Raw genomic sequence first — 55,428 nt, 5'->3', positions numbered from 1 at the left:
CGAAGGCACAACACAGTATCAGCTACGTAATTTACATCATGCGACCCACAGTCTGGACAGTGGAATTCATCATTCCCATACTCTGTTGACCCTCGAGGTGCATGGAGGGTTTGCTCTTCGATACGTGATTGAATCGCTGTTGGGACACGGGATCGGAAAAACTGAACTCGATGAGAGAGTGCTTGCTCTGGCGCTGACCCATGGATATTGTCCCATTTAACATTCTCATCGTTCGGACGTGTTAGTTGTCTCACTCCACTTTCAGCCGCCTGTAAGAGTGGTTCAGTTGTTGTACTGACAGGATCATCAGGATCTGCATTTTTATATCCTTTTATTGCTCGATCATATGCTGCTGCTGCTCGATCATCATCACCGGCGATTGCTCGAAACGTTCCAATCCATTCATCACATGCAGCCGCAAGGACAGGTGATTCAAGAATGTTATCGCGAAGATCACTCGCAATCAAGATTCCTTGTCCAACGCGATTACGAGCTCGTGGCTTCCCATCACTCAAACGATAGCAGATAGCAGCGAGGAAAAACGACTCAAGTGCGTATCCAGCCCATGGAGCATCGTCAGAGTCAAACAACTCACGCCCACGGTTGCTCAACCCTGATAATCGTCCGTAGCTAGCAAGCGTATATGCATCACCAGCATCACGATATTCATTCTGTGAAAGTGCAATAATCGCGTCATGTCGATGGTTACGATCACCCATACACACTACTCAGGGACCAACAGTCAGGACAGTTTCGACTTCAAGCCTGTCGCGTTCTAAGTTCATAAAGCCCGGCGAAATTCTCTCCTAACGAACTGCTGGGTAAGAATCGTATGGGAGTTCACTCATCGAACAGTTGTCGGTGAAATCCGTGTTGAGCCAAGAGAAGTAGCAGTTCAGGGAAAGAAATGATCAATGATCGCGGCACAGGCGACAGCCGTCGCTGGTGGGTGACGGCTGTCGCCGGGAAGTGAAGATTGATTAGCCGAATGAATCTAGCGTCTCATTCCAGAAGGTTCGAACTTTCTGGATAGCACGCGCCACGCCACCCTTGACTGGGTGGCGTTGGCGAAACCATACGACCAGCATATATCCAATCAATGCACAGAACAGCTCGAATAACACGCCGTTCAGCGATTTCGAGTGAAAGTTCTCGATGTTGAGGTACTGTTTCCACTCTCGGAAGAGGATCTCAATTACTGTCCGTAGTGTGTAGATGTTGATCACGTCGATTGGATCGTACTCTGACGACGCCAGCGTCGTCAGGTACTCAATCTCTTCTCCATCGGGTGTTTCCAGCACAATCCTGCGGAACTCTTCGCCAGTCTCGGCTAACTCAATTCGTTCATCACGAACCCGTCGCGTTGATTCCTCATCTGAGTGAGTCGGCTGAGCGGCGTTGTTCCCTGAGACGGTGACCTCGAACTCTTCGAGTGTCTCAATGAGTTCAAATCGAGCGTCTGAGTGCATCAGTGTGACAAAATCATTGCCACTATGCTTGATCTCACAGAACCGTAGATATCGCGTGTATGCGCGGTCAAAGACCCAGATTACCGAGTCGAGGTCTGCAAAGACCTCGACATCTTCCTTGAGGAGATCGAACTGCGGGCTTTCGTGGGTGTCGCCCTCTGTAACAGTAGCGTCGAGTGGATGTTTATTTTCTCCATCCACACGTGCTGCGCAGTGAAGTTCGAGACCACCATCGTCTGTGTCGATCTTGTAGACCTTGTCGTCGTCTCCAACGAACTCGTCTGAGACGACAACAGAGCGCGTAAGTTCGAGGTTTGTGGCATCAACAGCGACGACATCTCGTGTCATCCACTCCAGTCGTTTTCGTTGAACTCCACGTTGATGATACAACTGTGGTGTGTGCAGTACTTCGAAGAGGAGCTGAACGACCGCGCAGTAGTCGCGGTCGTTCGTGAGTTCTGAAAACCGTGATTTAGGCATGTGTTCGAGTGAGTCGTCGACAATGGTCTTATCCTCAAGTTCAGCGAGTGAGCTGGAGGGGTCAAGACCCTCACGAACAGCCGTTTTGACGTGGTTTGTAAAGTCGTGTTTGTCGGAATGGAGCCCAATCTTGAACTCATCGGCAATCGACTCGCTGTCGACTTCGTCGAGCAGCGAGTACAGTTCGTCAGCGACGAGATCAGTAGAATTGATATTAGAGGCGTCCGTTACGTCTTCTGACGGCCTGTTTGCTGAATCAAATTGCACAGACATTACGGGCCGTCACTAACGGCTCACGCCGTTTTTATATACTCAGAACGCGACAGCTTCAAGCCTCGAAATGATACTATATAAAATACCCCGTGCACTGTGGCGCAGGGAACTTGTGCTGCTTTCCGTTTAGATGTCTGCGAGTATCGTCCTAGAAACAAGAAGCAGCATCAACCACTGGGTAGGCAGGGGTAGTTCACCATGGCAAAATAACTGATAGTCACCTGTTACTGCTCCCACTACTCGCTCACCATTGACATGATTTGTCTGAGTGAATCAGTTTCAGTGTGTGCAGTGTGAGTCTAAAAATTATAGACAAGTTATTATTGTCACCATGTCATCAAATAAAAACACAGAGATGCGCTGGCCGGGATTTGAACCCGGGTTGTGACCATGGCAAGGTCACGTGATACCACTACACTACCAGCGCGCATCTGCGACCAATCCATTCGTCAGAATGAGAGATTCATACATAACGTTTGCGGATTTATGAAAGATGCAAGGGTGAAACGCTATCTTCAGGGTGGGGAGAATATCAAGAATTACCGGACAGAACTGGGTAGTATAAGAGCATACCAACAGCATTTGCAACTACCGAATGAGACAGACTCACACTGCTCGTAAGCTTTCGCTAGCCTTTTACCGAGGGCTCCAATATCAGAAATACAGTCTAGATGTGACGCTGAAGGGACCGGAATGACGCTGTCAGTACTTATTCCGTCTTCTGTCGTTCGTGAGGCTGAGGATAAACGCGAGGCGACTCGCAAGCTCGGATACATCGCCCGTTCGGCAACAGTATTTCGAGTAGACCACCTCATTGTCTTTCCCGACCGGGGAGGCGAGCGACGACTTGGAGGCGAGTTTGTTGAAACGGTGCTTCGATACGCTGCCACGCCACCGCATCTCCGAAAGAAGATATGGGGGCGACGCGACGAACTTGAGTACGTCGGTGTCCTTCCGCCCCTCCGCGTGTCATCTACGACCGGCTCTGAGTCAACTGATTCAGGGTCGTTAACACAGGGAATCGTGACCGAGGTCGGACCTGATGACCGCGTTCGGGTCAATTGTGAATTGCAACACCCGGTCTCTCTCCATGTGCCAGAATCGGTATCTGTACGAGAGGGGACACGCGTTGCTATCAGGATCTCTTCGCGAGAACCGGTCCGGGCACGGATCGTCGATACTCCACTTTCGGGGTTTGATGTCTCCTGCCTGGACCTTGTGGATGCACTTGAGCACGCTGCTGCAGGTATCACCGTTGCGACGTCCAGACACGGTGACACAGTAACCACAGGGCGATTGCCAGAACTTGCCGCACGCGTCAATCGCGCGGGAGCGACAATCGCTTTTGGTGCGCCTGGTCGTGGGCTTCCAGTCATCCTTGGCGATGATAATGCGCCGGATAGCCAAACACAAACGGATGAGAAAACGGTCTCACCCACAAATGTTGATACTACCGGTGACAATACTGCCAGCGAAGTGGTTGAACCCAATATCGATCCAGGGTTTGACCTCTGGCTCAATACGATTCCGCAACAAGGAAGCGAGGTTGTGCGAACTGAGGAAGCGATGTTCGCATCTCTCGCATTATTGACAATTACGGAGTGATTACATGCCACAACCAAGTAGACCACGAAAAGGCTCGATGGGTTTCAGCCCACGCAAGCGTGCGGAGTCAGAAGTCCCGCGTATCCGGTCATGGGCCAGTAATGATGGCGCCCCCGGAGTGCAGGGATTTGCCGGTTATAAAGCCGGGATGACACAGGTGTTGATGGTCAACGACGAAGCCAACTCCCCCCGTGAGGGAATGGAAGAGGCAGTACCGGTGACCGTTGTTGAGACACCGCCGATGCGCGCTGTTGCTCTTCGAGCGTACGAAGATACGCCGTATGGTTCCAAACCCTTGACAGAAGTGTGGGGACGTGAGTTTGACACGTCACTTGAGCGAACACTTGATCTCCCCAATGAAGACACATTTGAGGATGATGCAGCCGCTCTCCGCGACGACGCAGAGACGGGTGACATCGATGATGTTCGTCTCATTACTCACACGCTGCCTGCAGGGATGCGAAATATTCCGAAGAAGACTCCAGATGTCATGGAGACACGCGTTGGTGGCGGCACACTGACTGACCGTGTTGAGTTTGGGCTTAATCTCATCTCAGACGGTGGCGAACATGAAATTTCAGATATTTTCCGTGCTGGAGAATATCTTGATGCTGCTGGTGTCACAAAAGGAAAGGGAACGCAGGGACCGGTCAAACGTTTCGGCGTTCAAAAGCGAAAAGGAAAACATGCACGCCAGGGATACCGTCGACGGATTGGGAATCTTGGTCCATGGAACCCATCTCGTGTTCGATCGACTGTTCCACAACAGGGACAGACAGGATATCATCAGCGTACAGAATTAAACAAACGGCTTATTGAGATTGGGAACGGCAACGAACCGACGGTCGATGGTGGATTCGTTGGATATGGAGAAGTTGATGGTCCATACGCACTTATTAAGGGATCACTACCAGGACCGGACCAGCGGCTTCTACGGTTTCGAACTGCCGTCCGTCCAAGTGACCAACCGCGTCTCGACCCAGAAGTACGCTACGTGTCGACCGCATCAAACCAGGGGTAATAACGAATGGAGACAACAATCCACAATCTGAATGGCGATAAAGCAGACACGCTTGAACTTCCGGCGGTGTTTGAAACACCGTACCGCCCGGATGTGATTGAGCGTGCTGTTGTTGCTGCACAGGCAAATCGAAAACAACCGTATGGTGCTGACCCATATGCAGGGATGCGAACACCAGCCGAGTCTTTCGGCAGTGGACGGGGTATGGCTCACGTCCCGCGTGAGAATGGACAAGCTCGTCGAGTTCCACAAGCAGTCTCTGGACGGAAGGCACATCCACCAAAAGCAGAGAAAGATCAGAGTAAGTCGGTCAATACGAAAGAACGAAAGCTTGCGTTCCAGTCGGCAGTTGCGGCGACGGCTGACCCAAGCCAGGTTGAAGAACGTGGGCATCAATTTGAGAATGATGTCGAACTTCCGCTGGTTGTTTCCGACGAGTTCGAGGAATTAATAAAAACACAGGAAGTTGTTGACGTGCTCGAATCACTCGGTGTTCATGCTGATATCGTTCGCTCAGATGAAAACAAATCAATTCGTGCCGGTCGCGGGAAGACCCGTGGTCGAAAGTATCGACGACCGAAGTCGATCTTATTCATTACAAGCGATGAGCCATCGAAAGCGGCGCGAAACCTTGCTGGTGCTGACGTTGTAACAGCCGCGAATGTAAGTGCTGAGGATCTTGCTCCAGGCACACAACCAGGTCGATTAACAGTGTATACAGAAAGTGCAATCAAAGAGGTAGCAGATCGATGAGTTCACTTATTGAGTATCCACTTGTCACCGAGAAAGCAATGGATGAGATGGATTTCGATAATAAATTACAGTTTATCGTCGATACTGATGCGACGAAAGACGAAATTGAAAATGAAATTGAATCACGATACGAAATCACAATCATTGATACAAAAACACAGATAACACCGCGTGCAAAAAAGAAGGCTACTGTCCGTCTCTCTGATGATGATGATGCACAAGACATCGCATCACGGATTGGGGTGTTCTAATCCATGGGACGTCGAATCCAAGGGCAGCGACGTGGACGTGGAACTTCCACATTCCGAGCACCATCGCATCGATATAAGGCTGAATTATCTCACAAGCAATCCGAATCAGACGATACAATTACAGGAACAATCGTTGACATTGAACACGATCCTGCGCGAAGTGCGCCGGTCGCAGCCGTTGAGTTTGATGATGGCGACCGCCGACTCGTTCTTGCTCCTGAAGGGATTCGTGTCGGTGAAACGATGCAAATTGGTGTAAGTGCTGAGATTAAGCCAGGAAATACACTTCCACTCAGAGAGATTCCAGAAGGAGTCCCCGTTTGTAATGTTGAAAGCCAGGTTGGCGATGGTGGGAAATTCGCTCGAGCATCTGGAACAAGTGCGCAACTGATGACACATGACCGCGATGTAGTTGTCATCGAACTTCCGTCTGGTGAGACAAAGCGACTCAGTCCAGCATGTCAGGCGACGATCGGTGTTGTTGCTGGAGGTGGGCGGACAGAGAAACCGTTCGTAAAAGCTGGAAAGAAGCATCATAAGATGAAAGCTCGAGGAATCAAGTGGCCTCGTGTCCGTGGGGTTGCGATGAACGCTGTTGATCACCCATTCGGTGGTGGTGGTCGACAGCATCCCGGACAACCAAAATCTGTCTCACGAGATGCTCCACCAGGACGGAAAGTGGGCGATATTGCATCGAAGCGAACCGGACGTGGTGGTAATGGGAGCAGTGAGTGATGCGTTTTTGTGATTACAATTATCAGTATAATGATAACTATTCACCATTGAGCATCCATGTTCAATCCAGTATCATTCACACCAAGACAATAGACAGATGTACAGCAGTATAACAAACGACTACAACAATCATATCATAATTACATGAGTTCTGAATACCGTACTGGCCGTGAGGGTGAGTTCACTTATCGCGGTCACACACTTGATGAACTGCAGGCAATGTCACTCGAAGACATCACAGCATTGCTCCCCGCTCGACAGCGGCGAACTATTGAACGCGGTTTGACAACGGAGCAGCAAAAGTTACGCGAGACTGTTCGTGATGCAGACCCCCAGAAGACAGCAAATGATCCGATTCGGACACATCTTCGTGATATGCCAATCCTGCCGTCATTCGTTGAGAAGACAATAGCTGTATATAATGGTCAGTCATTTGAACGGGTTCGAATTGAACCTGAAATGATCGGTCATTATCTTGGCGAATTCCAACTGACACGAACGTCTGTTGAGCATGGACAAGCCGGCATTGGTGCAACACGGTCTTCGAAGTTTGTGCCGCTCAAGTAACGTCAACAAATCATACTACACCACATATGGGTATCAATTACAGTGTCAAGGCCGACCCGGAGACAACCGCCAGAGGAATGCTTCGCGACCGGCCAATCAGTTTGAAGCATAGCAAAGCCATTGCCCGCGAAATAAAGGGAATGACTATCGCAGACGCAGAATCATATCTCGATGATGTGATTGCACAGCGACAGTCAGTTCCATTCCGTCAACATAACTCCGGTGTTGGTCACCGTTCAGACATTGATGGATGGGATGCTGGACGCTATCCAGAGAAGGCATCAAAAGCGTTTCTTGAGTTAATTGAGAATGTCGCTTCAAATGCAAATGAACAGGGATTTGATGGGAATGCAATGGCGATCAGACATGTTGCTGCACACAAAGTAGGCGAGCGACAAGGTCGAAAGCCACGCGCATTTGGTAGTGCTGACCCATGGAATACGACCATTTGCGATGTTGAATTAATTATTGAACAACCTGGAACAGATGGGGTAGATATCTAATGGCAGACGAACATCAATTCATAGAAAATGGGTTGCAACGCTCGCAGATTGATGAGTTCTTTGCAGATGAACTTGGTCGTGCCGGTTATGGTGGTATGGATGTTGCAAAGACTCCGATGGGTACGCAGATTGTCCTCAAGGCAGAAAAACCGGGGATGGTCATCGGAAAGGGTGGAAAAAATATCCGAAAGGTCACTCGCGAGCTTGAAGATCGATTTAATCTCGATGATCCACAGATCGATGTTCAGGAAGTTGATGAGCCCGATCTGAACGCACGGATTGTTGCAGATCGTCTTGCAAACGCGCTTGAGCGCGGATGGTACTTCCGGAAAGCCGGTCATACCACGATTGATCGAATCATTGAATCTGGTGCGCTTGGAGCCGAAATTGTCCTGAGTGGAAAGGTAACTGGTGCGCGATCACGCGTTGAGAAGTTTAACCGTGGATACATCAAGCATAACGGTGAGCCAGCTCAGGAAATTGTCGATGAGGGACAGGGAGTTGCCGTAATGAAACTCGGAACAATCGGCGTGACGGTGAAAATCATCCCACCGGGAGCAGAGCTTCCTGATGACTTCGAGATTCACGATGATGTCGATGTTGAACCCGTTGAGCAGGTTGCAGAAAGTGATGGAGTTGACTCGCTCCTTGCGGAGGATCCCGCAGACATTCCTGATGTTGGTGCTGATGATGACGTGACCGTTCCACAAGAGACTCCTGAAGAAATCATCGATGAGGAGGTTGTTGAAGCTGATCCTGGAGTGTCATCTGAGGATGAGGAGGTTGTCACTGAACCTGTCGACATTGGCGGCGATGATGAGGACGTTGAGGATATTGAAGTTGTCTCAGATGACTCAGGCAACGACACTGAAACGGTTGCAGAAGAAGTCGAAGAACTTGATGCTGAGGTTGAAGCTGAGGCTGAAGACCTCGTTGCAGAAATGGAAGATATCGATGAGGAGGACGTATAGATGGCAATTGTCTACGCTGATGAACTCCGCGACATGACGCCTGCAGAACGACAGGCTGAGCTTGAAACACTCGAAACAGAGTTGCTCAACTCGAAAGCGGAGCAGGCTGCCGGAGGGGCTCCAGAAAATCCGGGACGTGTTGGCGAACTCAAACGGACAATCGCTCGCATCAAAACAATCCAACATGAAGAAGGAGATCATGAAACCGAGCCGGACTCCGAAAGCTAGCGACTCACCGCTATATTAACCCAAATGGCACTGACACCTGAGACACTCACACGACACGAACTTATTGGGCTTTATATAGCCGTTGCTGATGCCGCAAATCCAGATCTCATTGGAATCAGCGGACGTGTGGTTGATGAAACAATGCAGACACTCCACATTGAATCGATATCTACAGTGGCAATGGAATCGCCGTCGCCACCGGCTCATCATTGTGTCAGCACTCAGGAGCCAGTACATATGCATACCCACAGTCAGCCACAGGGGCAGGAGCAATGTGATACACAGATCAAACAGGTGCCGAAACGTGATTCGGTATTCGAATTTTGTCTTGAATCAGCAATCGAGATCGATAGTGTATCTACATTAACACATAGTCACGGGCAGAACCCGACGAGTGATAAAGCTGAATCGGTCTCAGGATCAGCTCAACACTCATCAACGACACACGAATCGAATATGAATATCACAGATGAAGCCGCCGGCGTTGTGAAGACGTCGGGGACCACATCCAACCACCGATTGGATACTACTGGTGAGGCACGACACAATTCAGACTTGCCTGCTTGTCAGTCCAATCGCCCAATATCGGGATCAACAGCACAGAATGCTGAGATGTGCGAGGATGCGGCCTACGTTACGGTGGATGGAACACGATTGCTCTCACGACCCGCGTTACGAACTGAAAAAGCAGGAGACTCATTATGGCGATAGGACTGAATGTAACCGAACCAGAGGTATCCTGTGCTGACACGAACTGTCCGTTCCACGGATCGCTTTCCGTGCGCGGGCAGACACTCGAAGGCACAGTTGCCTCAACAGATATGGACAAGACCGTTATTGTCGAACGTGAATACGATGTTCGCGTTCCCAAGTACGACCGCCTTATGAAGCGGCGTAGTCGCATCCCCGCACACGCACCACCGTGCGTTGACCTTGCGGAGGGCGATACGGTTCGCATCGCAGAGACCCGACCGCTGTCGAAGACGAAATCCCACGTTGTTGTCGAACAGATCGACACTGGAGGTGCTGAGTGATGGAGGCACTGAAAGCCGATGTCACAAAGGGCCTTGAACGTGGGTCCCTTGTCACATGTGCTGATAATACCGGCGCACGTGAACTGAAAGTTATCAGCGTGATGGGTAGCTCAGGAACAAAGAATCGACACCCCAAAGCAGGCATTGGCGATCAAGTCACTGTTTCAGTGACAAAGGGAACGCCCGAAATGCGACGCCAGGTGCTGGAAGCCGTCATCGTTCGGCAGCGAAAATCAATCCGCCGTCCAGATGGAACGCGCGTCAAATTCGAAGATAATGCTGCTGTTATTATCGACGAGATGGAAGAACCGCGTGGGACCGAAATTAAAGGTCCAATTGCGCGTGAAGTAGCTGAGCGCTTTGGGAGTATTGCATCAACAGCAACAATGATTGTGTAAGTATGGATTATGAGTAAACAACCACGCAAACAGCGAACGCGAACGGAAACTGCCCCATTACATGAACGGCAGCGAGCAGTTCGTGCAACGCTTTCTGATGAACTTCGTGAAGAGTATGGACAGCGGAACGTCCGCGTCAATACAGGTGATACTGTTGAAGTGCTTCGAGGTGACGATGCCGGTCATGAAGCTGAAGTCGTTACTGTTGATCTCACTGAGACGGTTATTCATGTTGAAGACGTAACAATTGAGAAGGCTGATGGCGAGGAGGTCCCGCGACCGATCGATTCATCAAATCTTCGTGTAACAGAATTGAATCTTGAAGATAGCAAACGTGAAGCACGTCTTGAAGAAGGAGATGAGCAATGACACAGCATCAAAAACGGCTCTCTGCACCGGATTCATGGCCGATTGAACGGAAGACAGAGACATTCACGGTCAAGGCTGGGGCAGGTCCACATGGTGAATCGGGTGTGCCATTGGTGATTCTTTTACGAGATGTGCTGGGATATGCAGACTCGAAAAAAGAAGCGCGGTATGCATTGAATCAGCGATCTGTCTTGGTCAATGGTGATGTTGTAAGTGATGAACAGCGACCGGTTGGACTGTTTGATATTCTTGCGTTTACTGAACGTGAAGAATATTATCGAGTCTTCCCAGAAGCGGGCGGTCGACTTGCACTCACACCAATTGATATATCGGATGCAAACAGCCGACTCGGAAAGATAATTAATAAACAGCAGGTTAGCGGTGGGGCGATTCAACTCACGCTACACGACGGCGCAAATATCCGTGTCAATGCTGATGAGATTGATACGTACAATCCACGGGATTCGCTTGTCATCGATAATGAGACGAAAGAAATTGTCGCGCACTTCCCATATGAGGAAGGTGCACTCGTGACTGCTGTTAGTGGAAAGCATTCAGGCGAGATTGGCGAGATCGAGACAATCACCGTCACTGCTGGAAGCAGTGAAAATACTGTATCGGTATCGACAGGTGACGGACAATTTGAAACAATTGAGCCGTATGTTGTTGTCATCGATGAGAATTTTACCGATGATGAGGACACTGCTGACCCGGATGTTACCGGTGATGATGTCGACAACAATGCAGATAACGACGCAGACGACGACACTAACACACAGGAGGGTAATGAATGAGCGAAACTGACAGTACTTTCCATGAGATGCGTGAACCACAACTTGAGAAGGTTGTTGTTCATATGGCAGTCGGCGAGGGTGGACGTGAACTCGCCAATGCAGAGGAGATTCTTGAAGAGATTGCTGGTCAGACCGCTGTCCGAACGACCGCAACGCGTGCAGCATCACAGTTTGGCGCACGTGAAGGTGATCCAATCGGTGCGAAGGTCACATTGCGAGGGGCAGACGCCAAATCATTCCTTGAAAAGGCACTGCCGCTTGTCACCATCTCAGAGCGGCAGTTCGATGAAACTGGTAATTTCAGCTTTGGAGTCGAAGAACATACGACATTCCCGTCTCAAGAATATGATCCACAGATCGGTATTTATGGACTCGATGTGACGGTTAATCTCACACGACCCGGATATCGAGTGACAAAACGGGATAAAGCATCACAGCCGATTCCGTCTCGCCATCGACTGACACCTTCAGATGCAGTACAGTTTATCGAATCAGAATTCACTGTAGATATTACACGTGTCAGCGCAGACACGCGCGATGGCGGAGACAACTAATCGTACATGAGCGAATCAGAAACTGAACAGACGGGTGAACACGCAAGCCATCGGACAGGACAGACTCATGAGTGCCGACGATGTGGTCGCAATCAAGGTCTTGTCGGAAAGTATGATATCTATCTGTGTCGACAATGCTTTCGTGAAGTCGCCCGCGACATGGGATTCAAGAAGTATCGATAATTATGACAGGAAATGATCCACTTGCGAACGCACTTTCAGGTGTTGATAATGCAGAGAGTGTTGGACACCTCTCTCATGAGATACAGCCCGCCTCAAATGTGATTGGCTCTGTGCTCGAGGTATTTTATGACCGCGGGTATATCAACGGATTTGAATTCGTTGATGATGGTAAAGCCGGTCGATTTGAGGTTGAATTGAGCGGTGGCATTAATGAGTGCGGTGCAGTAAAGCCCCGATACTCAGCTGGTGCCGATGAGTTCGAACGATGGGAAAAAAGATACCTCCCAGCTCGTGATTATGGCGCACTTATCGTCACTACAAGCCACGGCGTAATGAGCCACTATGAAGCCCGTGAAACGGGTATTGGTGGTCAAGTAATCGCTTACGTATACTGAAATAATGACCCGAACAGCAATTGAAATTCCAGAGAATGTTAGCGCTGAGGTATCAAACCTCGCGTTGACGGTTGAGGGACCAAACGGTAGTGTGACACGAACGCTTTGGTACCCGTCTGTGACAGTCAGTATCGATGCAGATGCGGATGCGGATGCAGATGCAGATGCAGATGCAGTCGTTATCGAAACTGATGAGACAGACGCAAAGACAAGTGCCACTGTTGGCACCTTTGAGAGTCATGTATCGAATATGATCCATGGAGTAACCGACGGTTGGTCATATGAAATGGAAGTCTACTATGCTCACTTCCCGATGCAGGTATCTGTCGAGGGTGATGAGGTGATCATCGAGAATTTCCTTGGTGAAAAAGACTCTCGTCGTACCCCAATCCGTGGTGACACAAATGTACAGATTGATGGCGAGATGGTCACACTGACAGGTCCATCGAAAGAAGATGTCGGACAGACTGCGGCTGACATCGAACAACTCACGCGCGTGACTGATAAAGATACCCGAATTTTCCAAGATGGGGTCTACATCACGCAGAAGCCACAACAAGGAGGTGCCTGAAATGGCTGACGAACACGACGAGGATACAAACGACAAAACAGACGAGACAGAGATTAATTCAGGCTCAGAAGAAGTCGATCATGTGGACGCATCGGAGACAGATGCAGATGCAGATGCAGATGCAGATGCTGATGCAGACACTGACAATGACGCCAATGCAGTCGACTCAGAGCCTGATCAAGGAACCGACACTGACGCTGATACTGATAGCGAATCTGAAGCCACAGATGACGCTGAGTCATTTGAGGATATCAGCGGTGTTAGTAGCGATCGAGCTGAATCACTCCGTGAGGCAGGCTATGACTCATTTGAGGACATCCGTGCAGCGAGCCAATCAGCCTTAGCAGATGTCGATGACATTGGAAACGCGCTTGCAGCTCGAATTAAGGCTGATGTCGGTGAACTCGAAGTCTCAACGGAAACTGATGCAGCTGTCGAAGTTGAGTCTGACGAGGAAGTCGAGGAAACAGACACAGTCGAAACCGAACTTCGTCCACGCGGACATGCGAATAAAACACCTGATCTTGATCCCGAAACGGCTCGTGCACTCGGACAAAAACACCGTGAAGGGAAACCCGCATTCCGCCGACAAGATCATCATATGAAAAAACGAACGCCAGAGTCATGGCGGAAGCCTCGCGGAGCTCTTTCGAAACAACGCCGCGGTATCAAAGGCAAAGGCGATCTTGTTGAAGCAGGGTACCGTTCACCAACAGCAGCCCGTGGTCTTCACCCATCTGGCTTTGAAGAAGTGCGTGTGCACAATGTCGATGATCTTGAGGGTGTCGACGGTGACACGGAGGCTGTTCGTATTGCCTCGAAGGTTGGCGGGCGAAAGCGTGAACGAATTGAAGATGTCGCCGCGGAGCGAGAGATTCGTGTTCTAAATCCAACATATGTTGAGGTTGAGGTTGGAGATGACGCAGATGCAGATACAGTCATAGCTACGGAGGCTACAGACGAATGACAGACCTGAAAGCACAACGTCGAATGGCTGCAGATGTCCTTTCAGTTGGAAAGAGTCGTATCTGGTTTGACCCTGATGAACAGGGTGAAATTGCAGAAGCAATTACCCGTGAGGACATCCGCGAATTAGTTGACCAAGGGATCATCCGCGCAGAGGATGCAAAGAGCAACTCGAAGGGTCGCGCTCGAAGCCGAGCGGAAAAACGGGCATATGGACACCGCAAAGGTCCAGGGTCCCGGAAAGGACGCTCTGGCGGTCGAAAAAACGAAAAAGACGAATGGGTGAGCCGAATTCGAGCACAACGCCGTCGACTTCGTGAACTTCGCGACGACGGTCCACTGACGCCGACACAGTATCGCGAGGTATATAATAAGGCGTCCGGCGGGGAATTCGAAGATGTCGCCCGGCTTGAAGCGTATATTGACAGCAACTATGATGTGGAGATAGTGATTGAATAATGGCAACAGGACCACGATACAAAGTACCGATGCGACGTCGTCGCGAGGTCCGGACTGATTACCACCAGAGGTTGCGCCTGCTAAAATCTGGTAAGCCACGCCTTGTTGCTCGTGTGAGCAACCGGCATGTTAGGGCGCAGCTGATAACACCTGGTCCGGATGGCGATGAAACACACGTAGCCGCTTCCTCAGAGCATCTGAGTGAGTACGGTTGGGAGGCACCAACAGGGAACCTTCCAAGTGCGTATCTCACCGGATACCTTGCAGGAATGCGTGCTATTGAAGCAGATCTCGATGAGGCTGTCCTCGATATTGGATTGAACACAGCAACACCCGGTAACAAGGTGTTTGTTGTCCAGGAAGGAGCAATTGATGCGGGTGTCTCAATCCCACATAATGAGTCAGTGCTTGCAGACTGGTCGCGTAACCGTGGCGAGCATATCGCCGCCTATGCCGAGCAGCGCGATGAGCCGCTGTATAACAGCGACTTTGATGCAACGACACTTCCAGAGCATTTCGATACGGTGCTTGAGACCATACAAGACACAGATATAACTATGAACACCGACGCGGATACAGATAATAATAATTCCCAATCAGTGGGTGATAACGAATGAGCCAGAGTCAACGAAACAGCGACGGCTGGACACCGCGCACACGACTTGGTCGTATGGTACAAGATGGCGATGTAACGTCAATGGAACAAGCGCTTAATTCCGGACTTCCACTCAAGGAACCAGAACTCGTTGATCAGTTACTCCCTGGATTGGACGACGAGGTGCTCGATATTAACATGGTTCAACGGATGACTGATTCTGGTCGACGCGTGAAATTCCGTTGTGTTGTCGCAATCGGAAATCGCAATGGATTCCTTGGTTATGCCGAGGGACGTGATGATCAAGTTGGTTCCGCAATTCAAAAAGCGATTGACGTTGCAAAATTAAATCTTATCTCCGTTGATCGTGGCTCTGGGTCATGGGAAGATTCTGCTGGCGGCGTCAATTCGTTGACCCGAAATGCCGAGGGTAAGGCTGGGTCGGTGACAGTTGAAGTGATGCCCGCCCCGCAAGGACTTGGGTTGGCGGCTGCTGAGACTGTGAGTAATATTCTTGAACTTGCAGGCGTTGAAGATGCGTGGACGCGTTCGAATGGAAACACTCGAACGACAGTTAATCTTGCAAAAGCAACATATAATGCACTTCGAAATGCTTCGCAGTCGCGGACGCCTCGTCGTGCGGCAGCTAAACAACGCGAGCAAGAGGTGTCTGAGTGATGCAAGCGATCATCCAACTGCGTGGTCCTGTCAATATGAGTGGCGCTGTTGAAGATACGCTTGCTATGCTTAATCTTCACCGAGTGAATCATTGCGCGCTCGTTCCTGAAACAGAGACGTATCGCGGCATGATCACAAAGGTGAATGAGTACGTCGCACATGGGGAGCCAAGTGTTGAGGTGCTTTCGACAGTGCTCGAACGACGCGTTGAATCTGAGAATAGTGATGAAACAGTTGATGAAACGTGGCTCGAAGCGCATACCGAGTATGATGACTTCGATGCACTTGCAACTGCACTTATCGAAGAGGAAACGACTCTTCGCGATCAGGGATTATCACCTGTTCTTCGGTTACATCCGCCGCGTGGTGGTCATCGGGGGCAGAAACACCCGACTGCTGAGGGCGGACAGATCGGTGTTCACGACACCGATCAAATTAATGAACTTCTGGAGGCAATGCGATGACATCAAAGAAAAGACGACAGCGTGGGTCACGAACGCATGGTGGTGGAACGCACAAAAATCGCCGCGGTGCTGGTCACCGTGGTGGTCGAGGTCGTGCTGGTCGTGATAAACATGAACAGCATAATTATGAGCCGATTGGGAAACACGGATTCAAACGACCACCAGGTGCTGAGCGGACTGTTGCAGAAATATCCGTTCAGGAACTCGATGAGGGTGCAGCATTGTTCGTTGCAGAGGAGACTGCTGAATTTGATGATGGTGCCTATCATATCGATGCACGAGATATTGCTGATGATGCTGACAGTGCAGATATAACGAAAGTACTTGGTGACGGTCAAGTTCGACAGGAGTTACACGTTATTGCTGATGCATTCTCCGATACCGCACGAACGCTGATTGAGGATGCCGGTGGCAGTGCAACGCTCACTGAACAAGGAAAGTCAATTGCTGTTGATGAAGACGAAGAACCTAACAGTAACGACGAAAATTAACTATAAGAGTAAGCTATGGGATGGAAGGAGGCCGCTGAACCGGTATTGACACGAATGCCCTCTGTTGCGCGTCCAGAGGGGCATGTGCCGTTTCGTCAAAAGTTAGGATGGACGGCTGGCATCCTCGTCATGTACTTTTTCTTGACGAACGTCACAATGTTTGGATTACAGACAGGCGGTGCTGGGGGAGATTTCTATGGGCAATTCCGCAGCATCCTTGCTGGGTCACAAGGGTCGATTCTACAGTTAGGGATTGGACCAATCGTGACAGCAAGTATTGTGCTTCAGTTGCTTGGTGGTGCGAATCTCCTTGGTCTTGACACTGATGACCCACGTGATCAGATTCTCTATCAGGGACTTCAAAAACTACTTGTCGTTGTGATGATCTGCTTGACTGGATTGCCAATGGTATTTGCAGGGAATTTCCTCCCAGCAAGTCAGGCAGTTGCAGACTCACTTGCCGTTGGGGTAGGTGGGGTGAAGACAATCATTTTCGCGCAGATGTTTGTTGGCGGCATTCTCATCTTGTTTATGGATGAAATTGTGAGCAAGTGGGGGGTTGGATCCGGCGTTGGATTGTTCATTATCGCCGGCGTAAGTCAGCAACTTGTTGCTGGATTATTTAGTTGGCAGAGTCTTGGTGGACAAAGTGGCTTTATTCCAACATGGGTTGGTATCGTGACTGGCGCTGTTGATATCGGGTCACCGCTGACACCAGGTGGGCTTTCGGATGTCTTCCTTGGACAAGGTCAGATTTTGGCGCTGATTACGACAGTGTTTATTTTCGGGATTGTTGTCTATGCTGAGAGTGTCCGCGTTGAAATTCCACTTGCGCATGCAAATGTGAAAGGAGCGCGTGGACGATTCCCGGTGAAGCTCATCTATGCAAGTGTCCTACCAATGATTCTTGTACGAGCATTACAGGCGAACATCCAGTTCCTTGGACAAATTCTTAATAACTGGTGGAGCGGGATGCCGCTATGGCTTGGCGAATACACCCAGGGGCAGGTTACCGGTGGATTGTTTTGGTATCTTGCGCCGATTCAGTCTCGACAGGATTGGATGTGGTTCCTTGGGTTTACTTCACAAGAGCCGCTTGCTATCATCGCTCGGGTGTTAATCGATCTTACATTCATGATTGCTGGGGGTGCGGTATTCGCCATTTTCTGGGTCGAAACAACCGGTATGGGTCCAGAAGCAACCGCCCGCCAAATCCAGAATTCAGGAATGCAAATCCCTGGATTCCGACGGAATCCACAGGTGATTGAGAAAGTGATGGAGCGATATATCCCACAAGTGACCGTTATCGGTGGTGGACTTGTTGGATTGCTTGCTGTTCTTGCAAATATGCTCGGAACAATTGGTGGCGTCTCCGGGACGGGACTCTTACTCACAGTCTCGATTACATACAAACTGTATGAGGAAATTGCCGAAGAACAATTAATGGAGATGCACCCGATGATGCGTCAAATGTTCGGCGATTGATGATGTAATCTTACTCATCAGTCTCAAACATCTTCTCGATTCCTCAAATTCTTCCTTTGGGTAAATACGAGAGTCCCTGCTGTAGTAACGCCAACCCACCCCTGAGACTGTGATGACAGAGGAATCGGTAATCCGCTCAGCAATTATTCGGGGTAATAGAGCCTATCTACGACTATGACATAGGGAATTCCACGCATTGACAGTGATATTGGTTTCGAGACAGTCAAACAGAGAATCACCGAGATCATAGACGAGATCGAGCAAGAGACGGACTCTTCGCTGAATGAAGACGAGAAACTCGAAGTGGCGAGTGAGATGATGGGGTCATTTACTATCGACGGACTGGCTGACGGAGCTAACGTTTCACTCGACAGGACACAAAAGAAAATCACTTATTGGCTTGACATTGGGACGGTTGAAGCAGGAACGGCGACTGAACACGGACACATCGCGTATCGTGTCGTCCCTGAATCGACATAGCTCTTTTAGGGTGATTTTGAGTCGACTTCAACGTGGTGAAATTCAAGAATATTATCACTTCTATCGTCAATCAGCACGACGAATCAATTGACTCCGACTTCCACCTCGACATTGAATCCGACTCGGACGCAATAATGGATCTAAGTATTGAGCGACACGGCGACGAACTGATTATTTGCCAGTATTACCTCCAGCAGGGGGATCTGATGCGAGATCCCGAATTTAGGTTTCGAGTTGAATCAAACGGCGAGTGGACGCCGATTGCGTATCGAATTGACGCTCTGAACGCATATGAATACAGCACCGATGGGCTGAAAATAGATGACGTACTGAAGACGTGGGCAGAAAACCTACGGGCACAGGGATTCCTTGACAACTAACTGTCCAAATCGAAAGCGAATAACTCCTTTAGGGTGGTATTGCGTCAGTTCTCGCTGTGAACTATCAATATTCTGAGGGAGATGAATTAGCATATGATTTAGATACTGACCTGCTTGTCTGCGTCATTTGGGAGTTTGACCGCCCAGCTGACGAGGTTTTTGTGAACTTGAACTTAGATGAGGAGCTGACGGTGAACGACCTCTACTACGAATGCTCTCCATCAAATGTAGTCTATGGCGTCGTCTATCTCCAAGGGGTCGACAGCAGTAGCGTAGAGAAATCACGGGATGAACTGGTTGAGATGGACAGAGGGGAACGGTACGATTACCTCTGGCACTCCGAGGCACAGGTGATGAGTCTCCCCGAATCACGACTCCGCTTTCAGGAGTACCCACAGTAGCTGTCGCTGTATTGAGGCTCCCCACTGAGCAACCAGAACCCATTAGCAATAATACATTTAGGGTGGTGTTGCGTTGATTTCAGCATAGGTGTATCAAAAAGGTGAAATATTACGAGATAGAGAAGAGAACTCGGAGGTGGTCGTAATCCAGACTGTATCAAAACGAGCCGACGTGTACGTGATTTGCTCGCTGCGGAGCATCAACTGCCACATCATCTTACAGATGAATTGGTTTCTAAATCGTGGAGCTTTGACGTTTTCCAATAGTTTCTCAAATTCCTCTGGCTCGATAGTATCGAAGTTGGTACGTGGACCTCGTTTATTCTCGGCTATCGTTCGCTCGTTCTGAGCATCCCCACGTACGGTGCTATCGAGAAAATCAGATGGAAAGTAGTTGTCAGCAGGATTATTGTCAACGGTGTTCTCCTCGACCAGTATTCGATACGTTCCTCGGATACCTCTGACTCGGTGTTCGATTTTGCGATTGCTGGAGTCTTCACTCTTCAGCCACCGCACGTAATTCTTCACGTTGTTTTTTCTGGATTCCAAGGATCAACATCATCACGATCGTCGCACCACGACAACCAGTATCTGAAACTGAAACTGTGTGAATCAGACGATATTGATCCTCTCGCTGCTACGACCGAAGACGTCAAAGGGTATATTCAAGTAAATTCACATTTGAGTTCAAAACCTGGTGGATTGTGGACAGAGGATGGCAAACATTGAATTATCGACCCTCCCACTCCGAGAGCGACATAGCGACGAGGACAACCGGGTTGTGAGTCGGCAGGACTGATTGTCAGCACGACCATATTGCACTCCCAGAGACATCTGAATCTTTATACGAAGAGGCGTACGAGCAGTCCGTCGCTCTACCGCACCGTACACAGGGGTAAGACTCCTGTCGTACACCCGTACACCTACCCATACACCTCGGTCAGAATAGTCACTACGCTCACCATCTCAGGGATGTGTACGCTCCAGATTATATGTGGGAATAGTGGATGCCGGCACCCCATTCAGGGGCTGTGGCTGGATTATGAGCGAAAGGTGATATGATTGTATTTGAAGAGTTTAAACGCGTCCACGAGGTCGCCGCCGACGCCTGGGATGGTCCAGACAACATCGTGCGAGGAGTAGTTCGGCACGCCCTTTCGGCTCCGCCGAAGCCGGTCGCCGTCGAGGTCAATCAGACCGTTGTCGATGAGGTGATTCCAGAACCGGACCATGTTCTCACGGTTCTCGTAGATCCAGACGGTGGGACCGGCCTGCTCGCCGTGGCTGAAGAGTCGGAGATCGGGGCGCTGTGGAATGTCGATCCGGGGGTACGTATCGACGCCGGTGACCCGTTCGAGGCTGCCGAAGAGGTGTTTTGAGGCGAGGACGCCCTTCCGGTGCTGGAGAAGTTTGCTTCCGTCACGGAAGGTCGGGGGGCGCGTGTGTTCGTTGAGGACCTACGACGGGAACAGCTGCTCCTCCTCGCTGAAGATGTCCTCGATGATCTGCATGCAATCCTGCGTCGGGGGTCATCGACACCGACGACCGCCGATGTAGGTGTTCTCGCCCCGACTCTGTGACTTGAAGATCCCGCACTCGATGAGTCGCTCGTGCGCCTCGTCGAAGCTTGGTTCCTAATCGTCGCTACACAGCTGACGAAGCGTTGGTTCGTACGTGGTGGCAATAGAGATCGTGCGGCCGTGGACGGTGACCGTCATTCCGTTGAACCACCCAGTGAAGTAATAGAGGATGAGAACCTCGGGACGTTTCAGGCCGTATGTCTTTGCTTTCTCGAAATGTGATCGTTCCGCCATACGGATGTTTCTGCATCGATCTTTTAAATCTACGCAAAAGGTGGACGGCCTTCAGATAGTATGTTGTCCCGTCACCACAACGATTATGAGTGAAGCACCCGTTATCTTATGTGGACAATACAGGTGCTCCGATGCCGGCGACGAAAATCTTCGAGGACGACGACGAATTCCCTGAAGGCGACAGATGGGAAGCGCTCGCCTGGGATGTCCCCGAGAGCGACGAGTTCCCGGAGGAACTGAAATACAGTTTCCAGTATCTCGGCCCGGTCGATGAAGAGATCCTCCGGTACGACAACGCGAACGACGCCCACGGCGTTGGGCGACACCACCGCCATTACCGTGGAGAGGTCGAAGGTATCGAATTCGAGGGCCTTCGGTCCCACCTACAGAAATTCCTCGACGAGGTCGAAACCATCCATGAGCAAGAAATCGCCTGACCACGCCCACGAACCTCCAGAGGACGTTGAGTACCCCTCTACCCTTCGCATCACGTCAAAGCCGTTCGAGGATCAAAAGGAGAGCGCCCTGGACCGTGCAGAGCGCTGGGAGCAGGGTGAAGAGGTGCCGCACGTCGTCAACTTCCAGGACGCCAGCCGTCTCCAGCGCATCCTCACGCCGCGCCGCCTGGAGCTGGTGCGGAGCCTGATGGACGCTCCGGCCGATAGCATCCGCGACCTCGCTGACCGCCTCGACCGTGACATCCGGCAGGTCCACGACGATGTTCAGACTCTGGCCGAGTACCGGATCGTCCACTTCCGTGAAGAGGGCGGCGCGAAGCAGCCCTATGTCCCGTACGACACGGTCAAGATTGAGGTTGAACTGACCAAGTCGCTCGGTGATTCGTCCGAATCCCCGGCATCGGCGTAGCCAGCGTTCTAGAAGGGCATCTTCCCGGCCTCAACCCTCCTCCTACTCACGTCCGGTAAACCGGGTTCCTCGCCACCGTCTTCCTGCTGTTTCCCGTCTCTCGCTACACGTAGTCGCTGAACCAGTCTGGCGCGCCAGTGTACTCGGCCTAACAGCGTCTGTGGCATGGCTTCCCGCGTTGGTTCGGAATCGCCTCGTCGAGATCGACCTGGTCGCCGCAAGGGTCGCACTCTGCGCTGTGCCCGTACATCCGCTGGTCTGCTGAGAGGCGCCCTTTGTCTCGATGTACAGCTCGTGCAGCGCGCGTGGCGTCAGTCGAACGAGAATTTTCTCCCGGTCATCTTCGTTTCGCCGCTCGGGCGTGTACGTTAGCACCCAGTCCTGGCCTTCCTCACCGTCGCCTGCCGGCCCGAGCGAGATCGTCTGCGCCAACTCGTCGGGGACGTAGTGCCACTTGTTGTCCGCGAAGCGCGGGTAGTGTCCTTCCGGCTGCGGGTTCTTGGGACCAACGTCGTCTTCCGTCATGGTCAGATGCGGTCGAAATGGTCGTACCGTTCTTCGGTTGTTTTGATTGTTGCGTGGCGCAGCCGGTTCCGGACATCGTATAGAGTGTAGCCGTCCTCCTCGTGGAGCATCCTGTAAGCGACGCTGTGCCGAAGCGTGTGGGCGTCACGTCCTCAGGGTCGCCTGCCCGCCCTCGATGCTCTGCGGGCGCACGTCGGCCTCCACGGTCAGCGAGCGGATGACACGCCGAACGCTCTCGGTGGTCATCCGGTCGGCCTGCCGCGACGGGGACAGTGCCTCGCTGTCCCGCCAGCGGTTGTTCAGGTACGACCGGAGCCGCGAGACCGTGTCGTAGGTGCTGTCATCGACAGCGAGGTTCACTTCTTCGTAGCTGGTCGAGCGGTCGGTCGGGTAGTCCTTCTGGATGCGGGATCGCCAGGTAGGCCGGGTCGTCGTCAAGGTCTGTCTCTTACCCACAACTCGAGTCAGGATTTTAGCGGAACGGGATCGGGATCGGCGAGCACGACTGAAATCCTCGGTATCTACAGTTTCAGCACCTCTTTGGAACAATTGTAGTGAGCTTGATTACCGGCGTTCTGTCACCCCCACAGCCGATATCACTATTTGAATCGCTTCTCGCCTCGATTTTTTGATTCAAAATACCTCTGAGAGCGTCTGAAACGTCCGGTTACGACTCCACGAACTTATGGGTAAGAGACAGGATTACCAAGATGGTCGCTGGTATGGGGAGGAAGTACTTCAATCAGCACCCCGAATCCATTTTATGAACGGATTGAGTGTACCCAAAGATGAGGTTACCCGAGAGCGTGCACAAGATGCGCTTCGAAGCACAGATGATCACAACGAGACAGAGTTTTTGAACGCTCTGTTGAAACTCATTGAATACGAGCGTGATGAGACGTTCAACAGCTCTGAACTGATTTGAATGGTCACCCCACTGGGGTAGCCGTTTTTCGAATGTCGTCTTAAATGTTCGGCGATTGACCCAAATATCTCCGTCATTTTTGAGCGGTTTGAGAATCTCCGCTCGTTACTCTGTGAGGACAGACGTGGGAACTAGACAGGATACTATATCGGTACACCAATGAGATTAACTGATGCCGACGAATCCTAAAAGGAGTCAAATCAACGTATATCGAGTACCCTGAACTGCCGACAGAAATCGGAATCCATGCAAACAGGAAAAACTAGTACGAGGACTGGCACGATCAAAATAATCAGTAACTAAATAAACGCGAAGATACCCAGATAATATTTGAGACACTACTCATTTCTGGAAGTTCCCTGTCTCTAAATCTTCGAGATCACGTTCATATCGCTGGATTATCTTGTCAACTTCATCCTCCGATACTCCCTCCATGTCGTGGTATTTGTGGGGAATAATATATTGTTTGTATCCCTGCAAAAAAGAGTTTGAATAGAGTCGCTCCTTATCTTGTTTAAGCCTTTTCACCTCCTTGAGCCACCTGAGAGCCTCCTCAAGCCGTTCTTTGTCTGATACCATTATACAATTTTATAGTCGAATGAGACAAAAATAAGCTCCGAATCCCACCCAGTACGCGAGGAGTCAGTATTGGGTTTCGAACAGCACTACCGCGATAATCAAAGTGAGTTACTGAGTGAGAGAGTTGCAACAGACGTTTTTATTCGACCAGTCCAACCCAACAATTGATGTTCTCAGTATGCGGATATCTGTTCACCGACAGAACTCTCCTTTCAGCACTCTCAACGGCAGGCGTGAGTGCGGTCTTCTATGATGGGTTAGTGTACCTCTGGAATGTATACTGAGCCTGTAAGTTGTGAAGGGGAGTCTGAACTGAATACAGTGTAGAGGACTACTCATATTCAGACAGGAATGGTTCAATACAGAGCATGCGCGTGTCATTCTACGTGAAACAGAGCACTAAGTTATTTATCGCCCACTCTCGTCGCCGAGTATATGGAAAAGGTGAGACTCAGAGCGATACTCATACCGCTCGGACTGTTCGTTCTCTCAGCTGGAGCGTACTGGGCAGTCCTAATGGGTGTCGCCCCGCTCGGTCTTTACTCGCCCCTCATCTTCACAGTTATCGCGGGGGTGACTGCTCTCGGTGCTGTGAAGATTGGAGCATGGGCACCAGCCCTCACTGCGGGGATTGGAGCTCTCGGATTTGCTCTTGCTGGCGTAAGTCTGGGTGGAATTCTCAGCTTGGGTGGCTCAGCGGTCTTCATCGGAGCAGTACTCGCAACGATCGGTGTATTGGGCTATACAGTCAGTATGGTCTATCATATTGGGACACGAGTCTACAGCGTTACCCCAGCCTAGTCCACGCCACGGACTCGAATACTACCAACCTCATAAACGCGCATGCTCGTTCTGACGGGTGATTCATTAAGCTGTGTGTGAACTCAACTCCTTGCGAATCGCTCTATGCAATTCTCCCTAGTTCCTCAGTAGCGACCTAACCTCACTAAAATCTGCGTCAGTCAGTACCTGCTCCTTGCCCTCATGGACGCGGTACTTCCCGTTCCCATCTGTGTCGATAGTGCATGTCCTATCGAGAAGAAGAAATACACCACCCTCGAAGTAGTCCCCTCGGAGTGTATCCATATCCATCGGATCTGCAAGCGTCTGGAACTCCTCATCATCAACTTCGGATGTCATATGTATCTCGCTCATCGCTATTGTCAATAATCTCTGTGAGGAGTTGGAGATCTCCGTATTCAGTTTTTTCCATACCTGTCTCAATAAACATACCCAGAGGGCAATATCTGTCCTCACACCGATAGATGCTGGATATACTGACAGTGCTTGTAGAATTTCTGTTCAAGTTCAAGATTGATGAAACAGGGGAATGACAGTACGGACACAGTGGGTCTGAGCTGGTCGTAGTAGTGTCCTCAGTATGTGTGCGTGTCAAGAGGATTTGTTATGTTGCTTGTCGTAATTCAACAGATATATATCGGACGAGCATCCGCCTCAGCAGACTATCGAGGCTTGCGTTCTCACTTTCTGCAATTTAACTTAGTATGTCGGCTGTGTCAGGCTTAATTTGCGTATCTGAATGAGTCATATATAACACAGATCATACATATCCTAAATGTCCTGTCCCATATAGTCAAACTCCGATTGTCGCGTCTCTCGAGCACTTTATTATGGGATATCTGTTCACCGATGGAACCCTCCCATCAGTACTCTCAACGGCAGGTGTTGGTGTAACTCTGAAATCTATATTGAGTCTCCAGAATGTGAGTTTATTTCAATCTTAGATAGGAAAAGCCAAACATGGAACTACTGGGGCGGAGTAGCTCAGCAAATAAATCGAATAGCAAGCGTTCCATAGATCATACAATCTGTGGTCGGAAATAAGTCACAAACAGAGCTATACGACAGAACGACGACGTACACAGGATATTGAAAGCGTATAGTCCCCTGTATCATTTTAGGATGTAACTCTACAATCAACGTATGAACGTTGAAGAAGCAGGTCTCGAGGTTATATCTGCTCTTGAAGATTTAGACAAATCTCCAATTGATGTTACGAAGGTATCAGACGATGACCCGCTGTTGGAGATTTACTATGGGGATAATACTCAAGATGAATATGAGGTTGAATTTGCGAAGATTCGCGTGGAGGAGTACGTACAACCAGGTGAAAAACGGCAATTAAGAAAGCGGGTGAACCCTCATATTTCACTTCTTGGTGTCAAACAGACACAGCCAGGTACCCCGCCATATGAATTTTTAATATCGTTTTAGTTTTTGATCATCACATTATACAATATGCCATTCTCAGAAATTAACGCTTATTTGTAACAGTCAGTACCTGCGGAAGATTGGGTGTAGAGTCGGCAGAGTAACGAACTGACACCTGTGATCAGAGAGGATTGAAACGACGGGTATTCGCTTCTACAGATGAGCAAAAATTAATTTAATAGTTTGAGTATCGTCTCAAGAGATTCATTTATTCACTGTGCCGGAAGCGGACTATGTGTGATTGATACTCTTCACTCAATAATTGTACATGGAAAATGCAGCCGTTTGACATCCTCTCTGCCCTGAAGCGCAGAATTTTATCAAATACCCGAAATATCAATATATTTATTTTTGACCTCTTCTTTCAAATAATGGATATCGTAATATCCCCATGACATCTTATATTTTGATAGTTTATTGAATCAACGTAGCAGGCTATCTGATCGTGAGGAACTATATGCAGAGTGAGTAATGATTAAGATATTATACGATCAGAATTAAATGGAATCCACGCTAATGGCTTCTGATAGTTCAATTGATTTAACACCAGAATTCCTCGCTGAAATGATCAAATCAGTTGGTGTCGGTGTTGGGATTTATACCAAAGATGGTCAATATGTTTATGTAAATGAGTCATATGCCGAATTATTTAATGTTACATCATCAGCGTTAGTTGGAGAGCCGTTATGGGAAATTGTCTCAGAGATTGATGCTGATAAGTTTAAAACGTACTGGATGTCGTTTCAGGATAATGAAACGCGAAAAGCCGAGACGGTACATAGATACAACGGTCAGGAAGTTCCTGTTGCAACAGTCACAACACAGCGCTCAATCAACGGTACAACATATCATTTTGGAACGATTAAAGATATCTCAGAGCGGAAAGCACATGAACGCGAACTCAAGCGTCAAAACGAACGGCTTGAGAGCTTTGCAGGCGTCATCTCACATGACCTACGAAATCCATTGAACGTTGCTCAAGGATATATTGATTTGTTACAGACCGATATCGATCGCGATGAATTACATCTTGTGGATACTGCGCTTGATCGAATGAACGTATTGATCACTGAATTATTAGAACTTGCACAAAGTCGTAATATCGGCGAGATGCGTTCAGTTTCGATCAAAATAGTAGCAAAACAAGCATGGCAAAGTGTAGATACCCAACAGGCGAGTTTGAGTCTCCCTGAGACAAATCCACAGATACTAGCCAATAACTCCCGACTTCAGCAACTCTTTGAGAATCTCTTACGAAACGCAATTGAGCACGGTGGACCGGGGGTCAACGTAGTTATTGAGACCACCTCAGATGGATTCTACATTGCAGATGATGGGTCCGGTATCCCCGAGAGTGAGCATGATCGGATTTTTGAAACGGGGTACACAACTAACGATAGCGGAACTGGATTCGGGTTAAGTATTGTTCAACAGATTACTTCTGGACATGACTGGAGTCTACAGGTCATAAAAAGCTCTGAGGGAGGGGCACGGTTTGAAATCACAGATGTCGAGTTTGCCACATAGTAGTTATCAAAATTGACTGCAATTAATGATCTACTCTTCACAGGATCCAAGTGAACACTTACGCTGAATGACCTTGATATGTGGTCGAGCATTTTCATTGATGGGAAATGTTCCGTCAATATCTGCTGGTGTCTGCCCATGGACAATCCGACCAAATTGGTCACCAATGACTTGATATATTCCTTCAATCGTAGTTGCAACAGAACGTGGAGCTCCTCTATCTTGCAGCAGACGCCGTACTGTTTTTCCGCCAGCGTGGACGCGGTTCGTCTCTGGATTAATTAATACAAACGCAAACAGATGATCGCCAAATTGCGCTTGAAAGAACTCTCGAGTAATCTTTGCCTGCCATGGAACAAGTCGTATTCCATCAGACACGCGGGCAACCTGACGGGCTCCACCCCGAAACAAGCTATTTCGATCATCATATATGAGGAGTAAATCTGACATGATTATTATTTATCAAAGACTGCGTTTAAATTGAAGGGTGTTGTGCGGCAGCGATTCGAATGTATCAGATCGAACCCGATAAGATACCAGTTGGAACGATCATTCAGCACTTCTCCTTTGGAATTTGTGCTCGCGAACGAGTGGGGATTTTCACCGATAATAAAATGTTAAACTATCCAGGAATACCTTCAGGTGGAATTGACAACTCATTGAATACGTGACAGACTTAGATCCGCCTGGTGTTCGACGACGACTGGGTGACAAAGTCAATCAATATAATCGATACTATCTGTCTGCACCATGTTCGGGTTCTTTTCGCTCACATTATGGTGAATTATTCACTCTGGGGATGTGTATTGCACTATTGTTTGTATTCGTCGGGTGGGGTATTGCTGAGTCGCTCATTGCACCACTGTTCACACACACATTACTAGTGACAATTGCTGGTGTGGTAATCAGCGGGATTGCCGGAGTGATACTGACCGGCTATCTTGTATCAATCACACAGTTTGTTGATGCCAGGTAAATTGATAATTCAATGATTTCTGAGGGAGATACTTGCCTCGAAGGAGCCCCTTAGAGACTTCAGACGATAATGACTTATTCCAGTTGAGATAGTGTGGTCCAAATATGAATGCGCGAATCCTCAAAGCGTATATTAATCATTTCATACCACGAGAGGTAATTGGTCCTGTCATAATCGTCTTTTCACTAGAAGGTGTGATTGATGGTATTTTCACTCTGTACGTGCCTGCTGAGTTTGCGACACTTGGCTGGGGTATTATATTCCTTTTTGCTATCGGTATCGTCACCGTTTGGGGAACAACTGATGAACAGGACATCGAAGAGTTACAGGAGCAGATCGAGAAGATTGAGGATACCTGATGTTGATTATGGGATGTGAAGTGCCTCAGGGTCAAGCCCCGAGGCTTCCTGTTTCCACGACGCACTTTGCAGATCTCACAAGGAAATCTACAGGGGGCACAGTCTCCACAAGCGTTGATTCGGCCTCTCCCCGACCGAGCTTGTGGCGACAGCAGACCATCCAACCGTCCGTGTTTTTGCACTTGAAGCTGAATGTAGCAGGTGTCGTCCATCGTAGTACTCATGATCCTGTGATTTATATTTTATAACACTACACGTCAGCTTCATACACGGGTCAAGCCCCGGCATTCGCCTTGGTCAACTTATAAAATTAGCCGTACGCACTCTGATGAATGAAACAAAAGATTTGCTAGTGAATCTCCTCAATGTACTCAACTATCTGTGAATTTATTATCTTTATATTCACTCATCCGGTCTGGAGCACTGACGTTGGGAACAATTCTCGTTGTGCGCTATTTGTCTCTGGAATCGAGGAAGGCCCATCAAGATGACTCTCAACACATGATTCAGCCATCGACGTCTTATTTGCAACCCAAATAAGCGTTGTATCCGGGCGATATTCCTCGTGATACAGTGTTGGGGTTACATTTGTTACCCGCTCAACCGACAGTGTCCGATCAGCAACTGAAAGTCGCTCTGGTGGAATAAAGCCACCAGGCTCATCCCCAGGATGTACCGCCAGTGATGATGGGGCGATCAGCACAAGATGCACACCATTGCCAACTGGCTCATTCCGCACGCCAAGTGCGCAGACTCCACTCGCTTGAGCCCGGTCACTGACTGTCTGAAGCGTCTCATCTGCTGCGTCAATCGCTCGGGTCAATCGGACAATACCGTCTGCGATCGAGACAGACTCATGATGAACTCCGTCAGCATAGACGACAAGCATTGAGTCTGTTCCAGTTGTTGCAGGGCGGCTTTCAACGCTAAATGGAAGCACTTGATTGCTGAATGAGAGCATATCTGCCGTTGAGACTACTTCTGGAATCAACTGCGATGTCGTGATATCATTGGGCTCATCAACCGATGTCTCATCTTCAGAGTTGATATGCACTGAGAGCGGAATTTCGCGGTCCCATGCTGGTCGCACGGTCTGGACAGCAACCGTCGCGAGTGAATTAAACTGGTTCTGATACGTCTTAACAAGCTCTTCAAGTGAAATTGTGTGAGCGGTTTCATCAAGCAATCGCTCAAGCACGTCGCTATAACTTTCATCTGTCAATCGCCGATTGGCGATTCGCCGCCGTGCAGTGGCGTCAACCCATAGCGCGACTGGGTCATCAAGCACATCATCCGGATATGGCGGTGCACCGGCATGCATCATCGTTGCTGTTGCATCATCAATTTTTGACACCGCATGGTCGTGATACTCAGCAATGATTGTTCGTGAAAGTGGATCACCGCTTGTCTCTCGTCCAATTGCCCATATATATAGTCCAACTGCATCAAAAGTAAGTCGATCAGCTCCCTCATGGACAAGATTCCGAAGAACCCATGTCTGTGCCTCTCGCTGTGAAAGAATTGTTTTATTCCTAATTGTTTCGATATATGCTCCATACAACTGTTCAACAGTATAACAGTATTCCTCAATTTGATCGCGTTCGACCCCTGATGGAAGTGGATCGATGCGACTAAAATCAAGCTCATTCCCAATGGCATTTAATTTAGTCGTTGGATGCCAGTGTGTTTCAATATTTACAGACATTGTATTAGTTATAGCGGAACTCAATAGCACCGTGAGTATGTCTCTTGGTATTACACATATTCCCTCATCATATTAACAATGTATCAATATGAGCATTTGGCGACGTCACAAGCCGACTATGCCACATTGTGTACTGTACCGGTCAATCACTGCATTGTGATATTCAGTGTAAGCGAATGCTCAGAGTTATTATAGAATTTCGAGGAGAATACCCGCGTCTTCAGGCCTGTCTCTTACCCACAAGTGTAATACAAGAGTAGACGAACCAAGATTGGTAGATGGGGCGTCGCTCACGGAGTTGGAAGCCAGAACTCGATGAAGATGGGCAGCTGTGTGACATGGATGTTTCAGGATGGATTCAAACGGAGTTTCGATCAGCCGAGTTTGGAGACAAGCGCCTGAGTGACCGACTAGTACAACTTGGGGATGAACTCGGCAGCTCACCTGCCGAGTCCATCCCTGCTGCCTGCGGAGACTGGGCGTCCACAAAAGCTACATACCGATTTTGCGATAATGAGAGTGTGGATCCCAACGAGGTTCTCTCTGCTCACAAGCAGCAACAGCAATCAAGAGTGAGTCGGTCAGACGAACTCCTGATTGTCTCCGATACCACCGAACTCGTGTTTCCGAGACACCCCTCCAAGGAGGGTCTCGGCGATATTGGCAACTCTGAAATGGATCTCGAAGGTATCAAGCTTCACTCCACGATCGGAATCAATCCACGGACCCATCGAATGACTGGGGTCATCGATCAGCAGCCGCTGATCGAGGACCAGCAGGCCGATGAGAAGTACGATGCCAACGGCAAAGCAGAGCCGATTCAACTTGACAGTGAACATGAGAAATGGAGCCGTGGCGACAGGCAAGCCAGAGACTGGCTTGCCGACGATATCCGCCCGCTATTTATCCATGACCGAGGCGCAGATTCATTCGCGTTCTACGAGGGAGTCACCAGAGAGATGGAAAATGCTGGCTTCATCATCCGAGCGAGTCAAAACCGACGGATTTGGACTGATGATGGTGAACCTGGAAAACTCTTTGACTGGAGCAGCGACCTTGCCGAGCAAGGTCGCAAAACAATCGAGATTCAACAGGGAGGTGGGCGCGAAGCGAGAACAGCGGAGTTGTCGATAGCCACTGGAACGTGTGAGTTGCGCGCGCCAAAGAATAATCCTGAACAAGAGGGTTCAATCGAGGTGAATGTCGTGAGAGTTGACGAGGTCGGTGAAAATGACGACCCGATTCAGTGGGTGTTGCTCACCACTGAATCGGTCGAAGAGTTTGAGGAAACGCTGACACTCATCGACTATTACGGTCTCCGCTGGCGAATTGAAGACTGGCATAAAGTGCTCAAGAGTGGCTGTAACATCGAAGAACGGCAACTGCAGACTTGGGAGCGGATGGAAGTGTTGTTGAGCATGTATTCAGTGATCGCGTGGAAAGTTCTGGAGCTACGAGAACTTGCTCGTGATGATAGTTCAGTATCTCCGGCGGTCCTGCTGAGTGAGGCAGAGCGCACAATTCTGGAAACGAAATTTCCAGAATTGAGCGGTCAAGATGGGAAATCATACGCAGTGAGCGTGGCTAAACTCGGCGGTTATCTTGATCGTGGTTCAGATCCGCCACCAGGGTGGAAGACGATGTGGAAAGGACTCCAGAAGCTACGCATGTGGGCTGAAGGATACGAACTCGGTACTGAATGAGCGCGCTTCGCGGCTCATTCAGCAGAACCCGCCGAAATAACGAGTTCAGCTGAGCTTTCCAAGCGGCTTCATGGATACTTCTCTAATCTTGGGCAGATACTGATGGAAATTTGATTGATTTCTTCTTTTCATGCCTGATTTGGTCGAAATTACCCTCTAGTATTGAGTTATGGGTAAGAGACAGGTCTTCAGGCCTGTCTTTTACCCATACGTTCGTGGAGTCGTAACCGGACGTTTCAGACGCTCTCAGAGGTATTTTGAATCAAAAAATCGAGGCGAGAAGCGATTCAAATAGTGATATCGGCTGTGGGGGTGACAGAACGCCGGTAATCAAGCTCACTACAATTGTTCCAAAGAGGTGCTGAAACTGTAGATACCGAGGATTTCAGTCGTGCTCGCCGATCCCGATCCCGTTCCGCTAAAATCCTGACTCGAGTTGTGGGTAAGAGACAGGTCTTCAGGCGCGGGATGAATCCGACAACTCCTCCGCAACCACCGCCGATGGCTGGACGGGATATTCCACCATTCTCAAACACCAAACGTTAATACTGAAGCGAGTATAAATGATTATACAGACGTTCAGAATGTTGGAAGTCCACCGAACCCATCAAGCGAAGATCTGCAACCACGCACAGGTAGCGGACTCGCTTGACCGGCATGGGTGGAGTGCATCGAAACTCTGGAATGTCGCCAACTACCACTCTCGACAACAGTGGGAAGCCACGGGCGAGATACCCGACCACGGCGACCTCAAAACCGAGTTGAAGACTCACAATAACTACAAGGGATTGCACAGTCAATCCAGTCAGCGCGTTCTGGAGGAACTCGCTGAAGCCTTCAACTCGTGGTACGGCAAGAGGAAGTCTGACAGTCGAGCGAATCCGCCCGGCTACCGCAAAAAAAACTACTACGACCAACAGGGTCGCCGCGTCCACGAAGAACACCCTCGTTCAACAGTAACGTGGAAGCAGAACGGCATCAAACACGACACCAAGAACAACCGCGTTCGACTCTCAAAAGGCGCGAATCACAAACAACACCCGAAAGCGTGGGAATACATCCTTATTGAGTACGAAACCGCACCCGGTGTCACCGTCGAGAACCTCCAACAGGTTCGAACAGTCTACGATAGGGCGAAACAGCGGTGGGAACTTCACCTCGTCTGCAAGCACGAAATCGAGACACCCACCGCGCCCGGCACCGAGACTGCTGGTATCGACCTCGGTATCTGTAACTTCGCCGCTATCTCGTACAGCACCGAGGAAGCCGACCTCTACCCCGGCAACCGCCTGAAACAGGACGGCTACTACTTCCCGAAAGAAATCGCCAAGTGTGATGACTCTGGTGGTGACAGGGCTACTCGACTCCATGCGAAGTGGTCGGAGCGCCGAACCCACTTTTTCCACTCTTTGGCGACACACATCGTTCAGCGATGCATCGAAAACGGTGTTGGGCGCATCAACATCGGAAAACTCGCTGGTGTCCGCGAAGACGACAACGGTAACGGTGAGTCGAAGAACTGGGGGAAGCACGGTAATCTTGACTTGCACGGGTGGGCCTTCGACAGGTTCTCGAACATCCTCGAATACAAAGCGAAGGGTGAGGGAATCGAAGTCGGAGAAGTGTCAGAGCGCGACACAAGCAAGACGTGTTGTGTCTGTGGGAGAGAAGACGAGAGTCAGCGTGTTGAGCGTGGCTTGTACGTGTGTGAAGAACACGGCGACGGCGACGGCGACGGGGATGCGTTCAACGCTGATGTGAATGGGGCGGAGAATATCCGTCTCGACATTAATCAAAGTAACTCTGAGTCTGCACCCGATTTGGGTGGGGATAGGAGTACCGGCTGGTTGGCACAGCCCGGAGTCTACCTTTATGACCTTTCCCGAGGATTCCAACCTCGGGCAGAGGTGGGAGACTGCAAACCCTAATATCCCAACCCAAGCGGTGTGGTGCCGTGGGATTCCTCCGCGTTCACGCGGAGGAGGATGTCAATTTGATCGAGATGTCTCAGCCACGCCTTTGTGCGCGTGCCACAGAAAAATAGAGACATAAAGTCAACGATTGTGTGAGGATTCACATATGAATCATCTCATATGCAGTGCGCAATCCTAAATCAGAACTTGAGAGTGATGAATATAATATTCTCGCAGTACGCAGTAACTAGATCTTCCCCTCAAAGTATGATAGTGGCACTTCTTCAGACAGTTGTGCTTCACCACTTGAAACTTCCATAATCCGATATGGAACAACTGGTTCAAGATCTTCATTAAGATCGACTGAACCGGAAGCACCTTCATAATTCACGTCTCCACTACTGAGCGCCTCTTTCCCAGCATCAAATTCTGCAACCGATACTGTCGTATCACCATCATTAGGTCGTGACACACTTCGGACATTCTCAGCGATTGCTGTTCCACTTGCCTCACCAGCTTTCTCCATGGCAAGACCCATGAGATACGCGCCATCATATGCGTGTGGAGCGAATTGTGTAATCTGATCGGTTCCGCCCATGTTCTCTTGGAATGTTTCGCTGTTTGCTGTTTGTGGGGAGGTAATATACATGCCCTCGACAATATCCGAAAGGTCAGAGAGCATTTGTGGTGACCAAATTGCCTCTGCACCAACCCATTGTCCGCCGTATCCACCTTGATTCCACTGTCTGAGGATTGTTCGACCGTTTCCGGGATACATTACCGCACCAACAGCGTCTGGATCGTCATCAAACACAGCATCAAGTGTTGAGGTATAGTCATTTGTCGCCTTTGTATATGCGACCATATTCAATGTTTCACCACTGAATGCTTCACTTGCTGCTTCAGCAAGTCCTTGTCCATATGGATTATCAACATACAGGAAAGAAGCCGTATCCGCACCAACAATTTGATTCAACACTCGTGCAACAACAAGGGCTTGTTGAACATCATTCGGTGCTGTTCGCCCATAGTATTTAGCGCCGTTATCCTCATTAACACCTGCTGTTGCGAGTGCAGGTGAGGTATTTCCATTTGAAATCTCCATGACTCGGTTATCACGAGCAATCGGTGCGAGGGTCGTTCCAATTCCACTCGAATATGGACCAACGAGTCCGGCGATACCTTCCTGATTGATCATTGTCCGGAACTTCTGTGCAGATCGCGATGGACTCCCCTCAGTATCGTTATTGACTGCCGTAATTTCACGACCACCGAGGAGGCCTCCACTGTTGTTAATCTCCTCAATAGCGAGGTTAAATGCCTGCTGGTGACCACCGCCATATGCACTATTCGTTCCAGTGACTGGGAATATTGAGCCAAGAGCGATTGGCTCACCATCTTCAGCTTCATCCATTGATTCTTCGGTGGCTGTCGACTCGCCATCGCTGGCTTCGGTCTCTGGTTCCTCTGTCGACCCACCACCTGACTGGCGTGAACATCCAGCAAGAGAGACAACACCGGCAGTTCCGGCCGCACCAAGTCCTTTGAGAATATCACGTCGACTACGTTCAGACATTACGTATCGATTGTTGCTATCAAACATATAAATAACTACTGACGAGTATGTTCAAACAATATTCATCTATCGGACATATATTGATTTCAGATGCTGAGGTATTAACGAGTATACAGTTTGTGGCATCGAAATGATTTTACCCTTTACACTGACAATCTGCGACATGGCACCAGAGACGGGATTGTTGAATGCAGTTGTGACAGGTGTCGTGACGGGCAGTATCGTTGCGCTCGGTGCGACGGGATTAGCTCTTGTGTACGACATTGCTGAGGTGCCGAACTTTGCACATGGTGACCTTCTGACGCTTGGTGCGTATGCCGCACTACTGGTGAACAAACCAGATACTGTCCCGGTTTTTGAGTTACTTGCTCCAAGTGCTCAGCAAGTTAGTCTTCCAGGATTAGGTGTTTTGTTTGTTCTATCAGCCATCGGTGTCTTAGGAACAGTCTATCACCTTGGGGGACGAGATGCGCTTTATGGGCAATGGTGGGGAATTGATGTCCCAGGACGTCTGGGGCTTACTGTACATATTGTCGTCGCTGGCGCTATTGGTGCATTAGTCGTCCTTGGAACTCCATCCTTCGGTGCTGCACTACTGTTTTCAGTTGTATTATTGGGCGCAACTGTCCCATTATTAGAGTCAGTTATCTTCAGAAAGTTTCGTGAAAAAAACATCGAACTTGCATTGATGCTTGTTGTTTCACTTGCTGTTGCTTTCATTGTCCGATTTGGCATTCAAACCATCTTCGGTGGGTCAATACGATTTTACTCAGTCGAGACATCTATTCCATTTCTTGGTGGGGCGCTTGATGTGACCCTTGCCAAATTTTTTGACTTTTTCATTGCTTCCGATGGGCTATTTATTAGTCTTCAAGAGACGCGTGGTGGTGCATCAAAACAGCTTCTTGTCGCAAGTTATGGATGGATTGAATTCGCGGTTATTCTGCTGGCTATCATTGCTGTGACATATGTTGCTCTTGATCGACGGAGCCCAGCAGCTATTATTGGTCCTCGACTCACAGCTGCTCTTGGCTCAATTGTTATACTGGCTATCGGAGCAACCGTATTCTGGGGGGGCGCAAATGGAACAGTCCCGGACACTACGCTCGTAGCGACACGGATCCGAACCTCCCCCCTTCGAATCGGAATAATTGTCCTTGCGATTGTAATGATGGGTGCATTGCATTATGTGCTTCAGGCAACAACCCTTGGAAAGACAATGCGAGCAACGAGTGATAATAGAGAGTTGGCGTTAGTTCGAGGGATCAATACTCGGCGAGTGATGATGTCCGTCTGGATTATCGCTGGGCTTTTTGCTGCCGTTGGCGGGATTATGCTTGGATTCCTCTTTAGCTCAATTACAATCAATCTTGGATTTAATCTCTTACTTCCAATGTTCGCAGGCGTGATTCTTGGTGGAATTTCTGTGTATGGTGCCATTCTTGGAAGTTATGTTGTTGGACTTGCGATGGAAATTGGAATCTTCGCAATCCCAGGGCTGAGCGCGACATACCGCATCCCGGTTGCGTTCGTTGTCCTTCTTGCTGTCCTACTATTGAAGCCTGAGGGCATCATAGGGGGGAGATAAATATGGCTGTTGCAGATGTTGTCGTTTCGTTTATGCTTCTTGTCTCAATTTATGGTATTCTCGCCCTCGGATTAAATGTTAAATATGGTCATACAGGACTTCTTGATTTCGGTCATGTTGGATTCTATCTTATCGGCGCATACACTGCGGCATTGTTTGTACTTGGACCTGATGATCCAACAGATTTCACGGTCTATTTGATCGGACTCGGTGATATTCCAATTCTTGGTAGCTGGGTAACAGCTATTCTTGCAGGAACCATTCTTGCGGGTATTGTCGGTGGATTAGTCACGCTTCCGACAATTCGATTACGTGAGGATTATCTTGCAATCACAGTGCTCGGTATCTCCGTTATCTTCCAGCGTGTGATTCAATCAGAAACATGGCTTGCAAATGGACCCGATGCCCTCCGTGGATATAGCCCGCCGCTTCAGGGACCGTTCCCAGTTACCGGTGAGACGATTATCGGTGCAGTGCTGCTCGGATTGATTGTGTTTGTGGCTTGGGGGCTGACGACAGGCGTTCTTGGCATGGTTTCCCAGGCTCCATCAGCGACAGCAACAGCAGCGTCACCATCATCAATACAACGTGGACGTGATGACTCAACGCCCCCTCGTGATCGAGTATATACCCTTGCGACATTCGGGTTCACACATGTCGATGCAATCGCCAAACAGGTGTCACGAACTGCTGCAGTCGCCGGAGGACTCGCAGGTATTCTTGCCGCTGCTGCAGTGTTCATAATAGGTATTACGCTCACAGTTGGTGTGATTGTCTCAGTATACACCTGGATTGTCGCTGCAATCGCTCTCCGTGAGCACTATGCGGATCTCTCCTGGAGTGCGATTACAACAGGCATTGGTCTTGGAACAGGGCTCTTAGTTGCACTAATCCCACTCCCAGTTTTGGAGGCAGTCGGAATTAAAATTATCATCACTATCAGCGCACTTGCTACTCTTGTTGGCGTGTATTATTATATCACAACCCAGATTGATGCATTATCAAACAATCGACTTGCTATTGTCGGGGTTGGGTCGATATGGTTTATATCGCTATGGTATTTTGTGTTGCCAATACTTGGTCCGCTTGGTAGTGGCGATATCGCTGGGGTTGCGCAGACGCTGTTTCAGAATATTGTCTGGCTGCTTCGATTTGGGGGCGATGTTGGTATTGGGTATGCTATTGCTGGCATCGGTGAGTTAACTGTCAAAGTTGATTATCCTCGGTTCCAGTTAGCCGGGTTTGTATTATTCTTTGTTGGACTATACGCGATTGTTGAACGAACCGTTGAATCGCCGTTTGGTCGAGTGCTTCGAGCAATACGGAATGATGAAACAGTTGTTGAATCACTTGGAAAAAACCCGTTCACATATAAACTTCAGAGTATGGTTATAGGGTCTGCGCTCGGTGGATTTGCCGGTGCTTTGTGGGCAATGTATGCACAGGGGCTGACATTTACGACATTCGCACCTCGCGTGACATTTATTACTCTACTCATCATGTTCGTTGGCGGTGCAGGGAATAATAAAGGAATGATCATTGGCGCTGCTCTTTTCTGGGCGTTCCAACAGGCAACAACACAACTTGCAGCCTTTTTCCCACCGGCAATTCGCGTTAATATTCAGGCGTTCCGACTTGTTGTTGTTGGCATTTTGTTTCTCATCGTGTTGTACTATCTTCCTGAGGGACTTTTAGGGAGCCGAACAAGCGCTGCTACAACAACGACAACCGATGGAGATTCATCAGGTCCTCAACGAGCACAACGCACTGAAATGAACTCATCAGGCGAGCATAGTGACAGCACAACAAATACCAGTGTAGATAACGAGCGAATTCCTGATATGGGGACACAAAGAGAACTGGAAGGTGAAGAATGAGCACAGATCATACTGAATTATCGATGAATATGTCTGATGATGAATCACCACCGTCTGATACGAACCCGCTGTTGACAGTCCGAAACTTGCGAAAAACGTTTGGCGGTATTGTGGCTGTCGATGGTGCCTCATTTGATATCAACTCAGAATCAATAACAGGGCTTATTGGACCGAATGGTGCCGGAAAGACGACGACATTTAATCTTATTAGTGGGTTCTATATCCCAGACGGTGGAACAGTTCACTATCGCGGAACTGATCTTCAAACGCTTATGACACCAACGCAGACAGAATCACAAATCTGGAGTGCTGCTAGTGCATTCACAACAGGCGTTATTGGAGGAGCAATTGGGCTTGGCACACTCAATCTCGGAGCACTTCCAGCAATCGGGATGACTGCTGGCGCAGCAGCTCTTGGTGCAGGTGGGTATCTCACTCAAGAACGATTCAAACAACGTGGGTCAGAAACTGCAAATAGTCGTCCATATATGCTCGCACGATCTGGACTTGTTCGCACCTTTCAATTAACCCGAGAACTCGGTGAAATGACCGCTCTTGAAAATTTGATGCTTGCTCCACAGGATCAGGCTGGCGAACGTGTATTGAATACATGGCTTCGACAATCAACTGTTGCGGCTGAGGAAGATACTGTCCGAAATCGTGCGATTGAGATGCTTGAACTCCTTGAAATTGATCATCTTCAGAATGAACCCGCAGGGAATCTTTCTGGGGGACAGCGAAAACTGCTTGAACTTGGACGCGTCCTGATGCTTGACCCAGAGCTTATTCTTCTTGATGAGCCGGTCGCAGGCGTCAATCCGGCACTCACTCAAAAGCTGATGAATCGCGTAAAGGCGCTTCGCGATGATGGATACACATTTTGTATCGTTGAGCATGATATGGATGTTATCATGGAACTCTCGGATCGTATTATCGTGATGAATGAAGGGAAACGACTTGTCGAGGGGTCGCCTGAGGAGATTCGTTCAGATCAAGCAGTTATTGATGCATATCTGGGGGCTGAGTAAGATGCCGCTCCTTGAGGCACGTAATATCGTTTCTGGATACGGAGATGCCGAGATACTTCATGGGGTTGATCTCGATGTGAAGCGTGATGAAATTGTCACAATCATCGGTCCGAATGGAGCGGGGAAATCAACAATGATGAAAGCAACATATGGCTTAATTGATTGTTGGGAAGGAACTGTGAGATTCAATGGGAATGATATTACATCGTTACGCCCTAATCAAGTGACTCAACAGGGATTATGTTATGTTCCACAAAAAGAGAATGTATTTCCAACCCTTAGCGTTCGCGAAAACCTCGAAATGGGGGCCTATATCGATGGAACACCAACTCAATCTGATCTTCAAAGCGTTTGGGATCGATTTCCAATACTCTCTGAACGTCGGAATCAGCGGGCTGGCTCAATGTCCGGTGGGCAACAACAGATGCTTGCTCTCTCCTCAGCACTGATGATAGACCCTGACTTGTTACTTGTTGATGAACCCTCCGCAGGCCTTGCTCCGGATCTTGTTGATAATATGTTTGATCGACTTGTTGAGATTCGTGATGAAACAAATACCGCGATTTTAATGGTTGAGCAAAATGCTCGTCAGGCACTCAGCGTGTCTGACCGCGGATATGTTCTTGATATGGGAGAAAACGAGTTTGAGGGTGACGGGACGGAGTTACTCGAAAGTGATGAAGTAGCAGCATTGTACCTTGGCGAGTGAAGAGATAATTGAGTGATTTTCAGTCTCTCAATACTTAATCCGAGTCAACTGAGACTCCACCTGCTGTATTGATATCATCAATCTCTATAAATTCATATCCACACCCATCACACGCCCACTTAATTTTCGTCCCCAAATGGACTTCCATTGATGCTGTTTTCCAAAAATGCATTCCTCCACAGTCTGGACATTCATATTCGCGTTCAAGACTCATACAACAAGCTGTGCGCGACGGATTATTGAACATACTGGTTTGATACCCTGTTGACATCCGCCCCAGCCCCTTGACGAGGATCCCGAGTTTGGGTTATCTGTCTACAGGGAAAGAGGGAGAGTGCCCCAGGGCTTTGATATTGATGCTGATCTGATGCGACCCTGAAACGATTCACGAGTATTCTGTGTTCTTCAGACGTATATTCGAGCAATGTGGCGAGCCGGTCGGACTCCCATCTGTGAAGTTTCTTGTTCCCACATTTATTCCAATTTCGTGAGTCGCTGCTCTCGTCCCGATAAATCTCGCTTAACTCACCGTCACCGATGGCAATACGACCAACCTCGTAGTCGATGCGCCGCTCTACGACATGTTTGACAAGACCTGCAGGAGCAAGAAATAGTCATGACCACGCGAACCAGCTGTATCAAGAGATTAAATCTCCCCGGGCGATTCAAAATGATAGTCTCACACTTGATCTCGATTGTCAGACACACACAACTGGTCGTCACATCGTGCTAGATCTGTTTGCATAACTCCCGGTCCTTCTGGCGTGTCTGGCGATACTCACTCGGCAGGTGGTCGAATCGGGACCGATCTGTGCGTGCTCGCCCTATTGCTGCAACTCCGCCAGCAGGTCGGTAACCCTTTCACTTGGAATAATTTGCCCTTCGCTTGATAACTGAGGAACCGTGCGGCGCTAGTTGTTTGTGTGTCCCGTCGCCGCTGTCAAAGACAATCGCCACGACCTGTTTTTTACACTGAGATCGACCACCAATATACGGTCTATAACTGTCTCAGATTTTCCCCCGGTCATAAAAGCGGGCACGTCGAGCGTGTATACATGCTCAGGCATGTGGAGTACCGGCGTTTTCATATTACTAGTTTCGGGTAGCTAATAAAATCGAGAATGTGGTTGGGAACCGGGATTTCTGTTTCGTCCAACCGTAATAACTCTCTGGTGGGAGCGAGTCCGGGGTGTTCAATACAAAGCGAGGCTTCCATCTTTGATATATCGCTCGTGGATGTGAGAGTCGCCTTGTCCGATACGGCAGTGTGCAGTTGGGTTCGGACTTCTTGACAACCTCTGTGTCAGTCTCACAGTGATTAGTGCAAGTATTTACTGCCGTGATTATTCGTGTCAGTGATAGGAGCTGCTGAACCCGCGTCACTCGACACCGCCGGTGAAACTATTCGAAGTAATCACCATCAGAGAACTGTCCACGTGTGTCGTCGTAGTCGCCGGATTGCTTGACGATGTGCTTCAACACTCGCCACTCGATTATACGCCGACTCCTCATCGCACAGTCGTTTCGGAGCTGCTGCCAGCCAACGCGTCGACTCTCGCGCCCGGCAATGGTTTCGATCACAGACTGAAACGTGGTATTTGTTCGGACACATGCGTAGGACTGCCCTCTGTGATTGCTGATGGCGTCGAGATGAGTATCACTCTAGTATTCGTTCAGGGAGTTGGTGGGTATGTTTCTGAGCGAAGGTGGGCAGCCAATTAAATGGGTTGGAGGACTTGTTGGGGATGTAGAACCACTCGGTCAGACTCATCAGTCATCATCATCAATTCTGAATATCGTTGAGATTCGGTACCCAAATGTATAGTCCTCGACAACTTCGGTCTGGAGATGATCATTGGCGTCGATTCCATGGCTAGAAAGAACGCCCAGTGCCTCTGACAGAGACAACTGGAGATTACTCACGTCTGTAGATGGTTGGAAGTCGATTTCCCGTGCTTCTTCATTATGTACGTTCCACCCGACAGCATCCAGCAACTCGTCATCAACGGCGTCCCTCGGTTGATGGAAGGAATAGTCGGTGGAGAACCGGAAGCAGTACATCTCAACATCCTCATACAGTCCGTGGAGATGGAGGTCGACAGCATCAGGAGCGGACTTCGTGAGACGGTGGACGGCAATGGTCTTAGCATCGTACAGTGCCTTCTTCTGAGTGGATTTCACTTTTGCTTCAGCCCCTTCACCAATTTTGTATGCCCGGTCTGCCTCCTCATTAAGACGCTTGGCGTGGCGATTGATGGCGTGGACAGCGGCGAGAATATTCCCGTCAATCGGAAGTGGGTCAACCTCGTCGAAGTCAACTTGCGGGTGTTTTGATGGTATCTTGTATCTCCCATTCGGCGGACTGACATCTCGTTTCTCCGGACATTCGTCGATGCTGTCCAGCAGTTCAACCGTTTTGACAGAACCGAGAGTGTGGCGGGTGCGGGCGTTATGATAATTAGAGACACTCTCCGCCGTCGCAACGTCGAACTCAAGATCTGGTCGGTCAAATGGTGCTGGTGGTGAGTTAATTTCGAAGTCGTGTTCTTCGTAGATTGTGACAGTTGGAGAGTCGGACGGCACGGGGGAGCTGTACCTGTCAGAGTCGTACTCGCCGGATGAAGTGTTTTTGAACCGGCTCAGCCACACCTCGATAATCCGCTCACATCTCCAGTCCTCGGCGTTGTCTTCCTCCCAGTGTTTATGAAGACCAAGACGATACCACTCACTCTCTGGGAGGTGGAATCTCGCGTAGATGGTTTCTCCAGCGTCAGCGATATCAACCATATCAACTATTGCGTCAAAGCACGCGCACGGCACGGTCACCGTTTCCGGTCCTCTGCGCTCTTTGACTGGCTTGATAGGGACAGTAATCTCGCCGTCTTCAAGATACACCCGGACTGGTTTCTTCTCACCCGCCGAAAGGATGTGCCCGACTCTGTCAGGGTGCATCTGCTCAATGGTATCCGTTTCGTCACCGTCTTGTTCTATCCCAGTCATATTCTAGTTAGCCAGTTAGTCAGGTTTGTTCATGCGGCTGATTTCGACCGTGAGGTCACGCCAGCCTTTGAGAACGGAGATATGTGCTGTCTTTCCGGTGGTCTCTCTTGGTTATCTCTTAGTATTAAATGTGGACTCTGATGCATTCAACATATGCACATGATATAAATCTCATCGTCCGGGTAAATGGGTGAAATGCACTCGAATCCTACCGACCATACAAGATTGTTTCACAATCACACACCCCTCGCCGATCCGCGTCAATGGACGACATAATATAACAATTATTATACTTCACTGAGACCGCCGGGAAGTTTACGTTCGTTGGCATCTAGCTACTGGTGTGGACGCAGATCGCCTCGTTGTCGGAATCGCAGCTGTCTTTGCAGGTATTACGACCCTATTAACCATCCTTTCATTCGTTTATCAAATATTCTTACTTATTGTTGCTGTTCCCTTTGCAGCAGCAACATACCTCCTGTGGTATCATGCGAGCGGACGCATCGAGAAAACACTCCGCGCAGGTGCAACCCAGCAGCGAAGGAGTCGTCGCGGCGTCGATCAGTCTGGAAATGCCACCCGTGGACCAGGTAGTTTTGAGGGATCTGGACCAGGACGACGTGCAACAAATCACCGACAGACTCGATACACTCGTGGGCGAAGTAATCGAACACCACGACACTCGAATGGATTGAGCACTCAAGAGGCATATCAAACGCTCGGAGTTGACTCAGATGCTGATCAAACAACGATCAAGCGTGCATATCGCGAGCGGGTCAAAAAGACTCATCCTGATACCGAAACGGGTGATGAAGAGAAATTTAAACGCGTCAATCAGGCATATGAACATCTCTCTGAGTGATAGTGATCTCCCAATACTACGCCCAGTTATAGAGTACAAGGAGAATACCCGCGTCTTCAACCCTATCTCTTACCCACAACTCGAGTCAAGACTTTAGCGGAACGGGATCGGGATCGGCGAGCACAACTGAAATCCTCGGTATCTACAGATTTAATACCTCTTTGGAACAATCGTAGTGGAGTTGATTACCGGCGTTCTATAACCCCCACAGCCAATATCACTGTTTGAATCGCCTCTCTCCTCGATTTTCTGCGTTCAAAATACCTCTGACAGCGTCTGAAACGTCCGGTTACGACTCCACGAACTTATGGGTAAGAGACAGGTCTTCAACCGCGGGAGAGTCTCACTTTTTGTAACTCAGGACAACAATCGTGACTCCCGTTCAGCGGTGATTCGCGTGCTTCCCATAGGTTACTCCAATTAACCGGCTCTCATCGTACAGCCAATCTGTCGATGCTGTGTCTGTGTCTGTGGCTATGTTGTATTGTTTTGCCCGCAGGTGAGTTCCCACATTATCAAAGCCGTGTGGGCTTTCACCTTGCATCACTGTCACAGTCACAGTCACGGCACATCTGCATCCACATACTCAATACACCTCGATACCAATATTGTGAGAAGAGAAGCCACACCACGAAAAGGGTTTTAATAAATCATTGCCTACCTATCGATATGAGCGCGGATCGGGCCGCTCTTGAGGCGGCCCTCGATCGCGGCGAGGAGGAGGGAGGAAACGTTGAGTTCAAAGAACGACTCTCTCGTGAGGTACACCTCGCAGATGGACGACTTGAGAGTCTCGCAGCACAGTTGCGCCATCGAATACTCTCAGGCGATGGCACCGCGATGTACGTTATCGGTGTGACCGACGATGGCGGTATTGCCGGCATTTCTGCGGATGCGTTCTCAGAGTCAATGGATGTTCTTTCTGTGCTTGCCGAAGAGGCTGGAGCACATATTGAGGATGTTGAAACCTGGGGAGTTGGTACTGAAACAGAGCGTGGGCGTGTTGGGGTTGCAACTCTCAACGAGGGGTCAATGCTCAATGTCGACGATGATCATATTGTCGTTGGGACAGCCGGTCACGTTGATCATGGAAAGTCGACGCTTGTTGGCTCACTCGTGACTGGGACTGCTGATGATGGGCAGGGGCAGACCCGTGGTTTTCTTGATGTACAACCACATGAGGTTGAGCGCGGTCTCTCAGCTGACCTCTCATATGCTGTGTATGGATTTACTGACACTGACACCGTCCATATGGATAATCCACATCGGAAATCAGACCGAGCCCGGGTTGTCGAAGAGTCAGACCGTCTTGTCTCGTTTGTTGACACAGTAGGACATGAACCGTGGCTTCGAACAACTATCCGTGGACTTGTTGGGCAGCGACTTGATTATGGACTTCTTGTCGTCGCTGCTGATGATGGTCCGACAAAGACCACACGTGAACACCTTGGCATTCTACTTGCAATGGAACTTCCGACGGTTGTTGCAATCACAAAGGTTGATATGGTTGATACCGACCGCGTTGCTGAGGTTGAGCGTGCTGTTGAGCGATTACTCCGCGATGTCGGTCGAACGCCGTTTTTGATCGAGCGACATGGGGTTGCGGCGGCTGTTGATGAACTAAGTGACTCAGTTGTCCCGATCCTCCGAACAAGTGCAGTGACGATGACTGGGCTTGATGAGCTTGACTCAATGTTTGAGTCTCTCCCGAAAACAACCAATCATGATCGAGATGATTTTCGGATGTACATTGACCGTACATACTCCGTGACTGGTGTTGGTGCTGTTGCCTCAGGGACTGTTGGATCTGGTAGTGTTGAGGCTGGTGATGAACTACAAATTGGTCCAATGCCGGATGGCTCATTCCGTGATGTCGAAGTGCGTTCAATTGAAATGCATTATCATCGTGTCGACCGCGCGGAAGCAGGAAGAATCGTTGGCATTGCACTGAAAGGTGTCGATGAGGAAGATATTGAACGCGGGATGGCACTGCTTCCAGCGGAAAATGATCCAACCGCTGTTCGCTCATTTGAGGCTGAAATAATGGTACTCAATCACCCGACACGAATTCGTGATGGCTATGAACCCGTTGTTCATCTTCAAACAGCAAGTGAAGCTGTTATCTTTCATCCAGACGAGGGGCAACTCCTTCCTGGCGATACCGGTACTGCAACTGTCGAATTCAAATTTCGCCAATATCTTGTAGAAGAGGGACAACGCTTTGTATTCCGTGAGGGACAATCAAAGGGTGTTGGAACGGTCACTGATGTTACCACACATATTGACCTCTCAGATTGATATCCTCCCGGCGTTGAAGAGCGATTATTCTCGACCGCAGTTGTGATAGTAGGGTTTGCATTCTACCACTTATTTTCTCGATGAAAATCTATCTGATAAACCACGAAGGATGACCCTGGACTGCGCCAACCAGTCGACACTCACATCCCCGTCCAAGTTGGACGCAAACTGGGAGTTACTTTCTGTGTTGTTGATGTCGAAACGGATGTTCTCCGTCCTATTCATATCAGCGTTGCACATATCGCCGTGTTCCTCACGCACGTACAAACCGCATTGAACAATTCAGACCAAATCATAGATATCGATCTTTATCCCTCCCGAGGGGTTGAAAACGTCGGCTCCACATCTTCTATATATGCTCTCGCTCTCAACGCCAGTCATTGGACTAGCTGTTTTGCTTGTTGGTGTTCAGGTGGTGTATTCAGCACTTGATATGCTTAATATCAGTTACGGGGCTGCAGCTGTCCGCGATGCAGATACATGGATTCGTGATGGACTCAATATTTCAGATCCTGAGCGAATCCTTGCATACCAGCGTTCAACAACAATCCTCTCACGGATTCAATCATGGGTCGGACTTGCTATTCTCTTAGCTATTGTAGTGACCGGGATCTACACTGATTTGACGCGAGCGCTCACACAAACTGGATTGACTCCATCCATACAAGGTGTACTACTCATCGCTGGTGCTGTTGCTGGTTCGCGGTTCCTCAGTGCACCATTTGATCTATACAAGACATTTGTTATTGAGGATCGATTCGGATTCAACAATCAAACGGTTATGCTATGGCTTCGTGACTGGATAATTGGTCTTGTGATTGGACTCATTGCAGCTACGCTGATTGGTGGAACCGTCCTTTGGGTCATCGAAGCCGTCCCATCGTTATGGCCTGTTCTCGGATGGCTCATTGTCATTGGTGTTTCACTCGCGACGATGGTGATATATCCACGGGTAATTGCACCGCTGTTCAACGATTTCGAGCCAATTGAGTCCGGAGCGCTTCGTGATGCGGTTGAAGATGTGTTCAGTCGGGCTGGATTCGATTGTGAGCAAATATATGAAATGGATGCAAGCCGTCGGTCGTCGCACTCAAATGCATATTTCATTGGATTTGGTCGCGCTAAACGAGTTGTTTTGTTTGACACTCTTATCGAGCAAATGAGCACCAATTCAATTCAGGCGGTTCTCGCACACGAGCTTGCACACTGGAAGAAAGCACATATTTGGAAGCAACTTGTTGCGTCCACAATCCAGATGGGAGCAGTTTTTGCCTTCCTATGGTGGATTACCAGCTCTGAGTGGGTGTATACTGCATTTAATCTTCCATCGGTGACATACGCTGCATTAGGCATTGGACTGTTGTATGCTGGACCAGTTCTTGGACTTCTGTCACCCGTGACGAACCGCCTTTCATTATCGCATGAGCGTGAGGCTGATGACTTCGCAGCCGAAACCATGGGCGGACCAGCGGCTATGACACAGGCACTTCAAACACTCGCTGGGGAAAATCTGCAGAATCCGTTCCCACATCCAGCATACGCTGCATTCCATATGACTCACCCGCCGATTCCAACACGTATCCGTCGACTTCGTGAGCAATACGGTGATGACAATATCAATGATGGGCTTCTTGATGGAGACGACTCATCCGCTGAGACTGATGGAGACGCCGATGATGATCCAGCAACGCCAGCAGCTTGATACTGAATTCAGGGTAATCACCATGTCTTTTGATTCATATTGCTTGTTGTGCACGCCATATCAGTCGAAGGATCACTAATTCACCGCTGTCCGGGAGGCAATTTATGAAAATATACACTATGTAATATTTCACCATACTGACGTGCTCAAACAAAGTATAATTAATATTCAAATGACTCAGCTACAAGCTCCTCATTCGTCTCGCCAAGAACGTGGGTTGGACCATCAATCACATCAACAGTCACCTGTGCGGGCGCAAACACACTTTCTGGAACATCATAGAAATCCCAATCTGCCTCAGCAAATATCTCCTCGAATGGTGTTCCATATTTATCACGAGCAGTCGAGGGGAGTTCTTTGAGTACAGGGTCATCCGCCGTGACGGTGAGATGCACAGTGCCCCCGTATGCTAATGCATCATTCGTTCGCCCCATTGCGATACTTTCATTATAGCTAATTGGTGCAATCGGTGCTGACCCAAATGCTGAATGAACGTTTCGAACATCATATCCAAGTTCAAATAATCGGAATAATGCAAGTTCTGCAGCTCGCGCTGCGGCTGTGACGCTTCCAACAACCGATCCAGTGGCATATGTTGGGAGCATAACCCCGCTCAGATTGACATCTGTTTTATTCGCGACATGTTCAATAACAGTCTCAGATGGAAGTGAAATGCTCTCAACGCTAAGCACAGCCAAGTCAAACTCATCAAAATATTCGAGTGCCTGGAATTCATCCTCTTCAGCAACAAGTGCACGGGCTGGTCCTGCCCCAAGTCCCTCGAACGTTGGGTCATCAAACTCAAGCTCCCATCCTGCTTTTTGCGAACACAGTAATGCTACCGCAGGGTGGTCTGTTTGAACTTCGACGTGTGGTGTTTGCACGCCTGCAATCTCATCCATCCGGGTTTGCACAGTTGCTAATCCAGCAGTCTGGATTTCAGCAAGTAATAATCCAGCTTCAACGCCACCCTCTGCATTTACACCAAAATCAAGCACTCTCGCACCCGAATCCAATTCCTGTGGAACGATTCGAAGTTCTTCAGCAAAATCAATCGCCTCATCAACAAGCTCAACCGCCATCCGGTTGATTGAATCCATACTTATTATTGACTGGCGCTCAATAAAGGGGTTCGCTCAGAAATTTAAACATGTTATCGCTTAATTCTCCATGGTTGAATAGATATTTTACTGGATAAGATATCCCACAGGCGAGGGAGAGCGAGTATCTCAATTGATTAGATGTAATCCAAAGCCGGCTGAGATAGTTGGAATACGCTGTTTGAACTCAAATAAAGAATTTTTTATTTGAACCTAGATCTAGGGTTTTTCGAATTGAATGCAGTAGTGTCACTCACTCATCGTTTTTGACTGTTTTTGTCTTCGACCCTTCAGTCGGCGACAGACTGTCACCTCGAGCAGGTCGGCCAAGAGTCTCCTCAACAGCATTGACCTTCTCTTGCGCGGTTGTGTCACGCGCCCGTTTATCATCAATCTTCAAGACGGTGCTCACACGATCTGCATCGACAGCATCATGTGCAGCTTGCGCAGCAGTAAATAACGTTTCTGTGTCATCTGCTTCGATGACTGTCCCCATTGGATTCGTCTCATAACTAACCGGGAACTCATCAAGCGCTTCCACGGCGTCCGCAACATCACTTGCCATACTCTCTTCAATCACTGGTGCAACACTCAATAATGCAATTACACTCATCACTATTTGTCGATCATCCAGTAAAAAAACAATTCGCCCATAGTAATCACCTGACATCGGTAATAAACTACCATTAATATATTACGGGATAAGAAAGGAGGATATAGAACTACGCAGATATAGTTGACATATGAGGTTACATGTTCAATCGAATCTTATTACCGACGGATGGGACCGATGCGATGCAGACTGTCATTGATCATGCGATTGATATTGCGTCTCGACGTGACGCGGTGATACACATTCTATATGTTGTTGATGATCGGGCATTCCTCACACTTCAGGATGGAATGAAAGCCGACGTAATTGCCGAACTTGAAGCTGAAGGCGAAACTGCCCTCGAAGCAACTGCTCGTCTCTTCGATAATTCTGATATCAAAACAACAACAGCACTTCGTAAAGGCGATCCAGCCGATGAGATTATTTCATACGCCACTGAGACAGATGTCGATCTCATCACAATGGGGACACGCCGAGCTGATTATACCGAGAATCTAGTCGGCAGCGTTTCACAGTCAATTGTTGCGCGTGCAGATATCCCCGTCCTAACGACGAATCTTACACGTGATGACGACATCTGAGCGTATCAGCGTCGCACGTGATGCCGCGCGTGCCGGTGCACATGTCGCTGCTGATAGTTTTCGAACAAAACTTGCAATTGAACAAAAAGATGCGAAAACAGATGTTGTGACGCAAGCCGACCGTGATGCTCAAACAGCAGTCATTGAATCGATTCGTGAGACCTTTCCTGAAGACGCTATTGTTGGTGAAGAAGAGGATGCACTGAAAGTCGTCCCTGAAGATGACACGGTATGGGTTATTGACCCAATTGACGGCACAAATAACTATGTTCGTGGCACACGGACTTGGGCAACAGTTGTTGGCGTTGTGCGTGATGGTGTTGTCACTGCTGGAGTCATAACTCTGCCAGCACTCGATGATAATTACTGGACTGATGGCGAGTCAGCATACAGGAACGGCACCCCTGTGTCGGTCTCAGAGACAACAGACCCAGAAGCAGGCGTTGTTACTCCAACAATGTGGTGGGATTTCGATTCACGTAATCAATATGGCAACGCATGTCAGGCTATTGTTGATCGTTTTGGTGATCTTCGCCGAATAGGCTCTGCGCAGGCTGCTCTTGCCAGTGTTGCTGATGGGTCGCTTGATGCCGTTATTACAAATCTTCGGACAAAACCATGGGATACACTTGCGGGTGTGGCAATGGTTCGTGCTGCTGGTGGTACTGTGACGGACCTCCACGGTGACACATTTCGACACGACTCTATTGGGCTTATCGCCTCAAATGGATTGATACACTCGAACGCTCTCTCAGCAGCACAGTCAATCGATCACCCAGACGCGGACCAAAGATGAATTAACCCGATATCACTGGCGTACTGTGCTAGTCGTTCCAGCTATTCATCTGTGACTCAGGATCAATGGTCAATAATTATCAATCAGATTAATTCCTCTTCGCATTGTTGAGCGAGGCTTCAGCCTCTGATTTTCAGTAAATAACTATAATTAACTGAGTCATAGAGTTGTCAGTGTATTCGTTAGAGTGGACCGGAATTCTCAACAGTGATGCCACCGGCAATACGCATATGTCTACTGTCGCTGCTCGTCTTGATACTTCCCCAGAGCGTCTGTGGGTTGGCACTGTATCGACGACAGTCGCTGTGCTTGTTATTGGATCACTTGTCGCACCAGAGACGATTTATGATAGCTTTCTCTGGCATTATTTCTGGGGACCGGTTCAGGCGGATGCAAACTCTGCGGTATGTGCAGTTAGACCTGGCTCAACGGTACAATACCTCACGAGTACAACGGCGTGTGCCAACGCCACTGAACCTGTTGCATATCCTGGCTATACACTCGTTTCTGAAGTTGGATACATGATTACCTTGCTTGTTGCATTAATTGGGGTGGTGTTTCTTCTTCGCCAACTTAAGATTGGATCCGATCGACAACTATTCTATGCACTTACCCCATTCATCTTCTTTGGTGGGGCACTCAGAGTCATTGAAGACGCAAATGACGCTGTCCCGTCTGCTGACGCACTCATCAGTTATCCACTCAATACACTTGTCATCAGCCCAATCATCTACTTCACTGTCTTTGCAGTCACACTTGTTGCTGTTGGATTCACTGTCTGGGCAGAACGCCGTGGTCTCGTTGAACGATATGATCGGCTTTTATTCATCACTGGAACAGGAGTACTCGCGCTTGCTCTTGGCTATCTTATTTCACTTGTAATCAATTCAGCTCCTGGTGTTGAATTTTATCCGCAGGTGCTTCTCACCGTAGTCATTGGGGCAACTGCTGTAACTGGAATCACATGGTGGGTCATCAAAACGTTCATGCCGTCAATTAATCGTGGCACAGAGTTCGTTGGACTCGTTATTCTTTGGGGACATGCTGTCGATGGGGTCGCAAATGTGATTGGGCTTGATTGGATGCGCGCAATTGGTGCTGGACCAAATCTCGTGCCGAAACATCCTGTCAATCAGTTTGTTGTTGACGTTACTGGATCGGTGCTTCCGACATCAGTTCTGGCTATTACCGGTGATACATGGCCGTTTCTCCTGATAAAACTCCTTGCAGCAACATTTGTCATCTGGGTATTCGAACCAGAAATATTTGAGGAGAGTCCTCGCTACACAATGTTACTTCTCATTGCGGTTTTGGCAGTTGGATTGGGACCAGGCACGCGTGACATGCTTCGAGCGACATTCGGGGTCTGACATATTTTTGATCTATACTTATGTGGTATAGGAATAGATCTCATAACCCTATGATTGTGATTGTAATTGTAATATAAAAAAAACTGAGACGTTCAGTTGTTACGGGAATGGGTGGAACGGTCGATCAAGTTTGGCGTCAAATCCAAACTCGCGCGGGACACGTTTTGCTCGCTCACCGAAGAAACTGTGTTGTTGGAATAGCGGTTGTGCGCCCGGAATAAGGACTCTCACAGCTTCAAACCCAAGCGTTGATACATCGGGTGTTGTTATGCGCGTCGCATACACATCAAGATCAGCTTCAGTTACATGCTTGATAAGTGAATCAAGCGCATCCGCCCCAGTTGGGATAGGTGACGGTGCGATATCCTTGGCTGCAACCGTAGTTTCAGTCATAATAAATTTCTGTACGCGACCTGGGAACGTTGCATACTCGTCAATCGCCCCATCAGTATCCGTCACACCATCCTTCCCCATTGCTCGCAACTCCATCCAGTTTTGCAATGCCTCTGCAAGCGAACCCTGTGCGGTTGCAACCGGGTCAAGACCTGCATCTGATCCGATAGCGAACTGTGGCCACTCACCATCATCACGGTACACCGCAGTTGCAATCACAGGAACATCGATATCTTGTGTAAGTAAAAATGTCTGTACAGTAAGTCCAACTCCGCGAGCACGCTGACAGAGCGTCCGGTAGCTCTCATCATCGACTGTCAACTTCACCGGCTCAAAGGTTGAATACCAAGCAAGCATTGCTGCGTCGCGCTCAATCACTTCAGAGATTCCAGCGCACAAAGCCTCAATGCCTCCGTTCCCAAGCCCAAGCCCCGTTGTAATTGCTGGGCGATATCGTTCCTGTGGTGGCGGATGATAGACGAACGTCGCCGGAAGTGCAACGTGTTCATCAGTTGCGAGGTTAATTCCGGGGACCCACGGTATTGGATTGCTTGGGTCGTATGTCGGCGTCCTCTCCGGTTGTACAAATCGGCGGGGAGAGACTGCTGCACTCTGTGTGTCTTCAGATGCTTTGATAAACTTCTCAGTTCGATACACTCCCGCACAGTATCGCTCAAGTGCCTCTCCAAGTGCCTTCATATATGCAATATTCCAATCAGCGTCAACACCAGCCGCAAACTCTACAGCACGAGTATCACTAAATGACTCCGTTGATGCTATTTGTGCAATGTAATATGGGGCAGGAAATGACTCACGCTCACCGACTTGTGTGATAATTCCCAATCGATCATCAACAGCTCGTTCAGCATGAGAGAGAGATGTATCAAGATTCACATCGCGCGCTGTTTGCTCAGGGGTGAACCGCTCACTCATATCGCCATCGTGACCGTACATGTCCGGAGTTCCTATGAGATCCCGCTCAGGTCCGATTTTTGTCCCCGAAATTTCAAGCACAGTTCCGGAGATATCAACAGCAGATGCAGTACACATCCCGACGGCTCGTTGCCCAGCGAGTACACCTGCTGTGATGGTGGTCCGGTCTGCAAATCCTGCATCACCTGGTGATGTTGTTGTCATAACACGCGTCTGCAGTGTTTCAAACGTGGGACCCTTTGCAGGAAGCGTGGTGATCGCCGCATCAATGTCGTCGATAGGGCATCCGCCCATCCCACCAAATTCGATAAAAACCATGGCTGA

At 49.1% G+C, this 55,428-nt stretch carries 64 protein-coding genes, 1 tRNA gene and 3 pseudogenes (2 of these 68 cut by a window edge); 50 read left to right on the top strand and 18 right to left on the bottom strand.

The window, feature by feature from the left end; translation table 11 throughout:
- The 3 genes from HQRW_RS09950 to HQRW_RS09940 all read right to left on the bottom strand — a co-directional run.
- Nucleotides 1-719 carry the 5' portion of a hypothetical protein gene (locus tag HQRW_RS09950; RefSeq protein WP_014556489.1) on the bottom strand. 28 nt of this gene lie to the left of the window's left edge, so 719 of the gene's 747 nt are visible here — the first part of the coding sequence; the start codon lies at nt 717-719; its stop codon lies off the left edge, out of view.
- A 261-nt stretch (nt 720-980) separates the two neighbouring features.
- Nucleotides 981-2,222 (bottom strand): IS4 family transposase, encoded by a 1,242-nt coding sequence (locus HQRW_RS09945; RefSeq protein ID WP_014556488.1) that lies wholly within the window; start codon nt 2,220-2,222, stop codon nt 981-983.
- A gap of 356 nt (nt 2,223-2,578) precedes the next feature.
- Nucleotides 2,579-2,649, bottom strand: a tRNA-Gly gene (locus HQRW_RS09940).
- 266 nt (nt 2,650-2,915) lie between these two features.
- Here HQRW_RS09940 and HQRW_RS09935 point away from each other — a divergent pair.
- The 30 genes and pseudogenes from HQRW_RS09935 to HQRW_RS09790 all read left to right on the top strand — a co-directional run bounded on the left by HQRW_RS09935 (nt 2,916) and on the right by HQRW_RS09790 (nt 21,133).
- Nucleotides 2,916-3,827 carry a putative RNA uridine N3 methyltransferase gene (locus HQRW_RS09935; RefSeq protein ID WP_014556487.1) on the top strand — a complete coding sequence of 304 codons (912 nt, stop codon included), beginning with the start codon at nt 2,916-2,918 and terminating at the stop codon, nt 3,825-3,827.
- Between the two features lie 4 nt (nt 3,828-3,831).
- The gene (locus HQRW_RS09930; RefSeq protein ID WP_014556486.1) at nt 3,832-4,848 is read left to right on the top strand and encodes a 50S ribosomal protein L3; all 1,017 of its coding nucleotides are present in this window, start codon (nt 3,832-3,834) and stop codon (nt 4,846-4,848) included.
- Nucleotides 4,849-4,854: 6 nt separating this feature from the next.
- Nucleotides 4,855-5,601 (top strand): 50S ribosomal protein L4, encoded by a 747-nt coding sequence (gene rpl4p / locus HQRW_RS09925; protein ID WP_011572061.1) that lies wholly within the window; start codon nt 4,855-4,857, stop codon nt 5,599-5,601.
- A complete protein-coding gene (locus HQRW_RS09920; RefSeq protein WP_011572060.1) occupies nt 5,598-5,852 on the top strand; it encodes a 50S ribosomal protein L23 in 255 nt (84 codons plus the stop codon). Before rpl4p ends, HQRW_RS09920 begins: the two co-directional genes overlap by 4 nt.
- 3 nt (nt 5,853-5,855) lie before the next feature.
- Entirely contained in the window at nt 5,856-6,587 is a 732-nt protein-coding gene (locus HQRW_RS09915) for a 50S ribosomal protein L2 (RefSeq protein WP_011572059.1), read from the top strand.
- A 144-nt stretch (nt 6,588-6,731) separates the two neighbouring features.
- A complete protein-coding gene (locus HQRW_RS09910) occupies nt 6,732-7,154 on the top strand; it encodes a 30S ribosomal protein S19 (protein ID WP_011572058.1) in 423 nt (140 codons plus the stop codon).
- Between the two features lie 26 nt (nt 7,155-7,180).
- Entirely contained in the window at nt 7,181-7,657 is a 477-nt protein-coding gene (locus HQRW_RS09905) for a 50S ribosomal protein L22 (protein WP_011572057.1), read from the top strand.
- Nucleotides 7,657-8,628 (top strand): 30S ribosomal protein S3, encoded by a 972-nt coding sequence (locus HQRW_RS09900; RefSeq protein WP_011572056.1) that lies wholly within the window; start codon nt 7,657-7,659, stop codon nt 8,626-8,628. Before HQRW_RS09905 ends, HQRW_RS09900 begins: the two co-directional genes overlap by 1 nt.
- Nucleotides 8,629-8,856 carry a 50S ribosomal protein L29 gene (gene rpmC / locus HQRW_RS09895; RefSeq protein WP_014556485.1) on the top strand — a complete coding sequence of 76 codons (228 nt, stop codon included), beginning with the start codon at nt 8,629-8,631 and terminating at the stop codon, nt 8,854-8,856.
- A 24-nt stretch (nt 8,857-8,880) separates the two neighbouring features.
- Nucleotides 8,881-9,033: pseudogene (locus tag HQRW_RS17175) on the top strand (ribonuclease P protein subunit); the annotation flags it as partial.
- Between the two features lie 524 nt (nt 9,034-9,557).
- Entirely contained in the window at nt 9,558-9,890 is a 333-nt protein-coding gene (locus HQRW_RS09885; RefSeq protein ID WP_011572053.1) for a 30S ribosomal protein S17, read from the top strand.
- On the top strand, nt 9,890-10,288 hold the full coding sequence (locus tag HQRW_RS09880; protein WP_011572052.1) for a 50S ribosomal protein L14: 399 nt from the start codon (nt 9,890-9,892) through the stop codon (nt 10,286-10,288). Before HQRW_RS09885 ends, HQRW_RS09880 begins: the two co-directional genes overlap by 1 nt.
- Nucleotides 10,289-10,297: 9 nt before the next feature.
- On the top strand, nt 10,298-10,657 hold the full coding sequence (gene rplX / locus HQRW_RS09875; RefSeq protein ID WP_014556483.1) for a 50S ribosomal protein L24: 360 nt from the start codon (nt 10,298-10,300) through the stop codon (nt 10,655-10,657).
- Entirely contained in the window at nt 10,654-11,451 is a 798-nt protein-coding gene (locus HQRW_RS09870; RefSeq protein WP_014556482.1) for a 30S ribosomal protein S4e, read from the top strand. Before rplX ends, HQRW_RS09870 begins: the two co-directional genes overlap by 4 nt.
- Nucleotides 11,448-12,005, top strand: coding sequence for a 50S ribosomal protein L5 (locus HQRW_RS09865; RefSeq protein WP_014556481.1), 558 nt, complete (start codon nt 11,448-11,450; stop codon nt 12,003-12,005). Before HQRW_RS09870 ends, HQRW_RS09865 begins: the two co-directional genes overlap by 4 nt.
- A 6-nt stretch (nt 12,006-12,011) precedes the next feature.
- Nucleotides 12,012-12,188 (top strand): 30S ribosomal protein S14, encoded by a 177-nt coding sequence (locus HQRW_RS09860; RefSeq protein ID WP_011572048.1) that lies wholly within the window; start codon nt 12,012-12,014, stop codon nt 12,186-12,188.
- Nucleotides 12,189-12,190: 2 nt separating this feature from the next.
- Nucleotides 12,191-12,583, top strand: coding sequence for a 30S ribosomal protein S8 (locus HQRW_RS09855; RefSeq protein ID WP_011572047.1), 393 nt, complete (start codon nt 12,191-12,193; stop codon nt 12,581-12,583).
- Between the two features lie 4 nt (nt 12,584-12,587).
- Complete coding sequence (locus HQRW_RS09850; RefSeq protein ID WP_014556480.1) at nt 12,588-13,154, top strand: 50S ribosomal protein L6; 567 nt, start codon at nt 12,588-12,590, stop codon at nt 13,152-13,154.
- A 1-nt stretch (nt 13,155) separates the two neighbouring features.
- A complete protein-coding gene (locus HQRW_RS09845) occupies nt 13,156-14,121 on the top strand; it encodes a 50S ribosomal protein L32e (protein ID WP_014556479.1) in 966 nt (321 codons plus the stop codon).
- Complete coding sequence (locus HQRW_RS09840) at nt 14,118-14,579, top strand: 50S ribosomal protein L19e (protein ID WP_011572044.1); 462 nt, start codon at nt 14,118-14,120, stop codon at nt 14,577-14,579. The genes HQRW_RS09845 and HQRW_RS09840 overlap by 4 nt, the downstream gene beginning before the upstream one ends.
- The gene (locus tag HQRW_RS09835; RefSeq protein ID WP_014556478.1) at nt 14,579-15,196 is read left to right on the top strand and encodes a 50S ribosomal protein L18; all 618 of its coding nucleotides are present in this window, start codon (nt 14,579-14,581) and stop codon (nt 15,194-15,196) included. The genes HQRW_RS09840 and HQRW_RS09835 overlap by 1 nt, the downstream gene beginning before the upstream one ends.
- Complete coding sequence (locus HQRW_RS09830) at nt 15,193-15,852, top strand: 30S ribosomal protein S5 (protein WP_011572042.1); 660 nt, start codon at nt 15,193-15,195, stop codon at nt 15,850-15,852. Before HQRW_RS09835 ends, HQRW_RS09830 begins: the two co-directional genes overlap by 4 nt.
- Nucleotides 15,852-16,316, top strand: coding sequence for a 50S ribosomal protein L30 (locus tag HQRW_RS09825; protein ID WP_011572041.1), 465 nt, complete (start codon nt 15,852-15,854; stop codon nt 16,314-16,316). Before HQRW_RS09830 ends, HQRW_RS09825 begins: the two co-directional genes overlap by 1 nt.
- Complete coding sequence (locus HQRW_RS09820; protein ID WP_014556477.1) at nt 16,313-16,807, top strand: uL15m family ribosomal protein; 495 nt, start codon at nt 16,313-16,315, stop codon at nt 16,805-16,807. The genes HQRW_RS09825 and HQRW_RS09820 overlap by 4 nt, the downstream gene beginning before the upstream one ends.
- Nucleotides 16,808-16,822: 15 nt before the next feature.
- Nucleotides 16,823-18,292, top strand: a complete 1,470-nt coding sequence (gene secY, locus HQRW_RS09815) for a preprotein translocase subunit SecY (protein ID WP_014556476.1) — start codon at nt 16,823-16,825, stop codon at nt 18,290-18,292.
- A 315-nt stretch (nt 18,293-18,607) separates the two neighbouring features.
- Nucleotides 18,608-18,772, top strand: a complete 165-nt coding sequence (locus HQRW_RS15880; RefSeq protein ID WP_158307752.1) for a hypothetical protein — start codon at nt 18,608-18,610, stop codon at nt 18,770-18,772.
- A gap of 35 nt (nt 18,773-18,807) precedes the next feature.
- On the top strand, nt 18,808-19,152 hold the full coding sequence (locus tag HQRW_RS09810; RefSeq protein WP_014556474.1) for a DUF6908 domain-containing protein: 345 nt from the start codon (nt 18,808-18,810) through the stop codon (nt 19,150-19,152).
- A gap of 56 nt (nt 19,153-19,208) precedes the next feature.
- The gene (locus HQRW_RS09805; protein ID WP_014556473.1) at nt 19,209-19,553 is read left to right on the top strand and encodes a hypothetical protein; all 345 of its coding nucleotides are present in this window, start codon (nt 19,209-19,211) and stop codon (nt 19,551-19,553) included.
- 1,058 nt (nt 19,554-20,611) lie between these two features.
- Nucleotides 20,612-20,932, top strand: a complete 321-nt coding sequence (locus HQRW_RS09795) for a hypothetical protein (RefSeq protein ID WP_014556471.1) — start codon at nt 20,612-20,614, stop codon at nt 20,930-20,932.
- A gap of 18 nt (nt 20,933-20,950) precedes the next feature.
- Nucleotides 20,951-21,133, top strand: coding sequence for a hypothetical protein (locus tag HQRW_RS09790; RefSeq protein ID WP_014556470.1), 183 nt, complete (start codon nt 20,951-20,953; stop codon nt 21,131-21,133).
- A 54-nt stretch (nt 21,134-21,187) separates the two neighbouring features.
- Here HQRW_RS09790 and HQRW_RS09785 read toward each other — a convergent pair whose 3' ends face one another.
- Nucleotides 21,188-21,367, bottom strand: coding sequence for a hypothetical protein (locus tag HQRW_RS09785; protein ID WP_049891943.1), 180 nt, complete (start codon nt 21,365-21,367; stop codon nt 21,188-21,190).
- 131 nt (nt 21,368-21,498) lie between these two features.
- On the opposite strand from HQRW_RS09785, the gene HQRW_RS09780 reads away from it, so the two are divergent.
- Entirely contained in the window at nt 21,499-21,804 is a 306-nt protein-coding gene (locus HQRW_RS09780; protein WP_014556469.1) for a toxin-antitoxin system TumE family protein, read from the top strand.
- A complete protein-coding gene (locus tag HQRW_RS09775; RefSeq protein ID WP_014556468.1) occupies nt 21,785-22,234 on the top strand; it encodes an HVO_A0114 family putative DNA-binding protein in 450 nt (149 codons plus the stop codon). Before HQRW_RS09780 ends, HQRW_RS09775 begins: the two co-directional genes overlap by 20 nt.
- A 148-nt stretch (nt 22,235-22,382) precedes the next feature.
- On the opposite strand, the pseudogene HQRW_RS16520 reads toward HQRW_RS09775, so the two are convergent.
- Nucleotides 22,383-22,759, bottom strand: a pseudogene (locus HQRW_RS16520) (hypothetical protein).
- 144 nt (nt 22,760-22,903) lie between these two features.
- Nucleotides 22,904-23,197 (bottom strand): hypothetical protein, encoded by a 294-nt coding sequence (locus HQRW_RS15875; protein WP_158307751.1) that lies wholly within the window; start codon nt 23,195-23,197, stop codon nt 22,904-22,906.
- A gap of 247 nt (nt 23,198-23,444) precedes the next feature.
- Between HQRW_RS15875 and HQRW_RS09765 the strand changes: the two genes are divergently transcribed.
- On the top strand, nt 23,445-23,684 hold the full coding sequence (locus tag HQRW_RS09765) for a hypothetical protein (RefSeq protein ID WP_014556466.1): 240 nt from the start codon (nt 23,445-23,447) through the stop codon (nt 23,682-23,684).
- Nucleotides 23,685-24,026: 342 nt separating this feature from the next.
- On the opposite strand, the gene HQRW_RS09760 is transcribed toward HQRW_RS09765, so the two are convergent.
- Nucleotides 24,027-24,263: a hypothetical protein gene (locus tag HQRW_RS09760; RefSeq protein ID WP_014556465.1), complete on the bottom strand. Its 237-nt coding sequence runs from the start codon at nt 24,261-24,263 to the stop codon at nt 24,027-24,029.
- 435 nt (nt 24,264-24,698) lie between these two features.
- On the opposite strand from HQRW_RS09760, the gene HQRW_RS09755 reads away from it, so the two are divergent.
- Nucleotides 24,699-25,064, top strand: a complete 366-nt coding sequence (locus tag HQRW_RS09755) for a hypothetical protein (RefSeq protein WP_014556464.1) — start codon at nt 24,699-24,701, stop codon at nt 25,062-25,064.
- A 117-nt stretch (nt 25,065-25,181) separates the two neighbouring features.
- Here HQRW_RS09755 and HQRW_RS09750 read toward each other — a convergent pair whose 3' ends face one another.
- Nucleotides 25,182-25,403, bottom strand: coding sequence for a hypothetical protein (locus tag HQRW_RS09750; protein ID WP_231852307.1), 222 nt, complete (start codon nt 25,401-25,403; stop codon nt 25,182-25,184).
- An 804-nt stretch (nt 25,404-26,207) separates the two neighbouring features.
- Here HQRW_RS09750 and HQRW_RS09745 point away from each other — a divergent pair.
- Together HQRW_RS09745 and HQRW_RS09740 are read left to right on the top strand one after the other, a co-directional pair.
- Nucleotides 26,208-26,498 (top strand): hypothetical protein, encoded by a 291-nt coding sequence (locus tag HQRW_RS09745; RefSeq protein ID WP_014556462.1) that lies wholly within the window; start codon nt 26,208-26,210, stop codon nt 26,496-26,498.
- 513 nt (nt 26,499-27,011) lie between these two features.
- Nucleotides 27,012-28,022, top strand: a complete 1,011-nt coding sequence (locus tag HQRW_RS09740; protein ID WP_014556461.1) for a two-component system sensor histidine kinase NtrB — start codon at nt 27,012-27,014, stop codon at nt 28,020-28,022.
- Between the two features lie 30 nt (nt 28,023-28,052).
- On the opposite strand, the gene HQRW_RS09735 is transcribed toward HQRW_RS09740, so the two are convergent.
- Nucleotides 28,053-28,472, bottom strand: coding sequence for a hypothetical protein (locus tag HQRW_RS09735; protein WP_014556460.1), 420 nt, complete (start codon nt 28,470-28,472; stop codon nt 28,053-28,055).
- A 217-nt stretch (nt 28,473-28,689) separates the two neighbouring features.
- Between HQRW_RS09735 and HQRW_RS09730 the strand changes: the two genes are divergently transcribed.
- Both HQRW_RS09730 and HQRW_RS09725 read left to right on the top strand, forming a co-directional pair.
- Nucleotides 28,690-28,998: a hypothetical protein gene (locus tag HQRW_RS09730; RefSeq protein WP_014556459.1), complete on the top strand. Its 309-nt coding sequence runs from the start codon at nt 28,690-28,692 to the stop codon at nt 28,996-28,998.
- Between the two features lie 104 nt (nt 28,999-29,102).
- A complete protein-coding gene (locus HQRW_RS09725) occupies nt 29,103-29,357 on the top strand; it encodes a hypothetical protein (RefSeq protein ID WP_014556458.1) in 255 nt (84 codons plus the stop codon).
- Nucleotides 29,358-29,763: 406 nt separating this feature from the next.
- Here the strand turns inward: HQRW_RS09725 and HQRW_RS09720 are convergent, their stop codons facing one another.
- Nucleotides 29,764-31,062 carry a hypothetical protein gene (locus HQRW_RS09720; RefSeq protein WP_014556457.1) on the bottom strand — a complete coding sequence of 433 codons (1,299 nt, stop codon included), beginning with the start codon at nt 31,060-31,062 and terminating at the stop codon, nt 29,764-29,766.
- A 278-nt stretch (nt 31,063-31,340) separates the two neighbouring features.
- Here HQRW_RS09720 and HQRW_RS09715 point away from each other — a divergent pair, with 278 nt between their 5' ends.
- Nucleotides 31,341-32,765 carry an IS4-like element ISHwa2 family transposase gene (locus tag HQRW_RS09715; RefSeq protein ID WP_014556046.1) on the top strand — a complete coding sequence of 475 codons (1,425 nt, stop codon included), beginning with the start codon at nt 31,341-31,343 and terminating at the stop codon, nt 32,763-32,765.
- A gap of 584 nt (nt 32,766-33,349) precedes the next feature.
- Nucleotides 33,350-34,693 (top strand): RNA-guided endonuclease InsQ/TnpB family protein, encoded by a 1,344-nt coding sequence (locus HQRW_RS09710; RefSeq protein WP_014556456.1) that lies wholly within the window; start codon nt 33,350-33,352, stop codon nt 34,691-34,693.
- Nucleotides 34,694-34,925: 232 nt separating this feature from the next.
- Here HQRW_RS09710 and HQRW_RS09705 read toward each other — a convergent pair whose 3' ends face one another.
- The gene (locus HQRW_RS09705; RefSeq protein WP_014556455.1) at nt 34,926-36,254 is read right to left on the bottom strand and encodes an ABC transporter substrate-binding protein; all 1,329 of its coding nucleotides are present in this window, start codon (nt 36,252-36,254) and stop codon (nt 34,926-34,928) included.
- Between the two features lie 163 nt (nt 36,255-36,417).
- Here HQRW_RS09705 and HQRW_RS09700 point away from each other — a divergent pair, with 163 nt between their 5' ends.
- Genes HQRW_RS09700 through HQRW_RS09685 form a run of 4 tightly spaced genes read left to right on the top strand, consistent with a single transcriptional unit; the run spans nt 36,418 to nt 41,456 of the window.
- On the top strand, nt 36,418-37,842 hold the full coding sequence (locus HQRW_RS09700) for a branched-chain amino acid ABC transporter permease (protein ID WP_231852306.1): 1,425 nt from the start codon (nt 36,418-36,420) through the stop codon (nt 37,840-37,842).
- Nucleotides 37,843-37,844: 2 nt separating this feature from the next.
- Nucleotides 37,845-39,719: a branched-chain amino acid ABC transporter permease gene (locus HQRW_RS09695; protein ID WP_014556453.1), complete on the top strand. Its 1,875-nt coding sequence runs from the start codon at nt 37,845-37,847 to the stop codon at nt 39,717-39,719.
- The gene (locus HQRW_RS09690) at nt 39,716-40,747 is read left to right on the top strand and encodes an ABC transporter ATP-binding protein (RefSeq protein WP_014556452.1); all 1,032 of its coding nucleotides are present in this window, start codon (nt 39,716-39,718) and stop codon (nt 40,745-40,747) included. Before HQRW_RS09695 ends, HQRW_RS09690 begins: the two co-directional genes overlap by 4 nt.
- Nucleotide 40,748: 1 nt before the next feature.
- Nucleotides 40,749-41,456, top strand: coding sequence for an ABC transporter ATP-binding protein (locus HQRW_RS09685; RefSeq protein WP_011572025.1), 708 nt, complete (start codon nt 40,749-40,751; stop codon nt 41,454-41,456).
- 34 nt (nt 41,457-41,490) lie between these two features.
- On the opposite strand, the gene HQRW_RS09680 is transcribed toward HQRW_RS09685, so the two are convergent.
- The 4 genes and pseudogenes from HQRW_RS09680 to HQRW_RS09670 all read right to left on the bottom strand — a co-directional run bounded on the left by HQRW_RS09680 (nt 41,491) and on the right by HQRW_RS09670 (nt 44,456).
- Nucleotides 41,491-41,670, bottom strand: a complete 180-nt coding sequence (locus HQRW_RS09680; RefSeq protein ID WP_011572024.1) for a DUF7838 family putative zinc beta-ribbon protein — start codon at nt 41,668-41,670, stop codon at nt 41,491-41,493.
- 166 nt (nt 41,671-41,836) lie between these two features.
- Nucleotides 41,837-42,049: pseudogene (locus HQRW_RS16515) on the bottom strand (RNA-guided endonuclease TnpB family protein); the annotation flags it as partial.
- A gap of 808 nt (nt 42,050-42,857) precedes the next feature.
- Complete coding sequence (locus HQRW_RS09675; protein WP_049891938.1) at nt 42,858-43,037, bottom strand: hypothetical protein; 180 nt, start codon at nt 43,035-43,037, stop codon at nt 42,858-42,860.
- Between the two features lie 189 nt (nt 43,038-43,226).
- On the bottom strand, nt 43,227-44,456 hold the full coding sequence (locus tag HQRW_RS09670; RefSeq protein WP_014556451.1) for a hypothetical protein: 1,230 nt from the start codon (nt 44,454-44,456) through the stop codon (nt 43,227-43,229).
- Nucleotides 44,457-44,799: 343 nt separating this feature from the next.
- Between HQRW_RS09670 and HQRW_RS09665 the strand changes: the two genes are divergently transcribed.
- The 3 genes from HQRW_RS09665 (at nt 44,800) to HQRW_RS09655 (ending at nt 49,318) form a co-directional block, all read left to right on the top strand.
- A complete protein-coding gene (locus HQRW_RS09665) occupies nt 44,800-45,318 on the top strand; it encodes a J domain-containing protein (RefSeq protein WP_014556450.1) in 519 nt (172 codons plus the stop codon).
- A 669-nt stretch (nt 45,319-45,987) separates the two neighbouring features.
- Nucleotides 45,988-47,616: a GTPBP1 family GTP-binding protein gene (locus HQRW_RS09660; RefSeq protein ID WP_011572020.1), complete on the top strand. Its 1,629-nt coding sequence runs from the start codon at nt 45,988-45,990 to the stop codon at nt 47,614-47,616.
- 355 nt (nt 47,617-47,971) lie between these two features.
- Nucleotides 47,972-49,318, top strand: a complete 1,347-nt coding sequence (locus HQRW_RS09655; protein ID WP_014556449.1) for a M48 family metallopeptidase — start codon at nt 47,972-47,974, stop codon at nt 49,316-49,318.
- A 161-nt stretch (nt 49,319-49,479) separates the two neighbouring features.
- Here HQRW_RS09655 and mch read toward each other — a convergent pair whose 3' ends face one another.
- Both mch and HQRW_RS09645 read right to left on the bottom strand, forming a co-directional pair.
- Complete coding sequence (mch, locus tag HQRW_RS09650; protein ID WP_014556448.1) at nt 49,480-50,418, bottom strand: methenyltetrahydromethanopterin cyclohydrolase; 939 nt, start codon at nt 50,416-50,418, stop codon at nt 49,480-49,482.
- Between the two features lie 253 nt (nt 50,419-50,671).
- The gene (locus HQRW_RS09645; RefSeq protein ID WP_011572017.1) at nt 50,672-51,031 is read right to left on the bottom strand and encodes an MTH1187 family thiamine-binding protein; all 360 of its coding nucleotides are present in this window, start codon (nt 51,029-51,031) and stop codon (nt 50,672-50,674) included.
- 140 nt (nt 51,032-51,171) lie between these two features.
- On the opposite strand from HQRW_RS09645, the gene HQRW_RS09640 reads away from it, so the two are divergent.
- From HQRW_RS09640 to HQRW_RS09630, 3 genes are all read left to right on the top strand, one after another.
- Nucleotides 51,172-51,612 carry a universal stress protein gene (locus tag HQRW_RS09640; RefSeq protein WP_014556447.1) on the top strand — a complete coding sequence of 147 codons (441 nt, stop codon included), beginning with the start codon at nt 51,172-51,174 and terminating at the stop codon, nt 51,610-51,612.
- The gene (locus HQRW_RS09635; RefSeq protein ID WP_014556446.1) at nt 51,599-52,408 is read left to right on the top strand and encodes an inositol monophosphatase family protein; all 810 of its coding nucleotides are present in this window, start codon (nt 51,599-51,601) and stop codon (nt 52,406-52,408) included. The genes HQRW_RS09640 and HQRW_RS09635 overlap by 14 nt, the downstream gene beginning before the upstream one ends.
- A 230-nt stretch (nt 52,409-52,638) precedes the next feature.
- Complete coding sequence (locus HQRW_RS09630; protein WP_014556445.1) at nt 52,639-53,778, top strand: DUF63 family protein; 1,140 nt, start codon at nt 52,639-52,641, stop codon at nt 53,776-53,778.
- A 99-nt stretch (nt 53,779-53,877) separates the two neighbouring features.
- On the opposite strand, the gene HQRW_RS09625 is transcribed toward HQRW_RS09630, so the two are convergent.
- Nucleotides 53,878-55,428, bottom strand: the 3' portion of a protein-coding gene (locus HQRW_RS09625) for a YcaO-like family protein (protein WP_014556444.1). 243 nt of this gene lie beyond the right edge of the window; the window shows 1,551 of its 1,794 coding nt (coding positions 244-1,794); its start codon lies beyond the right edge, outside the window; it ends in the stop codon at nt 53,878-53,880.

It is taken from the genome of Haloquadratum walsbyi C23 (assembly GCF_000237865.1).
Lineage (GTDB): Archaea > Halobacteriota > Halobacteria > Halobacteriales > Haloferacaceae > Haloquadratum > Haloquadratum walsbyi.
The sequence above is the reverse complement of the archived record's forward strand: the minus strand, read 5'-3'. Positions and strand labels throughout refer to the sequence as shown.

Excerpts from the sequence above, each read along its gene's own strand:
- HQRW_RS09945 (WP_014556488.1), bottom strand. The coding sequence starts at position 2,222 with ATGTCTGTGCAATTTGATTCAGCAAACAGGCCGTCAGAAGACGTAACG.
- HQRW_RS09935 (WP_014556487.1), top strand. The coding sequence starts at position 2,916 with ATGACGCTGTCAGTACTTATTCCGTCTTCTGTCGTTCGTGAGGCTGAG.
- HQRW_RS09930 (WP_014556486.1), top strand. The coding sequence starts at position 3,832 with ATGCCACAACCAAGTAGACCACGAAAAGGCTCGATGGGTTTCAGCCCA.
- rpl4p (WP_011572061.1), top strand. The coding sequence starts at position 4,855 with ATGGAGACAACAATCCACAATCTGAATGGCGATAAAGCAGACACGCTT.
- HQRW_RS09920 (WP_011572060.1), top strand. The coding sequence starts at position 5,598 with ATGAGTTCACTTATTGAGTATCCACTTGTCACCGAGAAAGCAATGGAT.
- HQRW_RS09915 (WP_011572059.1), top strand. The coding sequence starts at position 5,856 with ATGGGACGTCGAATCCAAGGGCAGCGACGTGGACGTGGAACTTCCACA.
- HQRW_RS09910 (WP_011572058.1), top strand. The coding sequence starts at position 6,732 with ATGAGTTCTGAATACCGTACTGGCCGTGAGGGTGAGTTCACTTATCGC.
- HQRW_RS09905 (WP_011572057.1), top strand. The coding sequence starts at position 7,181 with ATGGGTATCAATTACAGTGTCAAGGCCGACCCGGAGACAACCGCCAGA.
- HQRW_RS09900 (WP_011572056.1), top strand. The coding sequence starts at position 7,657 with ATGGCAGACGAACATCAATTCATAGAAAATGGGTTGCAACGCTCGCAG.
- rpmC (WP_014556485.1), top strand. The coding sequence starts at position 8,629 with ATGGCAATTGTCTACGCTGATGAACTCCGCGACATGACGCCTGCAGAA.
- HQRW_RS09885 (WP_011572053.1), top strand. The coding sequence starts at position 9,558 with ATGGCGATAGGACTGAATGTAACCGAACCAGAGGTATCCTGTGCTGAC.
- HQRW_RS09880 (WP_011572052.1), top strand. The coding sequence starts at position 9,890 with ATGGAGGCACTGAAAGCCGATGTCACAAAGGGCCTTGAACGTGGGTCC.
- rplX (WP_014556483.1), top strand. The coding sequence starts at position 10,298 with ATGAGTAAACAACCACGCAAACAGCGAACGCGAACGGAAACTGCCCCA.
- HQRW_RS09870 (WP_014556482.1), top strand. The coding sequence starts at position 10,654 with ATGACACAGCATCAAAAACGGCTCTCTGCACCGGATTCATGGCCGATT.
- HQRW_RS09865 (WP_014556481.1), top strand. The coding sequence starts at position 11,448 with ATGAGCGAAACTGACAGTACTTTCCATGAGATGCGTGAACCACAACTT.
- HQRW_RS09860 (WP_011572048.1), top strand. The coding sequence starts at position 12,012 with ATGAGCGAATCAGAAACTGAACAGACGGGTGAACACGCAAGCCATCGG.
- HQRW_RS09855 (WP_011572047.1), top strand. The coding sequence starts at position 12,191 with ATGACAGGAAATGATCCACTTGCGAACGCACTTTCAGGTGTTGATAAT.
- HQRW_RS09850 (WP_014556480.1), top strand. The coding sequence starts at position 12,588 with ATGACCCGAACAGCAATTGAAATTCCAGAGAATGTTAGCGCTGAGGTA.
- HQRW_RS09845 (WP_014556479.1), top strand. The coding sequence starts at position 13,156 with ATGGCTGACGAACACGACGAGGATACAAACGACAAAACAGACGAGACA.
- HQRW_RS09840 (WP_011572044.1), top strand. The coding sequence starts at position 14,118 with ATGACAGACCTGAAAGCACAACGTCGAATGGCTGCAGATGTCCTTTCA.
- HQRW_RS09835 (WP_014556478.1), top strand. The coding sequence starts at position 14,579 with ATGGCAACAGGACCACGATACAAAGTACCGATGCGACGTCGTCGCGAG.
- HQRW_RS09830 (WP_011572042.1), top strand. The coding sequence starts at position 15,193 with ATGAGCCAGAGTCAACGAAACAGCGACGGCTGGACACCGCGCACACGA.
- HQRW_RS09825 (WP_011572041.1), top strand. The coding sequence starts at position 15,852 with ATGCAAGCGATCATCCAACTGCGTGGTCCTGTCAATATGAGTGGCGCT.
- HQRW_RS09820 (WP_014556477.1), top strand. The coding sequence starts at position 16,313 with ATGACATCAAAGAAAAGACGACAGCGTGGGTCACGAACGCATGGTGGT.
- secY (WP_014556476.1), top strand. The coding sequence starts at position 16,823 with ATGGGATGGAAGGAGGCCGCTGAACCGGTATTGACACGAATGCCCTCT.
- HQRW_RS15880 (WP_158307752.1), top strand. The coding sequence starts at position 18,608 with ATGATGGGGTCATTTACTATCGACGGACTGGCTGACGGAGCTAACGTT.
- HQRW_RS09795 (WP_014556471.1), top strand. The coding sequence starts at position 20,612 with ATGATTGTATTTGAAGAGTTTAAACGCGTCCACGAGGTCGCCGCCGAC.
- HQRW_RS09785 (WP_049891943.1), bottom strand. The coding sequence starts at position 21,367 with ATGGCGGAACGATCACATTTCGAGAAAGCAAAGACATACGGCCTGAAA.
- HQRW_RS09780 (WP_014556469.1), top strand. The coding sequence starts at position 21,499 with ATGCCGGCGACGAAAATCTTCGAGGACGACGACGAATTCCCTGAAGGC.
- HQRW_RS09775 (WP_014556468.1), top strand. The coding sequence starts at position 21,785 with ATGAGCAAGAAATCGCCTGACCACGCCCACGAACCTCCAGAGGACGTT.
- HQRW_RS09765 (WP_014556466.1), top strand. The coding sequence starts at position 23,445 with ATGGGTAAGAGACAGGATTACCAAGATGGTCGCTGGTATGGGGAGGAA.
- HQRW_RS09760 (WP_014556465.1), bottom strand. The coding sequence starts at position 24,263 with ATGGTATCAGACAAAGAACGGCTTGAGGAGGCTCTCAGGTGGCTCAAG.
- HQRW_RS09755 (WP_014556464.1), top strand. The coding sequence starts at position 24,699 with ATGGAAAAGGTGAGACTCAGAGCGATACTCATACCGCTCGGACTGTTC.
- HQRW_RS09750 (WP_231852307.1), bottom strand. The coding sequence starts at position 25,403 with ATGACATCCGAAGTTGATGATGAGGAGTTCCAGACGCTTGCAGATCCG.
- HQRW_RS09745 (WP_014556462.1), top strand. The coding sequence starts at position 26,208 with ATGAACGTTGAAGAAGCAGGTCTCGAGGTTATATCTGCTCTTGAAGAT.
- HQRW_RS09740 (WP_014556461.1), top strand. The coding sequence starts at position 27,012 with ATGGCTTCTGATAGTTCAATTGATTTAACACCAGAATTCCTCGCTGAA.
- HQRW_RS09735 (WP_014556460.1), bottom strand. The coding sequence starts at position 28,472 with ATGTCAGATTTACTCCTCATATATGATGATCGAAATAGCTTGTTTCGG.
- HQRW_RS09725 (WP_014556458.1), top strand. The coding sequence starts at position 29,103 with ATGAATGCGCGAATCCTCAAAGCGTATATTAATCATTTCATACCACGA.
- HQRW_RS09720 (WP_014556457.1), bottom strand. The coding sequence starts at position 31,062 with ATGTCTGTAAATATTGAAACACACTGGCATCCAACGACTAAATTAAAT.
- HQRW_RS09715 (WP_014556046.1), top strand. The coding sequence starts at position 31,341 with ATGGGGCGTCGCTCACGGAGTTGGAAGCCAGAACTCGATGAAGATGGG.
- HQRW_RS09710 (WP_014556456.1), top strand. The coding sequence starts at position 33,350 with ATGTTGGAAGTCCACCGAACCCATCAAGCGAAGATCTGCAACCACGCA.
- HQRW_RS09705 (WP_014556455.1), bottom strand. The coding sequence starts at position 36,254 with ATGTCTGAACGTAGTCGACGTGATATTCTCAAAGGACTTGGTGCGGCC.
- HQRW_RS09700 (WP_231852306.1), top strand. The coding sequence starts at position 36,418 with ATGGCACCAGAGACGGGATTGTTGAATGCAGTTGTGACAGGTGTCGTG.
- HQRW_RS09695 (WP_014556453.1), top strand. The coding sequence starts at position 37,845 with ATGGCTGTTGCAGATGTTGTCGTTTCGTTTATGCTTCTTGTCTCAATT.
- HQRW_RS09690 (WP_014556452.1), top strand. The coding sequence starts at position 39,716 with ATGAGCACAGATCATACTGAATTATCGATGAATATGTCTGATGATGAA.
- HQRW_RS09685 (WP_011572025.1), top strand. The coding sequence starts at position 40,749 with ATGCCGCTCCTTGAGGCACGTAATATCGTTTCTGGATACGGAGATGCC.
- HQRW_RS09680 (WP_011572024.1), bottom strand. The coding sequence starts at position 41,670 with ATGAGTCTTGAACGCGAATATGAATGTCCAGACTGTGGAGGAATGCAT.
- HQRW_RS09670 (WP_014556451.1), bottom strand. The coding sequence starts at position 44,456 with ATGACTGGGATAGAACAAGACGGTGACGAAACGGATACCATTGAGCAG.
- HQRW_RS09660 (WP_011572020.1), top strand. The coding sequence starts at position 45,988 with ATGAGCGCGGATCGGGCCGCTCTTGAGGCGGCCCTCGATCGCGGCGAG.
- HQRW_RS09655 (WP_014556449.1), top strand. The coding sequence starts at position 47,972 with ATGCTCTCGCTCTCAACGCCAGTCATTGGACTAGCTGTTTTGCTTGTT.
- mch (WP_014556448.1), bottom strand. The coding sequence starts at position 50,418 with ATGGATTCAATCAACCGGATGGCGGTTGAGCTTGTTGATGAGGCGATT.
- HQRW_RS09645 (WP_011572017.1), bottom strand. The coding sequence starts at position 51,031 with ATGAGTGTAATTGCATTATTGAGTGTTGCACCAGTGATTGAAGAGAGT.
- HQRW_RS09640 (WP_014556447.1), top strand. The coding sequence starts at position 51,172 with ATGTTCAATCGAATCTTATTACCGACGGATGGGACCGATGCGATGCAG.
- HQRW_RS09635 (WP_014556446.1), top strand. The coding sequence starts at position 51,599 with ATGACGACATCTGAGCGTATCAGCGTCGCACGTGATGCCGCGCGTGCC.
- HQRW_RS09630 (WP_014556445.1), top strand. The coding sequence starts at position 52,639 with ATGTCTACTGTCGCTGCTCGTCTTGATACTTCCCCAGAGCGTCTGTGG.